The organism is Amycolatopsis sp. NPDC049868, assembly GCF_044461365.1.
Taxonomy (GTDB): Bacteria; Actinomycetota; Actinomycetes; order Mycobacteriales; family Pseudonocardiaceae; genus Amycolatopsis.
In genome coordinates, this window is sequence record NZ_JBITKV010000001.1 from 1450317 (window position 1) to 1507233 (window position 56917).

General features: G+C 68.8%; 53 protein-coding genes (2 of these 53 only partly in view). 25 read left to right on the forward strand and 28 right to left on the reverse strand.

Translation table 11 applies throughout. From position 1 onward, the window contains the following. The 3 genes from ACIBTM_RS06900 to ACIBTM_RS06910 form a co-directional block, all read left to right on the forward strand. A protein-coding gene (locus tag ACIBTM_RS06900) for an ABC transporter permease (RefSeq protein ID WP_395875584.1) crosses the window boundary here: on the forward strand, positions 1 to 546 show its 3' portion. It extends 255 nt beyond the left edge of the window; 546 of the gene's 801 nt are visible here — the last part of the coding sequence; its start codon lies off the left edge, out of view; the stop codon is at positions 544 to 546. 64 nt (positions 547 to 610) lie between these two features. Next, the gene (locus ACIBTM_RS06905) at positions 611 to 1579 is read left to right on the forward strand and encodes a heme A synthase (protein ID WP_395875585.1); all 969 of its coding nucleotides are present in this window, start codon (positions 611 to 613) and stop codon (positions 1577 to 1579) included. A gap of 103 nt (positions 1580 to 1682) precedes the next feature. Continuing rightward, on the forward strand, positions 1683 to 2630 hold the full coding sequence (locus tag ACIBTM_RS06910; RefSeq protein WP_073847011.1) for an acyl-CoA desaturase: 948 nt from the start codon (positions 1683 to 1685) through the stop codon (positions 2628 to 2630). A gap of 73 nt (positions 2631 to 2703) precedes the next feature. Here ACIBTM_RS06910 and ACIBTM_RS06915 read toward each other — a convergent pair whose 3' ends face one another. Then, positions 2704 to 3570 carry a RimK family alpha-L-glutamate ligase gene (locus tag ACIBTM_RS06915; RefSeq protein ID WP_395875586.1) on the reverse strand — a complete coding sequence of 289 codons (867 nt, stop codon included), beginning with the start codon at positions 3568 to 3570 and terminating at the stop codon, positions 2704 to 2706. After that, a complete protein-coding gene (locus tag ACIBTM_RS06920; RefSeq protein WP_395875587.1) occupies positions 3567 to 3875 on the reverse strand; it encodes a hypothetical protein in 309 nt (102 codons plus the stop codon). The genes ACIBTM_RS06915 and ACIBTM_RS06920 overlap by 4 nt, the downstream gene beginning before the upstream one ends. Positions 3876 to 3970: 95 nt before the next feature. Here ACIBTM_RS06920 and ACIBTM_RS06925 point away from each other — a divergent pair, with 95 nt between their 5' ends. Both ACIBTM_RS06925 and ACIBTM_RS06930 read left to right on the forward strand, forming a co-directional pair. Beyond that, positions 3971 to 4942, forward strand: coding sequence for a quinone oxidoreductase family protein (locus tag ACIBTM_RS06925; RefSeq protein ID WP_395875588.1), 972 nt, complete (start codon positions 3971 to 3973; stop codon positions 4940 to 4942). After that, complete coding sequence (locus ACIBTM_RS06930) at positions 4939 to 5475, forward strand: GNAT family N-acetyltransferase (protein WP_395875589.1); 537 nt, start codon at positions 4939 to 4941, stop codon at positions 5473 to 5475. Before ACIBTM_RS06925 ends, ACIBTM_RS06930 begins: the two co-directional genes overlap by 4 nt. Positions 5476 to 5545: 70 nt before the next feature. On the opposite strand, the gene ACIBTM_RS06935 is transcribed toward ACIBTM_RS06930, so the two are convergent. Next, positions 5546 to 6115, reverse strand: coding sequence for an FKBP-type peptidyl-prolyl cis-trans isomerase (locus tag ACIBTM_RS06935; RefSeq protein WP_395875590.1), 570 nt, complete (start codon positions 6113 to 6115; stop codon positions 5546 to 5548). 10 nt (positions 6116 to 6125) lie between these two features. Further along, positions 6126 to 8381, reverse strand: a complete 2256-nt coding sequence (locus tag ACIBTM_RS06940) for a HelD family protein (RefSeq protein WP_395875811.1) — start codon at positions 8379 to 8381, stop codon at positions 6126 to 6128. 275 nt (positions 8382 to 8656) lie between these two features. Between ACIBTM_RS06940 and ACIBTM_RS06945 the strand changes: the two genes are divergently transcribed. Next, a complete protein-coding gene (locus ACIBTM_RS06945; RefSeq protein ID WP_395875591.1) occupies positions 8657 to 9907 on the forward strand; it encodes an MFS transporter in 1251 nt (416 codons plus the stop codon). Here ACIBTM_RS06945 and ACIBTM_RS06950 read toward each other — a convergent pair. Next, on the reverse strand, positions 9897 to 10349 hold the full coding sequence (locus ACIBTM_RS06950) for a GNAT family N-acetyltransferase (RefSeq protein WP_395875592.1): 453 nt from the start codon (positions 10347 to 10349) through the stop codon (positions 9897 to 9899). The genes ACIBTM_RS06945 and ACIBTM_RS06950 overlap by 11 nt on opposite strands. Positions 10350 to 10959: 610 nt before the next feature. On the opposite strand from ACIBTM_RS06950, the gene ACIBTM_RS06955 reads away from it, so the two are divergent. The 5 genes from ACIBTM_RS06955 (at position 10960) to ACIBTM_RS06975 (ending at position 15097) form a co-directional block, all read left to right on the forward strand. Further along, positions 10960 to 11703, forward strand: coding sequence for a 2OG-Fe dioxygenase family protein (locus ACIBTM_RS06955; RefSeq protein WP_395875593.1), 744 nt, complete (start codon positions 10960 to 10962; stop codon positions 11701 to 11703). A gap of 35 nt (positions 11704 to 11738) precedes the next feature. Then, on the forward strand, positions 11739 to 12707 hold the full coding sequence (yedA, locus tag ACIBTM_RS06960; protein ID WP_395875594.1) for a drug/metabolite exporter YedA: 969 nt from the start codon (positions 11739 to 11741) through the stop codon (positions 12705 to 12707). 90 nt (positions 12708 to 12797) lie between these two features. Further along, positions 12798 to 13385 carry a formyltransferase family protein gene (locus ACIBTM_RS06965; RefSeq protein WP_395875595.1) on the forward strand — a complete coding sequence of 196 codons (588 nt, stop codon included), beginning with the start codon at positions 12798 to 12800 and terminating at the stop codon, positions 13383 to 13385. A gap of 21 nt (positions 13386 to 13406) precedes the next feature. Continuing rightward, positions 13407 to 14600: an argininosuccinate synthase gene (locus ACIBTM_RS06970; protein ID WP_395875596.1), complete on the forward strand. Its 1194-nt coding sequence runs from the start codon at positions 13407 to 13409 to the stop codon at positions 14598 to 14600. 110 nt (positions 14601 to 14710) lie between these two features. After that, entirely contained in the window at positions 14711 to 15097 is a 387-nt protein-coding gene (locus ACIBTM_RS06975) for a RidA family protein (protein ID WP_395875597.1), read from the forward strand. Between the two features lie 70 nt (positions 15098 to 15167). Here ACIBTM_RS06975 and ACIBTM_RS06980 read toward each other — a convergent pair whose 3' ends face one another. After that, positions 15168 to 16148 carry a heme o synthase gene (locus ACIBTM_RS06980; protein ID WP_016333153.1) on the reverse strand — a complete coding sequence of 327 codons (981 nt, stop codon included), beginning with the start codon at positions 16146 to 16148 and terminating at the stop codon, positions 15168 to 15170. 300 nt (positions 16149 to 16448) lie between these two features. Here ACIBTM_RS06980 and tkt point away from each other — a divergent pair, with 300 nt between their 5' ends. From tkt to ACIBTM_RS07015, 7 genes are all read left to right on the forward strand, one after another. After that, complete coding sequence (gene tkt, locus ACIBTM_RS06985) at positions 16449 to 18551, forward strand: transketolase (protein ID WP_395875598.1); 2103 nt, start codon at positions 16449 to 16451, stop codon at positions 18549 to 18551. 17 nt (positions 18552 to 18568) lie between these two features. Beyond that, positions 18569 to 19681 carry a transaldolase gene (gene tal, locus ACIBTM_RS06990; protein ID WP_395875599.1) on the forward strand — a complete coding sequence of 371 codons (1113 nt, stop codon included), beginning with the start codon at positions 18569 to 18571 and terminating at the stop codon, positions 19679 to 19681. A gap of 8 nt (positions 19682 to 19689) precedes the next feature. Next, on the forward strand, positions 19690 to 21309 hold the full coding sequence (locus tag ACIBTM_RS06995) for a glucose-6-phosphate isomerase (RefSeq protein WP_395875600.1): 1620 nt from the start codon (positions 19690 to 19692) through the stop codon (positions 21307 to 21309). Beyond that, entirely contained in the window at positions 21306 to 22835 is a 1530-nt protein-coding gene (zwf, locus tag ACIBTM_RS07000) for a glucose-6-phosphate dehydrogenase (RefSeq protein WP_395875601.1), read from the forward strand. The genes ACIBTM_RS06995 and zwf overlap by 4 nt, the downstream gene beginning before the upstream one ends. After that, positions 22832 to 23830 carry a glucose-6-phosphate dehydrogenase assembly protein OpcA gene (opcA, locus tag ACIBTM_RS07005; RefSeq protein ID WP_395875602.1) on the forward strand — a complete coding sequence of 333 codons (999 nt, stop codon included), beginning with the start codon at positions 22832 to 22834 and terminating at the stop codon, positions 23828 to 23830. The genes zwf and opcA overlap by 4 nt, the downstream gene beginning before the upstream one ends. Further along, positions 23827 to 24582 carry a 6-phosphogluconolactonase gene (pgl, locus tag ACIBTM_RS07010; protein WP_395875603.1) on the forward strand — a complete coding sequence of 252 codons (756 nt, stop codon included), beginning with the start codon at positions 23827 to 23829 and terminating at the stop codon, positions 24580 to 24582. The genes opcA and pgl overlap by 4 nt, the downstream gene beginning before the upstream one ends. Positions 24583 to 25216: 634 nt before the next feature. Continuing rightward, the gene (locus tag ACIBTM_RS07015; RefSeq protein WP_073847003.1) at positions 25217 to 26419 is read left to right on the forward strand and encodes a sensor histidine kinase; all 1203 of its coding nucleotides are present in this window, start codon (positions 25217 to 25219) and stop codon (positions 26417 to 26419) included. Between the two features lie 13 nt (positions 26420 to 26432). On the opposite strand, the gene ACIBTM_RS07020 is transcribed toward ACIBTM_RS07015, so the two are convergent. From ACIBTM_RS07020 to ACIBTM_RS07050, 7 genes are all read right to left on the reverse strand, one after another. Further along, positions 26433 to 26774 (reverse strand): RNA polymerase-binding protein RbpA, encoded by a 342-nt coding sequence (locus ACIBTM_RS07020; RefSeq protein ID WP_034311760.1) that lies wholly within the window; start codon positions 26772 to 26774, stop codon positions 26433 to 26435. 65 nt (positions 26775 to 26839) lie between these two features. Further along, entirely contained in the window at positions 26840 to 27070 is a 231-nt protein-coding gene (gene secG / locus ACIBTM_RS07025) for a preprotein translocase subunit SecG (RefSeq protein ID WP_016333144.1), read from the reverse strand. Between the two features lie 139 nt (positions 27071 to 27209). Then, positions 27210 to 27995 carry a triose-phosphate isomerase gene (tpiA, locus tag ACIBTM_RS07030; RefSeq protein ID WP_034311753.1) on the reverse strand — a complete coding sequence of 262 codons (786 nt, stop codon included), beginning with the start codon at positions 27993 to 27995 and terminating at the stop codon, positions 27210 to 27212. Beyond that, the gene (locus ACIBTM_RS07035) at positions 27995 to 29203 is read right to left on the reverse strand and encodes a phosphoglycerate kinase (RefSeq protein ID WP_395875812.1); all 1209 of its coding nucleotides are present in this window, start codon (positions 29201 to 29203) and stop codon (positions 27995 to 27997) included. Before ACIBTM_RS07035 ends, tpiA begins: the two co-directional genes overlap by 1 nt. A gap of 9 nt (positions 29204 to 29212) precedes the next feature. Continuing rightward, entirely contained in the window at positions 29213 to 30217 is a 1005-nt protein-coding gene (gap, locus tag ACIBTM_RS07040) for a type I glyceraldehyde-3-phosphate dehydrogenase (protein WP_038515534.1), read from the reverse strand. Between the two features lie 184 nt (positions 30218 to 30401). After that, positions 30402 to 31583 (reverse strand): winged helix DNA-binding domain-containing protein, encoded by a 1182-nt coding sequence (locus tag ACIBTM_RS07045; RefSeq protein ID WP_395875604.1) that lies wholly within the window; start codon positions 31581 to 31583, stop codon positions 30402 to 30404. Positions 31584 to 31772: 189 nt separating this feature from the next. Continuing rightward, entirely contained in the window at positions 31773 to 32213 is a 441-nt protein-coding gene (locus ACIBTM_RS07050; protein ID WP_395875605.1) for a nitroreductase family deazaflavin-dependent oxidoreductase, read from the reverse strand. 87 nt (positions 32214 to 32300) lie between these two features. Here ACIBTM_RS07050 and ACIBTM_RS07055 point away from each other — a divergent pair, with 87 nt between their 5' ends. Continuing rightward, complete coding sequence (locus ACIBTM_RS07055; protein WP_395875606.1) at positions 32301 to 33239, forward strand: AraC family transcriptional regulator; 939 nt, start codon at positions 32301 to 32303, stop codon at positions 33237 to 33239. Here ACIBTM_RS07055 and ACIBTM_RS07060 read toward each other — a convergent pair. The 6 genes from ACIBTM_RS07060 to ACIBTM_RS07085 form a co-directional block, all read right to left on the reverse strand. Next, positions 33223 to 33444 (reverse strand): hypothetical protein, encoded by a 222-nt coding sequence (locus ACIBTM_RS07060; protein ID WP_395875607.1) that lies wholly within the window; start codon positions 33442 to 33444, stop codon positions 33223 to 33225. The two genes, ACIBTM_RS07055 and ACIBTM_RS07060, sit on opposite strands and share 17 nt — an antisense overlap. Continuing rightward, entirely contained in the window at positions 33434 to 33610 is a 177-nt protein-coding gene (locus tag ACIBTM_RS07065) for a hypothetical protein (protein WP_395875608.1), read from the reverse strand. The genes ACIBTM_RS07060 and ACIBTM_RS07065 overlap by 11 nt, the downstream gene beginning before the upstream one ends. A 44-nt stretch (positions 33611 to 33654) precedes the next feature. Continuing rightward, complete coding sequence (locus ACIBTM_RS07070) at positions 33655 to 38121, reverse strand: hypothetical protein (protein ID WP_395875609.1); 4467 nt, start codon at positions 38119 to 38121, stop codon at positions 33655 to 33657. Between the two features lie 10 nt (positions 38122 to 38131). After that, positions 38132 to 38872: a hypothetical protein gene (locus ACIBTM_RS07075; protein WP_051071906.1), complete on the reverse strand. Its 741-nt coding sequence runs from the start codon at positions 38870 to 38872 to the stop codon at positions 38132 to 38134. A 56-nt stretch (positions 38873 to 38928) separates the two neighbouring features. Then, positions 38929 to 40380, reverse strand: a complete 1452-nt coding sequence (locus tag ACIBTM_RS07080) for a hypothetical protein (protein WP_395875813.1) — start codon at positions 40378 to 40380, stop codon at positions 38929 to 38931. Between the two features lie 102 nt (positions 40381 to 40482). Continuing rightward, complete coding sequence (locus ACIBTM_RS07085; RefSeq protein WP_395875610.1) at positions 40483 to 41055, reverse strand: GNAT family N-acetyltransferase; 573 nt, start codon at positions 41053 to 41055, stop codon at positions 40483 to 40485. A 131-nt stretch (positions 41056 to 41186) separates the two neighbouring features. Between ACIBTM_RS07085 and ACIBTM_RS07090 the strand changes: the two genes are divergently transcribed. From ACIBTM_RS07090 to ACIBTM_RS07100, 3 genes are all read left to right on the forward strand, one after another. Then, positions 41187 to 41624, forward strand: a complete 438-nt coding sequence (locus ACIBTM_RS07090; protein WP_395875611.1) for a PPOX class F420-dependent oxidoreductase — start codon at positions 41187 to 41189, stop codon at positions 41622 to 41624. A gap of 313 nt (positions 41625 to 41937) precedes the next feature. Next, positions 41938 to 44442: a PQQ-dependent sugar dehydrogenase gene (locus ACIBTM_RS07095; protein ID WP_395875814.1), complete on the forward strand. Its 2505-nt coding sequence runs from the start codon at positions 41938 to 41940 to the stop codon at positions 44440 to 44442. Positions 44443 to 44568: 126 nt separating this feature from the next. Then, entirely contained in the window at positions 44569 to 45069 is a 501-nt protein-coding gene (locus tag ACIBTM_RS07100; protein WP_395875612.1) for an NUDIX domain-containing protein, read from the forward strand. Positions 45070 to 45204: 135 nt separating this feature from the next. Here the strand turns inward: ACIBTM_RS07100 and ACIBTM_RS07105 are convergent, their stop codons facing one another. Then, a complete protein-coding gene (locus ACIBTM_RS07105; protein ID WP_235096708.1) occupies positions 45205 to 45816 on the reverse strand; it encodes a TetR/AcrR family transcriptional regulator in 612 nt (203 codons plus the stop codon). A gap of 84 nt (positions 45817 to 45900) precedes the next feature. Between ACIBTM_RS07105 and ACIBTM_RS07110 the strand changes: the two genes are divergently transcribed. Next, the gene (locus ACIBTM_RS07110; RefSeq protein ID WP_395875613.1) at positions 45901 to 46779 is read left to right on the forward strand and encodes a sterol desaturase family protein; all 879 of its coding nucleotides are present in this window, start codon (positions 45901 to 45903) and stop codon (positions 46777 to 46779) included. Here the strand turns inward: ACIBTM_RS07110 and ACIBTM_RS07115 are convergent. The 5 genes from ACIBTM_RS07115 to uvrC form a co-directional block, all read right to left on the reverse strand. Beyond that, entirely contained in the window at positions 46753 to 47757 is a 1005-nt protein-coding gene (locus tag ACIBTM_RS07115; RefSeq protein ID WP_395875614.1) for a glucosyl-3-phosphoglycerate synthase, read from the reverse strand. The two genes, ACIBTM_RS07110 and ACIBTM_RS07115, sit on opposite strands and share 27 nt — an antisense overlap. 155 nt (positions 47758 to 47912) lie before the next feature. Next, on the reverse strand, positions 47913 to 48902 hold the full coding sequence (whiA, locus tag ACIBTM_RS07120; protein WP_005152315.1) for a DNA-binding protein WhiA: 990 nt from the start codon (positions 48900 to 48902) through the stop codon (positions 47913 to 47915). After that, complete coding sequence (gene yvcK / locus ACIBTM_RS07125; protein WP_051972587.1) at positions 48893 to 49897, reverse strand: uridine diphosphate-N-acetylglucosamine-binding protein YvcK; 1005 nt, start codon at positions 49895 to 49897, stop codon at positions 48893 to 48895. Before yvcK ends, whiA begins: the two co-directional genes overlap by 10 nt. Continuing rightward, on the reverse strand, positions 49884 to 50741 hold the full coding sequence (gene rapZ / locus ACIBTM_RS07130) for an RNase adapter RapZ (protein ID WP_034311885.1): 858 nt from the start codon (positions 50739 to 50741) through the stop codon (positions 49884 to 49886). The genes yvcK and rapZ overlap by 14 nt, the downstream gene beginning before the upstream one ends. Before the next feature lie 50 nt (positions 50742 to 50791). Further along, entirely contained in the window at positions 50792 to 52744 is a 1953-nt protein-coding gene (uvrC, locus tag ACIBTM_RS07135; protein WP_395875615.1) for an excinuclease ABC subunit UvrC, read from the reverse strand. 249 nt (positions 52745 to 52993) lie between these two features. On the opposite strand from uvrC, the gene ACIBTM_RS07140 reads away from it, so the two are divergent. After that, positions 52994 to 53731, forward strand: coding sequence for a S1 family peptidase (locus tag ACIBTM_RS07140; RefSeq protein ID WP_395875616.1), 738 nt, complete (start codon positions 52994 to 52996; stop codon positions 53729 to 53731). 97 nt (positions 53732 to 53828) lie between these two features. Next, a complete protein-coding gene (locus ACIBTM_RS07145; RefSeq protein ID WP_395875617.1) occupies positions 53829 to 54608 on the forward strand; it encodes an exodeoxyribonuclease III in 780 nt (259 codons plus the stop codon). Between the two features lie 380 nt (positions 54609 to 54988). On the opposite strand, the gene ACIBTM_RS07150 is transcribed toward ACIBTM_RS07145, so the two are convergent. The 3 genes in view from ACIBTM_RS07150 to ACIBTM_RS07160 are tightly spaced (at most 17 nt apart) and all read right to left on the reverse strand, a layout consistent with a single transcriptional unit that may run on beyond the window. Further along, positions 54989 to 55432, reverse strand: coding sequence for a PH domain-containing protein (locus ACIBTM_RS07150; RefSeq protein ID WP_395875618.1), 444 nt, complete (start codon positions 55430 to 55432; stop codon positions 54989 to 54991). Between the two features lie 17 nt (positions 55433 to 55449). Further along, on the reverse strand, positions 55450 to 55956 hold the full coding sequence (ribH, locus tag ACIBTM_RS07155) for a 6,7-dimethyl-8-ribityllumazine synthase (RefSeq protein ID WP_395875619.1): 507 nt from the start codon (positions 55954 to 55956) through the stop codon (positions 55450 to 55452). Then, positions 55953 to 56917, reverse strand: the 3' portion of a protein-coding gene (locus ACIBTM_RS07160) for a bifunctional 3,4-dihydroxy-2-butanone-4-phosphate synthase/GTP cyclohydrolase II (protein WP_395875815.1). It continues 310 nt past the right edge of the window; only the last 965 of its 1275 coding nucleotides appear in the window; its start codon lies beyond the right edge, outside the window — the gene reads right to left on this strand; its stop codon occupies positions 55953 to 55955. Before ACIBTM_RS07160 ends, ribH begins: the two co-directional genes overlap by 4 nt.

Below are 56917 nucleotides of genomic sequence, written 5' to 3' on the forward strand. Positions count from 1 at the left end.
CTGGCGGTGATGTCGTCCGCGTTCACCGGGCAGGCCATCGCCTTGGGCTTCGACCGCCGCTACGGCGTCCTCAAACGGCTTTCCGCGACCGCGCTGCCCCGCTGGCTGCTCGTCGCGGGCCGGGTGGCCGCCGCGCTGGTGGTGGTCGCGCTGCAGGCGGTGATCCTCGGTGCCGTCGCCGCGCTGCTGGGCTGGTCGCCGTCGCTCGGCGGGATCCTCGGCGCGATCCCGTTCCTGATCGTCGGCACGCTCGCGTTCGGCGCGCTGGGGCTGCTGCTCGGCGGGGCGCTGCGCGCGGAGGCCGTGCTGGCGCTGGCGAATATCGTCTGGTTCGTGCTGCTGCTCGCGGGCGGCATCCTGCTGGCGCCGTCGACGATGCCGTCCGGCGTCGCGTGGATCGTCGAGCTGCTGCCCTCGGGTGCACTCGCCGAAGGTCTGCGCTCGGTGCTGCTGGACGGTTCGTTCGGCTGGGGACCGTTCGCGGTGCTGATCGGCTGGGGCGTCGTGGCGGGCGCGCTGGCGAGCAAGACCACTCGCTTGACCTGAGGCGGCCGACACAGCCGGTGCGGCCGGTGGAAGGCTCTCAGGAAGGGCGTTCTAGCATCGGACGGTGCCGTTCCAGAGCCTTGTAGCGCGTCTGCCGTATCCCCCGTTCGCGGTCCAGCGAGCGGTCGCGATAGCGGCGGTGATCGCACAGGCAGGCATCGGCGTCACCGGATCGGTGGTCCGGGTCACGGGTTCGGGTCTCGGCTGCCCGACCTGGCCGCAGTGCGTCGAAGGCAGCATCGTGCCGGTCGCGCACCCCGAGTTCGACGCGCTCACCCAGTGGATCGAGTTCAGCAACCGGATGCTGACCGGGGTGGTCATCCTGGTCGCCGCGCTGTGCGTGATCACCGCGTGGCGCGTGCAGATCGAGCACCCGAGCCGCCGCCGGCTGGTGAAGCTGGCCTGGACGATGCCCGCGGGCGTGATGCTGCAGGCCGTCGTCGGCGGGATCACGGTGCTGGCCAAACTCGAATGGTGGACCGTCGCGCTCCACTTCCTGGCTTCCACTCCCCTGGTCTGGCTCGCGGTACTGCTGCTGCGGGCGTTCTCCGAGGGTGACGAGCCCGCCCGCTGGCTGATCCCGGACGCGGGCCGCAAGACGCTGATCGTGCTCGCCGCGGCCATGTGGGCCGTCCTCGTCGCGGGCACCGTGGTGACCGGCGCGGGCCCGCACGGCGGCGACCCCGGCACCCACCGGCTCCAGGCCCCCATCGAGACGCTCACCCAGGTCCACGGCGGACTGCTGGTGGTCTACCTGATCGTGTTGTCCGTTTTCGGGCTCCAGTTGATGCGGGGCGAGACGCCGAAGCAGGTGTGGCGGCGGTACACCCTCGTGTGGGTCGTCGCGCTTTCCCAGGGCGTCCTGGGCTCGGTGCAGTACGCGCTCGGCGTGCCGGAGGCCTTGGTCTCCCTCCACGTCCTCGGCTCCGCGCTGGTGATCATCTCGACGGCCGCGCTGTGGTGCGGTTCACGCGATCGTGGTCCCGTGCCCTCGGCGAACGCGCCGGAACGCGAACTCGCCACCTCGAACTGAACCGGACGTAACCCCCAGGCGGCGTGCTCGCCAGACGGTGCCCTTACGCTGCGCTCGGTGGCCCACACGGGGGTCACCACCGAGTCGAGGCACGAGGTGTCGCATGACCGCCAGCACCGAGCCGGACGCACCGGCCAGTCCGTCCAAACCCCTGATCTCGCACCGCCGAGGCTCCGGGGAGATGCTGATACTCAAGACCTTCCTGCTGGTCCCGTTCGTCGCGCTGCTCGCCGCCGTGCCGATCGTGTGGGGCTGGGGCATGACCTGGGTCGATCTCGGGCTGGCGGCGGTGTTCTACACCCTCGGGACGCTCGGGGTGACCGTCGGCTACCACCGCTACTTCACCCACGGTGCCTTCAAGGCCGGGCGCCCGCTGCGGGTCGCGCTCGCCATCGCCGGGAGTTTCGCGGTGCAGGGTTCGGTGATCTTCTGGGTGGCCAGCCACCGTCGCCACCACGCCTTCGCCGACCGCGAAGGCGACCCGCACTCACCCTGGCTGTTCGGGACGTCGCCCGGGGCGCTGCTGCGCGGTTTCTGGCACGCGCATATGGGCTGGATGTTCAGCCGCGAGGTGACCAACTACGACCGCTTCGCGCCGGACCTGGTGGCGGACAAGGATCTTCGGGTGGTGAACCGCTACTTCTGGCTGTGGATCACGCTGAGCCTTGCGCTGCCCGCGGTGCTCGGCGGGCTGATCAGCTGGTCGTGGTGGGGGGTGGTGACCGGGTTCTTCTGGGCCGGGCTGGTCCGGATCGCGTTCCTGCACCACGTCACCTGGTCGGTGAACTCGATCTGCCACCTGGTCGGCGAGCGCCCGTTCGCCAGCCGTGACAAGGCGGCGAACTTCTGGCCGCTGGCGATCCTGTCCATGGGCGAGTCGTGGCACAACTCCCACCACGCCGACCCGACCTGCGCGCGGCACGGTGTCCTGCGTGGACAGGTCGACGTGTCGGCGCGGGTGATCTGGCTGTTCGAGAAGTTCGGCTGGGCGCGGGACGTGCGGTGGCCGAAGCCGGAGCGGTTGGCGGCGAAGCTCGTGAAGCCCGCCTGACCCCCTCCTAGCGCGCTATGAACGGGACGTTCCTTGCAAAATTTGCAAGGAACGTCCCGTTCATAGCATTGCGTCAGGCGAGTTGCTGACGAACAGCCGACGCGAAACGCCAGGCCGCGGCGGCATCGGTCTGCCGGAACCCGAGCGAGGGTTCGACGAGCTCCAGTTCCAGCAGCAGCGGCCTGCCGTCCGGCCCGGCGACGAGGTCCACGCGGGCGTAGAGCAGTTCCGCGCGCAGGATGCCCAGCAGCGCCGCCGTCGCGTCCAAAGCGTCTTCGGCCAGCGCTCGGAATCCCGCGGCCGGCTGCACGGGCGCGAGGCTTTCCGTCACGTACAGCCCGGATTCGTCGAGTTCCCGGCCCAGCATCGCGGCCTTCGAGAACGCGTGCGAGTACACGCCGCCGAAGTACACCAGAGCGATCTCACCGTCACTGTCCACACGGGACTGATACGGCTGGAGCAGGACGGTGTTCCCGTCGGCCTGCAGCCCGGATAGGTGGGCGGCGGCCGCGTCGCCCGCGGTGAACCGGCCCGCGCCTCGCGAACCGGAACCGATCGCGGGCTTCAGCACGAACTCGCCCTTGGGCCAGCGCGGGGCCTTCTCGTCCGGCGCGATCAGGGTCGTCGGCACGACCGCGACCCCGGCGTCTCCGAGTTCGGCCAGATAGGACTTGTCGCTGTTCCAGCGCACGACTTCGGCCGAATTGGACAGCGCCGGCACGGATTCGGTCCAGGACAGGAACTCGTCGTGGCGCTCGGCGTAATCCCAGGTGGCGCGCAGCACGACGATGTCCGCGGCGCCGAAGTCGACGGTCGTGTCGTCCCAGGCGGCCCAGCGGGTCTTGAAACCGAGGTCGGCGAGCGCTTCGGGAACGGCGTGCTCGTCGCCGTCGCCTTCCGGCAGCGTGGAGCAGGCGACGAAGATCGCGGAGCCGCTCACTTCCCCGCCATCCGGCGGCGGTGCTCGGCGCCGATCTTGGTGGCCTTCACGGTCTCGCTGTCCCACTCGGCGGGTTCGAGGTCCTCGACGGCCTCGACCAGCGCCTCGCCCGTCTCCACGGAGGGAACGACGACGTCGCCGAGCGCGCCGTCGGCGCCCACGAGCACGACCCGCGCGCCGACCCGGCCGATGTTCTCCACCACCGCGCGCGACGGCTTCCCGTGCCGCTTCACGAAATCGCGGGCGGCCGCGACCTGGCGCGACGTCGGGGCGGCGGTCTCGGTCTTCTCTTCGGTCTCAGCCACGGCCAGAGCTTAACCGCGAAAAGCCCGGGACGCGGAATAACCGTGGCGTCGGCCATAGTTGTCCCGGTCGGAACGACCTTGAACGAGGAGGATGTATGCCCACGGCAGTGCAGATCCGGCGAACCGGCGGACCCGAAGTCCTTGAACTGTCCGAAGTCGAGGTCGGCGAACCCGGTTCGGGCGAACTGCTCGTGGACGTCGCGGCGGCGGGCGTCAACTACATCGACACCTACCACCGCGAGGGCATCTACCCGGTCGACACACCGTTCATCCTGGGTATGGAGGGTGCGGGCACGGTGGCCGCGGTCGGCGCGGACGTGACCGGTTTCGCCGTCGGCGACCGGGTCGCCTGGCAGGGCTCGCTGGGCAGCTACGCCCAGCGCCGGCTGGTCCCCGCCACCATCGCGGTGAAGATCCCGGACGGTGTGTCCGAGGAGACCGCCGCCGCCACGATGCTCCAGGGGATCACCGCGCACGCGCTGATCGCCTCGACCTACGAGGTCAAAGCCGGGGACGACGTGCTGATCCACGCCGCGGCGGGCGGGATGGGCCTGCTGCTGGTCCAGCTGGCCAAGGCACGCGGTGCCCGGGTGATCGGCACCGTCTCCACCGACGAGAAGGCCGAACTCGCCAAGCAGGCGGGCGCGGATGACGTCATCCGCTACGACCAGGTCGACTTCGCCAAGGCCGCCCGCGACCTCACCGGCGGCAAGGGGGTCGAGGTCGTCTACGACGGCGTCGGAAAGTCCACTGTGGACGGCAGCCTGGCGAGCCTGAAGATCCGCGGCCTGCTCGCCCTCTACGGCGCGGCCAGCGGCCCGGTGCCGCCGATCGACCCGCAGCTGCTCAACCGCAGCGGCTCGGTGTACCTCACCCGCCCGACCTCCGCGCACTACGTCCTCACGCGTGAGGACCTGGAGTGGCGCGTGAACGAGCTGTTCGCCGCCGTCGGAGACGGCTCGCTGAACATCCGGATCGGCGGCCGTTACCCGCTGGCCGACGCCCGCCAGGCGCACGAAGACCTCCAGGGCCGTCGCACCACCGGCAAGCTCCTGCTGATCCCGTGACGGCGCTCTGGCCGGAGGAGGTCCGGCTCACCGGTGAAGGGCTCGTCCTGCGGGACTGGGTCGAAGACGACATCGCGTTCATGCCGGGACTGTTCGACAATCCCGCCGTCGCGCGGTTCACGCCGCTGCCCTCCCCGTTCGACGAGGTGGCGGCGAAGGCGCACTACGCGAAGTACGTCACCCGCCGCTCCGAGGGCACGGGGCTGCGGCTGGCCATCACGGCCGACGGCGGCGAGCCGCTCGGCGAGGTGGTGCTGTTCCTGAACGACGGTCCCTCAAGCCCCGCCGAACTCGGCTACGCCGTCGGTCCCGCCCACCGCGGGCGGGATCTGGCGGCGCGGTCGCTGCGGGTCGTCACCGAGCACGCGCTGGAGCTCGGGCTCGGACCGCTCCGGCTGAAGATCGACGCCGAGAACGCCGCGAGCCAGGCCGTCGCCCGCCGCGTCGGCTACGCCCTGACCGATCTGCCGCCAGAGACCAAGGTCGAGAAGGGACTGGAGGTCACTCTCCTGACCTGGGAGTACGTCGGCTGATCAGGACGCCGTGAAGGCCTCCTTACCTGCTCTCATGGCAGGGAAGGAGGCCTTCACGGACTTCAGCCCATCAGCCCTTGTCGGTCGGGACGCTCACCGCGTCGGTCACGAAGACCAGCGTCTCGTTCGGCTCGATACCGTTCCCGCCCTGGCCGTAGCCGAGGTCCGGCGGGATGATCAGCAGCCGCCGCGCACCCTGCTTGATCCCTTCGAGGCCCTGGTCCCAGCCCTGGATGACCTTGCCGGCGCCGAGGGTCAGCTCGAACGGCTCGCCCCGGTCGAACGAGCTGTCCAGCTTCTGCTTGTTGGACCAGGTGACCAGCGAATAGTTCATCTTCAGGTTCGCGCCGGCCTTGGCGCCCTCACCGGTGCCGGGCTCGAGGTCCTTGGTGATGAGCTTCTTCGGCGGGTCGCAGTCGTCCGGGATGGTGATGGTCGGCGCCTCGCCGAACTTCCCGGTGGTCTTCACGTCCTCGGCCGTGCATTCCTTGCCCTTCGGGGCGGCGGGAGCCGACGACGCCGCCGACGCGGGGGCCGCGCCGGAGGTCTGAGCCGAACCTGCGGTGTTCTGTTTCTCGCCACAGGCCGCCAGGGCGAGGACGCCCGCGCCGATGACCACGATCTTGCCGAATGTGCGCATGCGGCCGACCTTAGCCAAGACCCTCCAGCGCGGGAACAAGCTCACCTGTCTGCACTACGCCCATCCGCCGGGTCGCCCTGGTCAGGGCCACATAAAGATCGTTGAGCCCGCGCGGCGACTCGGCGACGACCTCGTCGGGGGCGACCAGCAGGACCGAATCGAACTCCAGGCCCTTCGCCCGCTCGACCGGCATCACCGACACCCGGTCCCCCGACTCGCCGAGCGTCTCCGAAAGCGTCGGGACCAAGGACGAGGGGCACAGCACCGCGACCGTCCCACCGTCCACCGCGGACAGTTCGGCGTCGACGAGACCGGGCAGTTCCGCGGTGAGATCCGCCGGGTCCACCGCACGCAGCCAAGGCTCGAAACCCGTCTCCCGCACCGAAACCGGCGCCTCCAGCTCCGGGTTGACGTCGGCGAGCACCCGGGACGCGACGGCCATGATCTCCGCCGGGGTCCGGTAGTTCACCGTCAGTTCTTCGAGCCGCCAGCGGTCGGCGACGTACGGCGAAAGCACCTCTCCCCACGACTTCGCCCCACCGGCCGCACCCGTCTGTGCGACATCGCCGACCAGGGTCATCGACCGGTTCGGCGACCGGCGCATCAGCAGCCGCCAGTCCATCGCGGTCAGTTCCTGCGCCTCGTCGACGATCACGTGCCCGAAGGTCCAGGTCCGGTCCTGGGCGGCCCGCTGTGCCGCGGTCATCTCGCTGCGGCGCTGCTGCCGTTCGGCGAACAGTTCGGCGTCGAGGACGTCGCCCACCCGCAGCAGTTCCTCGTCGACGATCTCCTCGTCCTGTTCGAGGATGTCGAGCACGCCTTCCGCGTAGGCGCGGTCCTCCCGCTCGCGGCGCGCGGCCTCGGCACGGGCGTCGGTGTCGTCCTCGCCGAGCAGCTCGGCGAGTTCGTCGAGCAACGGGACGTCGGACGGGCTCCACTTCGTGTCCGTGGGGCTGTGGAGATGTTCACGATCGGTGTCCGACAAGGCTTTCCCTGCCGCGCTGCGGAGCCGTTCGCGGTCGGCGAACAGCTCGTCGAGCACGATCTCCGGGGTGAGTTTCGGCCACAGGCCGTTGATCGCGGCGGCCACGTTCTTGTCCGCGGCGACCTCGGCCCGGATGTCCTGGACGTCCCGCGCGTCGAGGAGGTCCTCCCCCAGTTTGCGGGCGGCCTGCCGGGTCAGCGCGTCGAGCAGGTCCGAGACGAAGATCCGCCGGGCGAGATTGTGCGGACGGCGCGACCGGCGGGCCCTCGTCCGCGCCTCGGTACAGGTCTTGCGGTCGAGCATGAGGATCTCGCGCTCGAACTCGATCTCCAGCACCGGCTCCGGCACCCGCTGACGGTCCCGGACCGCGTTGGCGAGCACGTCGGCCATCACCGGACGCCCCTTGATCTCGGCGGCCTCGCGGGTGACCGGCCCGGTGGCGTCCAGGCCCGGGTACAGCTGCCCGATCGTGGCCAGCAGCACCCCGGTCTCGCCCAGCGACGGCAGGACCTGCCCGATGTAGCGGAGGAACGTGCTGTTCGGCCCGACCACCAGCACGCCGCGCGTGGTGAGCTGCTGGCGATGCGTGTAGAGCAGGTACGCCGCGCGGTGCAGCGCGACGGCGGTCTTGCCGGTGCCCGGTCCGCCCTGGACCACCAGGACCCCGTTCGGCGACGCGCGGATGATGCGGTCCTGCTCGGCCTGGATGGTGGCGACGATGTCGCTCATCTCGCCGGTGCGGCGGCGCTCCAGCGCGGCCAGCAGCGCCGCCTCGCCCGCGAGCCCGAGGTCCTGCCCTTGGTCGGCGGCGGAGAGGTCGAGGATCTCGTCGTCGACGCCGACGACCTTCCGGCTCAGCGACCGGATGTGGCGACGCCGCCGGACACCTTCGGGCGAGGCGGCGGTGGCGAGGTAGAAAGGCCGCGCGACCGGCGCGCGCCAGTCGACCAGCAGCGGGCGGTAGTCGTCGTCCTCGTCGAACAGCCCGAGCCGTCCGATGTAGGTGGTCTCCTCCGCGTGGTCCGGCAGGAAGTCGAGGCGGCCGAAGCACAGGCCCTGCTCGACGGAACTCAGCTGGGACAGCCTGTCGGTGTACAGCGTCGTGGCGACGTCGCGTTCGGTGCGTGCCTGCGGGGTGCCGCCGGTCTGGCGCAGCGTCTCGTCGAGCCTGCGCTGCGCGTCGACGCGTTCGGTGTCGAGCTTGCGGTAGAGGGTGGTGACGTACTGCTGCTCGAGCGCGACGTCCTGCTCGAGCGCGTCGAGTTCCCGGTCCGGGGACACGGACAAATGCGACCTGCTTTCGAGAGGTGGGACAGGGGCCGAACGAAGTACAACGACGCCGGCCATTCTCGCATTCCCGTCCGGCCGCTTCGCCGCGCTGACCACCGACGTGCCGGCGTCGCCCCCCGCCGTGGGACTTTGTCGCCAAGGTGACCGGCTGCTATCGTGCCCTCGCGCGCGGCTCGGGGTCGGTCAGTGCGCCATGTCACCTGGGGGGTCAGGTATGCGGACGAACGGCGTCGATTGACGTGCGGACGACGCGCACATTCCTTTCCATGAGCATGCCCGTGCGCTTGCTGTTGATCAACAACTTCGGCGTGAATCTCGGGTTCTATCTGATCATCCCGCATCTCGCGGCCCACCTTGGCGACCTCGGGCTCGCCGTCGCCGCGGTCGGGCTCGTCATCGCCGTCCGATCCTTGAGCCAGCAGGGAATGACGTTGGTCAGCGGATCCGCGGCGGACCGGCTCGGACCACGTGGGCTCATTCTCCTCGGCTGTGCGCTCCGCACGGTGGGGTTCGGCATGTTCGCCTTCGTGGAGAGCCTCCCGGCGATACTGGTGGCGTCGGTGCTGACCGGACTCGCCGGCGCGCTGTTCGGCCCCGCGGCCCGCACCTACCTCACCCGGGCCGTCGAGGAGGAGCGACGGCTGACCGCTTACGCGCTCTACAGCGCGGCTCACAACGCGGGTGCCCTCCTCGGCCCCTTGCTCGGCAGCGCGCTGCTTCTGGTCGATTTCTCCGCCGTAGCGGTCGTGGCGGCCGCGGTGTTCGCCCTCCTGACCGTCGGGCAGGCGTTGCTGCTCCCGCCGCAACCACCCGAACCGGCGCGACAGTCCGTGCTGCGCGACTGGCGGGAAGTGCTGTCCACGCCGGGTTTCGTGGTCTACACCATCGCCGCATCAGGTCTCTACGTCGCCTTCAACCAGCTCTATCTCCTGATCCCGCTCGAAGTCGAGCGGGTGACCGGGTCCGCCGCCGCGATCAGCCTGGTCTTCATCGTCAACACGGTGATCGGCCTGACCTGCAGCGTGCCGCTCACGCAATTCTTCGTAACCCGGTTCGGGGCGGTGAGGACGCTGTCCATCGGCCTCGTGCTGTGCGCCTTGTCCTTCGTCATGCCGGCGCTGAGCGCGACATGGCAGACCTCCGCCGCGCCTGTCGAGAGCATGACCCCGGCGGCGATTCCCCACCTTTTGCTGACCATGATCCCGATGCTTTCGTCGACCGTCGTCCTGTCCGTGGGTTGCGCGGTCGCCTTCCCCGTGTCGAGCGATCTGGCGGTCTCCTACGTCCGGAGCGGCCTCAGCGGAACCGCCATCGGCGTAGCCGGCACCGCTTCCGGTGTCGGGGGTGCGGCCGGGACCGCGTTGTCCGGTCTGCTGGTGGACGTGTCCGAGCGCGCCGGACTCCCCGCGTTGCCGTGGCTTTCGCTGTCGCTGGCCTGTGCCGGCGCGGCCTGGGTCGTGCTGGTTCTGCGACGTCGCGGCAAGGTCCCGGACGGGTCCGGCGCCGTCAAAGCGTGAGCATCATCCTCGTGTTGCCGAGCGTGTTGACCTTGGCCTGACCCAAATCCAGGAACAGCGACGCGTCGTCCACGGCGAGAAGCCCCATCCGGCCGCAGCCCACCGACACCGGCTGCGGCTCCTCGGCGAGCACCCGGAAGCCATGACGAGCGAAGAACCCTGTCTCGAAGGTCAACACGAACACGTCCCGCAGACCCGCCGCGGCGGCCTCCTCGAGCAGCCGCCGGATCAGCAGCGACCCGATCCCCCGGCCGTGCTGTTCGGGCCGCACGGCCACCGTGCCTATCTCGCCGAGCCCTTCGGAGCGAATGTGCAAAGCACCGCAGGCGAGCGGTTCCCCGCCATCGTCCACAACGAAGAAGTCCGGCATCTCACGGTAGAACGTCGCCAGTTCCTTCCCCAGCATGACAGTCCCGGAGTACCGGTCGACGAGATCCTTCATGGACCGCAGATCACGGGCTTCTGCTCGACGCACGACGAAAACCACGGGCGATCACGCTATGACACGCGAGCACACCTGTCCAGGACGATTCCGGCGGCGCCCCGTTCCCGTTCGGCCGACCGGTATGCGCCACGCCCTTTTCCGCGCCTTACGCCGATGCGAAGTACCAAGCCGACGGCATATATCACCATGAAAGAAAATCTCGACGAAATTCCGATTTTCGTCCAAGAGCAACACCGATCATGACACGCATGCCGACATCCCCTGCCGACCATCGGAACCTTCGCCGAACACGCCGCGGACTGCACATACGTCAGTTTTCCGGGGCGCCGACTCCGAAATTCGACATCGCAGGCCCGGCCCCGAGAACGACCATGAACTGCTTGCCGCGCCACCTCGCGTTCTGCCATAATCATCCGCGAGCTTGACACGCTTCCGAGCGTCGGCGAATCACTGGGGTCGTAATAGTTGGGGCTATTGGCGAGACGCTTGGAGAAGTCTACCTCGTACCGGCGGCGCGGCCGGCCGGCTGGAACCTCGTATTACTGAACACTATTCCGCAAACCATCAAAAATTCGGCCGGTCTTCGCCGGTCGAACTGGGGGTACGTGTGCTGAATGAACTCGAGGCGGTCGACATCAAGGGCGACCTGCGCGAACAAGGCTATTCCCTCGTCCGTGCCGAGGATCTGCCGTTGGATCCCGCGGTGCGGAGGCACGAGGCGACACTGGCCGCGGAATGGGAAAATCTCGGTGCGGACAACTATCTGAAGAACGGCGGCCGCTTCCGCGAGCGACGCTATGGCCGCTTTTGCTATATCCCGGCCGAACACAGTATCCGCCTGCTCGCCCACCGTCCCTATTTCCAGTCGGAGATGGCGAACTCCTATGCAGGCGGTATCCAACGCGTGGTCGATCCGGTGACGGAGACCTCCGTGAAGAACCCTCTCATGAACGCCCTCATCGAATTCAACTACGCCCAGTTTCCCGCGAAGGACGAGCATGCGGACGACGCGTGGGAAGTGGCCTGTCACCAGTTCCGGATCATCGCCAGGCCGGACGAGCTGGGTGAACCGACACCCGAAGGCATTCACCGCGACGAGATCGACTTCGGTGCGATCCACCTGATGTCGAGGACGAATGTCACCGGCGGACTTTCCAAGATCTACGACAACGAACGCGAGCAGATCGCCGAATTCGCCTTGGAATCGAGGATGGACACGATGTTCTGGGCGGATCGGGACGTTCTTCACGCCGTCACGCCGATCAAGCCGGCCGATACGAGCCGATCCGCCGTACGCGACATTCTCATCCTCGGCTATCGCCGTGTTCCGGAGTTGCGTGACGAACTCTGACGGTTCCCGACCAGGGGCGCCGAAGCACTAGTAGAATGAGTGGAACATTGAGCAGCGGTACCAAGCAGCAGTCGTCCCTGACACCAGTGGTGATCGGGGCACTGGTCATCGTCTACATCGTATGGGGCTCGACTTATCTGGCGATCGACCTGACACTGGCCACCATGCCGCCGTTCCTCATGACAGGAGCGCGGTTCCTGATTGCCGGGCTCCTCCTGTTCGCCTTCCTGCTGATCCGCGGATACAAGCTGCCCACCGGCAAGCAGTGGCTCAACTGCTCGATCATCGGCGGCTTGATGCAGTGCGGCTGCGTGGGCAGCATCGCGATCGCCCAGCAGACGATCACGAGCGGTCTCGCTTCCGTCGGTATCGCGACCGTGCCCATCTGGACGGCTTTGCTCGCCGGCGCCTTCACCCGCCGGTGGCCGAACCAGTACGAGGTGATCGGTATCGTCTGCGGATTCGTCGGCGTGATCCTGCTGAACCTCGAAGGCGGCATTTCCGGTGCGTCCAAGGGCGCGATCATCATCGTCGCCGCCTCCCTGTTCTGGTCGATCGGTTCGGTCATGAGCCAGCACGTCGAGCTACCGCAAGGCCCGATGGCGTACGCGGCCGAGATGCTGGCCGGCGGTGCGATCACCGCCGTGATCGGCTTCTTCGTCTTCGGCGAGAAGTTCACGTCCGCGCCCGACGCCGGCGCCCTCTGGGCATGGGCGTACTTGGTGGTGGCAGGTTCGCTTGGCGCCTACAGCGCCTACATGTACTTGCTGCACAAGGTCCGGACGGCGCTGGCGACAAGCTACACGCTGGTGACCCCGGCGGTGGCCGTGATGCTCGGCTGGTGGTTCCTCGGCGAAGAGATCAACCTGCTGACCGTGCTGTCCGTGGCCGCGGTGGTCTGCGGGGTCGCCTTCATCTTCAAGGGCCGTGCCGTCAAGACGAAGACCGAGGAAGCCGCGGAAAAGCCGGCGACCGAGGTCGAGTCCCCCGAGAGAACCTCTTAACCCGACAGCCCGAGAATCCGCCCCGATCCGTGAATTGGGGCGGATTTCTCCGCGAACATCGAAAACCGACCATATCGAGACTGGGGGAAAATGATCAAGGAGAGCGTTCTCTTCATCGGCGACACCTCCCGCTGGAGCAAATTGGCGGCCAATTACCTCAAAGACGTATTCGAGCAGACCGACATACTGCTCTGGGACCACGGTGATGCCAAACCCGAAATCGTGGACACCTGGTCCGGCGACCACGTCTTCTGTTTCAAGGCCGACCTCGTGCTCACTCCGGAACTACTGTCGAGAACAAGAAGAAGTTCGGTCAACTTCCACCCTTCGCCCCCGCGCTATCGCGGGGTCGGCGGCTACTATTTCGCACTCGCCGACGGATGCTCGGAATTCGGCGTGACCTGCCACCACATCGTGACCAAGATCGATGCGGGCCAGATCATCCAGGTCAGGCGATTCCCGATCACACCGGGCGAGACGCCACAGGGACTGACCGAACGAGCGGCCGCGTACCTGTTGCTGCTGTTCTACGAAATGGTCGACCTCATCCGGACCGGCGCCCCCTTACCGCACTCCGACGAGGAATGGGGCGATCGCCTGTACACCCGGAAGATGCTCGACGAGTTCTTGCGCACCGGGCGAGTCGCCTCCCTCGACGCCTCGCTGTCCAGAGCTTAGCCACAAAGGAGTGAGCATCAGATGAAGATCGTGCTGGCCTACTCGGGTGGACTCGACACATCACTCGCACTGGCGTGGCTGCAGCGCACGTACGACGCCGAGGTCGTGGCATTCTGCGCGAACATCGGCCAGGTGGAAGATCTTGGCGACGTCGAAGCGCGAGCGAAGGCCAATGGCGCGACGTCGGTACACGTCGAAGATCTCCGGCGGCCGTTCCTGGAGGAGTTCGCGTTCCGCGCCCTGCGCGCCGACGCGGTGTTCGAGACGCGCTATCACATGGCGGCATCGCTGAGCAGGCCGCTCATCGCCAAACGCTTGGTCGAGATCGCCACCGAGGAGGGCGCCCAGGCGGTGGCGCACGGCGCGACGGGCAAGGGCAACGACCAGATCCGCTTCTACTCGGGCATCGTGTCGCTGAACCCGGAACTGAAAGTCATCGCACCGGTGATGGAGTGGGATCTCATCACCCGGGCGAAGCAGATCGCGTTCGCGGAGGAACACGACCTTTCGGTGCCGTCGTTCAAGACCAGCCCGTACAGCCGCGACACCAACATCTGGGGAACCAGCGTGGAATGCGGTCCGCTCGACGACATCTCGCTGGCCCCGCCGGAAGAGGTCTACACCATCACGCGCTCGGCGGAGTCGGCGCCGGATGAGCCGCGGCTGGTGCGCATCGGGTTCGAAACCGGCACACCGGTCACCATCGACGGCGTGCGGTACGACGCGGTCTCCCTTGTCGAGCGCCTCAACGAGCTGGCGGGCACACACGGCATCGGCCGCATCGACATCATGGAGAACCGTCTGGTCGGTATCAAGGTGCGCGGCGTGTACGAGGCCCCGGCGGCGGCGGTCCTCTACGAAGCACACCGTGAACTGGAAAACCTGGTGCTGGAGCGGGACCTGTTCCAATACAAGGCCCTGCTCTCGAAGAAGTACGCGGAGCTGGTGTACGACGCCAAGTGGTTCTCGGCGCTGCGGGTGTCGCTCGACTCCTTCTTCGACGACGTGCGCGAACGCGTGACGGGCGAGGTGACCGTCAAGCTCTACAAGGGATCGGCGACGGTCGTCTCGCGGCAGTCGGAGAACTCGCTGTACCACCTGGACTTCGCGTCCTACGAGTCCGAGGCCGCGTTCGATCACACAGCGGGAACCGGTTTCTCGTACATCTGGTCCATGCCGGGCCGGGTCTCGGGATTGCGCGGCGCGAACCGCTGAGCGCTTGCCTCCTTCGGGTTACTCGGCGGCGTGGGAGCGATACCCGCGCCGCCGAGTCCTCGATTCTGGGTGCCGTACCCCACACTGGCACCGTTCGAGGAGTTCGCCCGATGCTGACCGTCCCACACAGCCCGACCACCGGCGTCTATCCCGCCACCGCGGATTACGTGCACGCCATGGAGGTGCGCCAAGCCGAGCGGCTGCTCTTCGTCGCGGGCACGATGGGGCTCGATGAGCGGGGCGTTCCCGGCGCCACCCTGGCCGAGCAGCTGAACCTGATCTGGGCCAATCTACGCGCCATTCTCGCCGCCGCGGACATGACGGTGGACAACATCGTGCGCATCACGAGCTATCTGCGCGACCCTTCGTACGCGGACGCCAACGCGGACGCCCGGGTGAAGGCCCTGAACGGTCGTGTCGTGCCGACGACGGCGATCGTGGCTCAAACGCTCACCAGCGACTGGATGGTCGAGCTGGAGATCATCGCCGCCGGTTGAGCCGGCGAACTGACTCGTGAGTGGTTCCCGGATCACTCACGAGCCCCGCCGGGCCCCTCAGCGTGGCTGTCTAGAAGGGCAGCCCGATGGCAGGCAACCCGATGGCCGAGTCGACGGCCAGCGCGACGAACACGATCATCAGGTACGTGTTCGACCGGTGGAACAGCGACATCGGCTTGGTCTCCTCGCCACGCCGCACCGCCGCGTTCAGGCTGTGCGCGTAGAAGAGGAACCAGCCGCCCGCCAGGATGGCGAACGTCGTGTAGATCCAGCTCGTCACCGGGACCAGCAGCAGCGTCCACGCGACCATCACCCACGAGTAGATGACGATCTGCCGCGCCACGTGCTGCGGGGTGGCGACCACCGGCAGCATCGGCACGCCTGCGCGCTCGTAGTCCTCGCGGTACTTCATGCCCAGCGCCCAGGTGTGCGGCGGGGTCCAGAAGAAGATGACGCCGAACATCACGAACGCGGGCCACTCGACGGTGCCGGTGACGGCGGCCCAGCCGATGACGACCGGCATGCAGCCCGCGGCGCCGCCCCAGACCACGTTCTGTGACGTACGCCGCTTCAACACCAGCGTGTAGACGAAGATGTAGAAGAGGATCGTCACGATCGCGAGGATCGCCGAGAGCAGGTTCACCGTGAAATAGAGCACGACGAACGACAGGACGCCGAGCACGAGACCGAAGATCAGCGCGCCGCGCCGGGGAACGGATTCCTTCACCAGCGGCCGGCGCTTCGTGCGGTTCATCACCTTGTCGATGTCCGCGTCGATGACGCAGTTCAAGGCGTTGGCGCTGCCGGCGGCCATCGTCCCGCCCACGAGCGTCGCGAGAACCAGCCACGGGGACGGGATTTCCCGTCCGGCCAGGAACATCGCGGGGATCGTGGTGACGAGGAGGAGCTCGATCACCCTGGGCTTCGCGAGGGCGGCGTACGCGCCGACGACCTGGCGGATTGTTCGCCGGCCACCGTGCGGTCGTTCACCGGTCGGATGTACGGCGCTGGTGCTGTCACTGCGTCCGTGCGCAGCGTTCACCAACGACATTTCACTCCCTGCGTCAGTTTTCGGGGCGGGGTCCACCAGGCTCCCGGGTGATGTGGCGGCCCCGGATCCGGAGTGTTCTGAACCCTTCCCCGATGTTAGACGTGCTGTTTCCAGAGGGTGATCGCGGGTCCTCGACCGGCCGAACCATTAGGCTGGCCGCCGTAGCTCGCGGCGTGCCCATGCGAACGGCCCGGACCAGGAATATCGTCCCTTCCGGATCGATTGAGATTAGTAGCGGTACACGTGGGTTACCCACGAGGGAAGACAAGCCACAACCTGATGACGGGGAGTTCGAGTTCAGTGTCCGAAACCGCCTCTACCAGCGAGAAGAACCCACTCCTCCGGCGCAACGTGCCCGCCGACTGGACCGAGAACGACACGCGGGCCGTCGACACCGTGCGGGTGCTCGCCGCGGACGCGGTCGAGAACTGCGGCAGCGGTCACCCCGGCACCGCGATGAGCCTGGCGCCGCTCGCGTACACGCTCTTCCAGCGGACGCTGCGTCATGACCCGGCGGACCCCGAGTGGCCCGCCCGTGACCGCTTCGTCCTCTCCGCCGGTCACTCGAGCCTCACCCTCTACATCCAGCTGTACCTCGCCGGGTTCGGCCTGGAGCTGGAAGACCTGAAGCAGCTGCGCAAGTGGGACTCGAAGACCCCGGGTCACCCGGAGTACCTCCACACCAAGGGCGTCGAGACCACCACCGGCCCGCTCGGACAGGGCCTGGCCAACGCGGTCGGCATGGCGATGGCGGCCCGCCGCGAGCGCGGCCTGCTGGACCCGGACGCCCCGCAGGGCGAGAGCATCTTCGACCACTACATCTACGTCGTCGCCTCCGACGGTGACATCGAAGAGGGCGTCACCGCCGAGGCCTCCTCGATCGCCGGCCGCCAGGAGCTGGGCAACCTGATCGTCTTCTGGGACGACAACGAGATCTCGATCGAGGACGACACCAAGATCGCGCTGTCCGAGGACGTCGTGAAGCGCTACGAGGCCTACGGGTGGCACACCCAGGTCGTCGAGGGTGGCGAGGACGTCGTCGCGATCGAAGAGGCCATCAAGGCCGCGAAGGCCGAGACCGAACGCCCGTCGTTCATCGCGCTGAAGACCGTCATCGGGTACCCCGCGCCGAAGAAGATGGGCACCGGCAAGGCCCATGGCGCCGCGCTCGGCGCCGAAGAGGTCGCCGCGGTCAAGGAGATCCTCGGCTTCGACCCGGAGCGGACCTTCCAGGTCGACGACGAGGTCATCGCGCACACTCGCCAGGCGGTCGACCGCGGCAAGACCGCCCGCGCCGAATGGCAGGAGAAGTTCGAGGCGTGGGGCGCCGCCAACCCGGAGCGCAAGAAGATCGCGGACCGGATGGCCACCCGCTCGCTGCCCGAGGGCTTCGCGGACAACCTGCCGACGTGGGAGCCGGACGCCAAGGGCATCGCGACCCGCAAGGCCTCCGGTGAGGTGCTCAACGCCCTCGCCGACCCGCTTCCCGAGCTGTGGGGCGGTTCCGCGGACCTCGCGGAGAGCAACAACACCACCATGAAGGGGGCCGACTCGTTCGGCCCGGAGAAGGCTTCCACCGACATGTGGAAGACCAGCCCGTACGGCCGGACGCTGCACTTCGGCATCCGCGAGCACGCGATGGGCTCGATCCTCAACGGCATCGCGCTGCACGGCGGCACCCGCCCCTACGGCGCGACGTTCCTGATCTTCTCCGACTACATGCGCCCGCCCGTGCGGCTGGCCGCGCTGATGAAGGCGCCGGTCACCTACGTGTGGACGCACGACTCGATCGGCCTGGGCGAGGACGGCCCCACCCACCAGCCGATCGAGCAGCTCTCCTCGCTGCGCGCGATCCCCGGCCTCAACGTCGTCCGCCCGGCGGACGCCAACGAGACCGCGTACGCGTGGAAGGCCGTCCTGGAGGACGTCCACCACCCGTCGGGTCTCGCGCTCACCCGGCAGAACGTGCCGGTGCTGGAGGGCACCAGCGCCGAGGGCGTCAAGCGGGGCGGTTACGTCCTCGCCGAGGCGTCCAACGGCAGCCCCGAGGTCGTGCTGATCGCGACCGGCTCCGAGGTCCAGCTGGCCGTCGAGGCCCGCAAGACCCTCGAAGCCGACGGCATCCCGGCGAGCGTCGTCTCGATGCCGTGTGTCGAGTGGTTCGACGCGCAGGAGCAGTCCTACAAGGACTCGGTCATCCCGCCGTCGGTCAAGGCACGTGTCTCCGTGGAAGCCGGTATCGCCCAGTCGTGGCACCGCTTCACCGGTGACGCCGGGGTGAACGTTTCGATCGAGCACTTCGGTGCGTCGGCCGACGCCGCCACACTGTTCCGTGAGTTCGGTTTCACCGCGGAGGCAGTCGTCGAGGCCGCCCGTCGCTCGATCGCCAACACCAAGAACTGAAGGGGATGACACAGCAGATGAGCAACGACAAGCTCGCGCAGCTGTCCGAGGCCGGGGTGTCGATCTGGCTCGACGACCTGTCCCGTGAGCGCCTGAACACCGGCAACCTCGCCGGCCTGATCCGCGACAAGCACGTCGTGGGCGTGACCACGAACCCGACGATCTTCGCCAACGCGATGTCGAAGGGTGAGGCGTACGACGAGCAGACCAAGGAGCTCGCGGCCCGCGGCGCCGACGTCGAGGCCACCATCCGCGAGCTGACCACCACCGACGTGCGCAACGCCGCGGATCTGTTCCGCGACGTCTACACCGCCACGAACGGGGTCGACGGCCGGGTGTCCATCGAGGTGGACCCGCGGCTGGCCAAGGACTCCGACAAGACGGTGGCCGAGGCGCAGGATCTGTGGAAGACCGTGGACCGGCCGAATGTGCTGATCAAGATCCCGGCCACCGAAGAGGGTCTCCCGGCGATCACCAAGACCCTGGCCGAGGGCATCAGCGTCAATGTCACGCTGATCTTCTCGGTCGAGCGGTACCGGGCGGTCATCGAGGCCTACTTCGCCGGTCTGGAGCAGGCCAAGGCCAACGGCCACGACCTCAAGGGCATCCACTCGGTCGCGTCGTTCTTCGTGTCCCGGGTGGACACCGAGATCGACAAGCGGCTCGACGCCATCGGCACCGACTCCGCCACCGCGCTGCGCGGTGAGGCCGCGATCGCCAACGCGCGGCTCGCGTACGCGGCGTTCGAGGAGCTGTTCGCTTCGGACCGCTGGAAGGCACTCGCCGAGGCGGGCGCGAACCCGCAGCGTCCGCTGTGGGCCTCCACCGGCGTGAAGGACCCGCAGTACTCCGACACCCGCTACGTGGACCAGCTCGTCGTCAAGGACACGGTCAACACGATGCCGGAGAAGACCCTCGACGCCGCGGGCGACCACGCCGAGATCACCGGTGACACGGTGACCGGCAAGGGCCCCGACGCGCAGGTCGTCTTCGACAAGCTGCGCGTGGTCGGCATCGACATCGACGACGTGTTCAAGGTCCTCGAAGACGAGGGCGTCGAGAAGTTCGAGAAGTCGTGGATCGAGCTTCTCGAGACCGTCACCGGGCAGCTGGAAAAGGCAAAGGACTGATCTGGACCATGGCAGGGGAAACGACCGGCGTCGAAATCGTCGACGCCGCCCTGGCCGGCGAAGCCGCTCCGTTCGCGGAGCGGCTCGTCGCCGACCAGGTCGCATCGAAACTGGCGTCCCAGGACGCCACACTGTGGGGTCCCGAAGCCGAGTCCGAAGCGTCGATCCGTCTCTCGTGGACGACGCTGCACAAGTCCTCGCGGCCGTTGATCGGCGAGATCGAGGCACTGCGGACCGACCTGCGTTCCGAGGGCGTCGACCGCGTCGTCCTCGCGGGCATGGGCGGTTCGTCGCTGGCCCCCGAGGTCATCACCGCGACCGACGGCGTCCCGCTGACGGTCCTCGACACCACCGACCCGGGTCAGGTCGCCGACGCGCTCGCCGGTGACCTGGAGCGGACGGTCATCGTCGTGTCGTCGAAGTCCGGCGGCACCGTCGAGACCGACAGCCACCGGCGGATCTTCGCGAAGGCCTTCGCCGACGCGGGCATCGACGCGGCGCGGCGGATCGTGGTCGTCACCGACCCCGGTTCCCCGTTCGCGGAACTGTCCGAAAAGGAGGGTTACCGCAAGGTCTTCCTCGCCGACCCGAACGTCGGCGGCCGCTACTCGGCGCTGACCGCGTTCGGGCTCGTCCCGGCCGGGCTCGCCGGCGCGGACGTCGCCCGCCTGCTCGACCAGGCCGCATCGGTGGCCGACGAGCTGGCCGCCGACTCCGTGGACAACCCCGCGGTCAAGCTCGCGGCGGCGTGGGGCGCGGCGCACGAAAAGGGCGCCGAGAAGGTCGTCATCGCCGACACGGGCTCCGGCATCAAGGGCTTCGCCGACTGGGCGGAGCAGCTGATCGCCGAGTCCACCGGCAAGCAGGGCACCGGTCTCCTGCCGGTCGCCGTCGAAGGCCCGGACTCCCCCGGGTTCGCCGATGCCAAGGGCGATGCCACCCCGGTGGCCGTCGGCGAGGCGGAAGGCGCGGCGAAGATCTCCGTGACCGGCTCGCTCGGCGCGCAGTTCCTGCTGTGGGAGTTCGCCACCGCGCTCGCCGGACGGCTGCTCGGGATCAACCCGTTCGACCAGCCCGACGTCGAGGCCGCCAAGAAGGCCGCCCGCTCCCTGCTGGACAACCCGGACGCGCTCAAGGGCGGCGAAGAGCCGTCCACTGTGGATGGCGCGGTCGAGGTGTTCGGCTCGGAAGGCGTGGTGACGGAAGGAAAGCTCGCGGACATCCTGCGGGCTTTCTTCGATTCCGCCCCGGAAACCGGCTACATCGCGGTGCAGGCGTACCTCGACCGGCTCGACGACGCGTCGACGGCGGTCCTGCGCGGCGAGATCGCCAAGCGGACCGGCCGCCAGACCACCTTCGGGTGGGGGCCGCGGTTCCTGCACTCGACCGGGCAGTACCACAAGGGCGGGCACCAGAACGGTGTCTTCCTGCAGATCACCGGCGCCGTCGAGGACGATCTCGACGTCCCGGACCGGCCGTACACCCTCGGCGTCCTGCAGCACGCACAGGCGCTGGGTGACGGCCAGGTGCTCGCCGAGCACGGTCGTCCGGTGCTGCGCCTGCACCTCACCGACCGGGCCGCCGGCCTGGCCGGACTGGTCCGCGCGGTACAGGAGGCCGGCGAGTGACACGAGCCTGGAACAACCCGCTGCGCGACCCGCGCGACAAGCGGCTGCCGCGGATCGCCGGGCCGTCCAGCCTGGTGATCTTCGGGGTGACCGGTGACCTCGCCCGCAAGAAGCTCATGCCGGCGATCTACGACCTGGCCCACCGCGGGCTGCTGCCCGCCGGGTTCTCGCTGGTCGGGTTCGCCCGCCGGGACTGGGAGCACCAGGACTTCGGCGAGCTCGTGCACGACTCGGTCAAGGAGCACGCGCGGACGCCGTTCAAGGAGTCGGTGTGGAACCGGCTCGCCGAGGGCATCCGGTTCGTCCAGGGCACCTTCGACGACGACGAGGCCTTCGACAAGCTCGCGCAGACGGTCAAGGACCTCGACGCCGAGCGCGGCACCGGGGGCAACACCGCGTTCTATCTGTCGATCCCGCCGAGCGCCTTCCCGGTGGTGACCAAGCAGCTCGCCCGCTCCGGCCTCGCCGACGCGAGCGAGGACACCTGGCGCCGCGTCGTCATCGAGAAGCCGTTCGGCCGCGACCTCAAGAGCGCCAAGGAGCTCAACGAGATCGTGAACGACGTCTTCCCCGAGGAGTCGGTGTTCCGCATCGACCACTACCTCGGCAAGGAGACGGTGCAGAACCTGCTGGCGCTGCGCTTCGCGAACCAGCTGTTCGAGCCGATCTGGAACGCCAACTACGTCGACCACGTGCAGATCACCATGGCCGAGGACATCGGCCTCGGCGGCCGCGCGGGGTACTACGACGGTATCGGCGCCGCACGCGACGTCATCCAGAACCACCTGTTGCAGCTCCTCGCGCTGACCGCGATGGAGGAGCCGGTTTCGTTCGCTCCGCGCGCTCTCCGCGCGGAAAAGGTCAAGGTGCTTTCGGCGACGAAGCCCTTGGGCCCGCTCGAAGAGACCACCGCGCGCGGGCAGTACGCGGGCGGCTGGCAGGGTGGTATGAAGGTGCCGGGCCTGCTGCAGGAAGGCGGTTTCGCGAAGGACTCGACCACCGAGACCTACGCGGCGGTGACGCTGGAGGTGCAGAACCGCCGCTGGGCGGGCGTGCCCTTCTACCTGCGCACCGGCAAGCGGCTGGGCCGCCGGGTCACCGAGATCGCCGTGGTGTTCAAACGGGCGCCGCATCTGCCGTTCGACTCCACCTCGACCGAGGAACTGGGCCAGAACGCGCTGGTGATCCGGGTGCAGCCCGACGAGGGCATCACGCTGCGGTTCGGGTCGAAGGTGCCGGGGACCACGATGGAGGTCCGCGACGTCACGATGGACTTCGGTTACGGGCACGCCTTCACCGAGTCGTCCCCGGAGGCCTACGAGCGGCTCATCCTGGACGTGCTGCTCGGCGAGCCGTCGTTGTTCCCGGTGAACGAAGAGGTCGAACTGTCCTGGGAGATCCTGGACCCGATCCTCGACCACTGGGCCAAGAAGGGCGCGCCCGAGGCGTACCCGCCCGGTTCGTGGGGACCGCCGTCCGCCGACGAAATGCTGGAACGTACCGGCCGGAACTGGAGGCGTCCGTGATCATCGACCTGCCGTCGACCACGACGTCGCAGCTGAACAAGAAACTCGTCGAGATCCGCGAACAGGGCGGGCAGGTGGCGCTCGGCCGCGTGCTGACGCTGGTCATAGTGGCCGACGACGACGATCGGCTCGAAGAGGCGATCGAGGCCGCCAACGAAGCCAGCCGGGAACACCCCTCGCGGGTGATCGTGGTGGCCAAGGGCGCGCGGACCGCCGCGCCGCGGATCGATGGCCAGATCCGGGTCGGCGGCGACGCCGGCGCGAGCGAGGTCATCGTCCTGCGGCTCTACGGTCCCCTGGCCACGCAGGGGCAGAGCGCGGTCGTGCCGCTGCTGCTGCCGGACGCGCCGATCGTCACCTGGTGGCCCGGCACCGGCCCGAAGGCTCCGGCCAAGGACCCGCTCGGTGAGCTGGCACAGCGCCGGATCACCGACTCGGCGGCGGAAAAGGCGCCCATAAGGGCACTCACCACGCGGGCGAAGTCCTATGTGGAGGGTGACACCGACCTGGCGTGGACCCGGCTGACCCGGTGGCGCGCGCAGCTGGTGTCCGCTTTGGACCTTCCGCCGTACGAGAAGGTCACCGGCGCGACCGTGACCGGCGAGGCCGACTCGCCGTCGACCGAACTGCTCGCCGGCTGGCTGGCCGAGTACCTCAAGGTGCCGGTGAAGCGGGTCAAGAGCAGCGGCGCGGCGGGCATCATCTCGGTGACGCTGGACCGGCGTTCCGGTCCGGTGGAACTGCACCGGCCGGACGGGCGGGTCGGCATGCTGACCCAGCCGGGCCAGCCGACGCGCCGGATCGCCCTGCAGCGGCGGGACAACAAGGACTGCCTGATCGAGGAGCTGCGGCGGCTCGACCCGGACGAGATCTACGAGGCCTCGCTGAACGGGCTCGGCAAGATCTTGACGGGTACCGCGGCCAAGGCCGCTCCGGCGAAGAAGGCGGCCCCGGCCAAGAAGGCGCCCGCCAAGACCGCGAAGAGCACCTCATGAGCAAGACCGAGGTCGTCGTCTACGAGAACCCGGACCTCCTGGCCGCCGCCGCGGCGGCCAGGCTGGTCACCCGGCTCGTGGACGTCCAGGCCGCCAAGGGCTCCGCTTCGGTGGTGCTCACCGGCGGCGGCACCGGGATCGCGATCCTGCGGGAGCTTCGTGACTCCAGTGCCCGCGACGCCATCGACTGGTCGCGGCTGGACGTCTACTGGGGCGACGAGCGCTTCGTCCCGGCGGATTCGGACGAGCGCAACGAGAAGCAGGCCCGCGAGGCGCTGCTCGACCACGTCCCGCTCGACCCGAAGCGGGTGCACGCGATGGCACCCTCGGACGGCGAGTTCGGCGATGACGTCGACGCGGCGGCCGCCGCGTACGCGGAGATCCTGACCCCTGAGGTCCCGGCGTTCGACATCATGCTGCTGGGCCTCGGCGGGGAGGGGCACACCGCCTCGATCTTCCCGGAGAGCCCGGCGGTGTACGAGAAGGAACGCTCGGTCGTCGCGGTGCGGGACTGCCCGAAGCCGCCGCCGACCCGGATCTCGCTGACCCTGCCCGCGATCCGTCGCGCGCAGGACATCTGGCTGGTCACCGGTGGCGACGCCAAGGCGGACGCCGTCGCGCAGGCGCTGGCGGGTGCGGGCGAGGTCGAGATCCCGGTGGCGGGGGCACGCGGCTCGCGCCGCACGCTCTGGTTGCTGGACCGGGGCTCCGCCTCGAAACTCACGAAGGTCTACCAGCCACCCGCCGGCTGACGTTTCGCGCGTGAAGGCCCCCTTCCCTCGGCTGAGCCGAGGGGAAGGGGGCCTTCACGCGCATCCGGGCGGCTTCTGGCGAGGTGCTCCAAGGCGCAACTTGCGTGATCAGAGACGTAACTAGCGTGATTGGAGGCGCGACACGCGAGTTACGTCTCCAATCACGCGAGTTACGTCTTCGATCACGCGAGTTACGAGTCTGCTCACGACCCACCGGGCGGCTGCGGTGGTGACACCCTCATGGCGGAAGTCCGTGAAGGCCTCCTTCCCTACCCTGAAGGTAGTGAAGGAGGCCTTCACGGACTTCGCGCGGCAGGGTCACCGCGCGACCGCGAAACGTGACATAGATCAACTTCCGGCGGCTTCGGCATCAGAGAGGACTTGTTCGCGCGTCGAAATGATCAGCGGACCACCGAGCCCGGGTGGTCCGGTGTGGATTCGACCGACCGAACGTTCATGCACTTGTCCGCAGAACGGACAGTGACCGGCCAGTCGCTAGCCCGACTGGGGGAAACTTACCGCCCTTGTACATCCACCCGTTAGCATCCGCACATTTGTTCGTTCCTGCGCGTCCCGATCGGGCGAAGAACACGTCTCACCATCCAAGTCCACAAGACGAGTGAGGTCGCCAGCGATGAGCACAGAGGGTCTCTCGATGCCAGGTATCTCGGTGGGCGGCTCCGGAGCGGACGCCGCCGACCGGATGCGCCGTGCCGCCGGGGTCATGTCGTTCGCCAAGATCAAACGTCCGGCGCTGGTCGCGCTGGGCATCGACACACTCGCGATCTTCCTGGCCGCGCTCGACGTCTGGCTGGTGATCCCCGAGAAGGCCCAGCCGTACTCGATCTACCTGTCCGGCGCCGCGTGCCTCGGCCTCGCCTTCCGGCGCAAGCTGCCGTTCCTCGCGGTGATCGTCACCGTCCCCGGCTTCCTGGCGGGCTGGTCGCAGCTGGCCGCGATGATCGCGCTCGGCTTCCTCGCCACCCGCAAACAGATGCACTGGCAGACCTGGACCGGGTTCGCGCTCGTCTTCACCTGCCGCTTCGTGCAGTGGCCGCTGGCCGACTTCGTCGAGCTCAGCTGGCGCGAACACGTCCTGGACGGCATCTACGGCGTCATCGTCGCCGGGATGCCGGTGGCCATCGGCCTGCTCATCGGAGCGCGGACCGAGATCTCGCAGAAGCTGTCCGAACTCGCCGCCAGCCGCGACCGCGAGCGCCGCTTCCACGCCGACGCCGTCCGCGCCGAGGAGCGCGCCCGCCTCGCGCGGGAGATGCACGACGTCGTCTCGCACCAGATCACGCTGATCGCCATGCAGGCCGGCGCGCTGCAGGCGCAGACGACCGACGCCCGGTCGCTCGAAACCGCGCAGGTCATCCGGAAGCTGAGCACCAAGACACTCGAAGAACTGCGCTCACTCGTGAGCGTGCTCCGCTCGGGCTCCGAAGACGACGGGCCGCGGCCGGGGATCAACGAACTCGACCGGCTGATCCGCGGCTCGGACGTCCCGGTGCACCTCACCGTCGAGCGGATCCCGGATCTCCTGCCCAGCCAGGTTTCGGCGGCGGCCTATCGGACCGTGCAGGAATGCCTGACCAACGTGCACAAGCACGCACCGGGCGCCACCGCGACCATCCGGATCCAGGGCGAGCACGGTTCGCTCAAGGTCGAAATACGCAATGAGCGCGCTCGGACCCCCGGTGCGGCCCTGCCCTCGGGAGGGCACGGGCTGACCGGGCTGGCCGAACGCGCTCGACTGCTGGGTGGGAGCTTCGAAACCGCCGACACCGAGGACGGCGGGTTCCGGGTGCGTGCCCGGTACCCGCTCGACCGATAGGCCTCGGGGAGTCTCAGATCTCCCGGCGCTGGCGCAACCGCTCCAGCGCCTCGGCGAGAATGGCCTCGCCGTCGGCGTCGGAACGCCGTTCCTTCACGTACGCGAGGTGAGTCTTGTAAGGCTCGGTCCGCGGCGCGGCAGGAGGGTTCTTCTCGTCCTGCCCACCGGGAAGCCCGCACCGCGGGCAGTCCCACTCGTCGGGAATCTCGGCGTCCATCGAGAACGAGGGCTGTGCCTCGTGCCCGTTGGCGCACCAGTAGGAAATACGGCGCCGCGGCGCCGACTCACCCCGCTCCGATTCGCCCGAAGGCCCGGCACCCACACGGGTGCCCCGAATCGCGTTACCGCCAACCATGAATCCTCACACCTATAGGGATCGGCGGCGCGCCCCCCATAGGCACGCCGAAACACCTGGATCGGTCAGACCTTGAGCAGGAGCCCGAGGCCGATGATGCTGATCAGCCACACCGCGCCCAGCAGCAGCGTGATCCGGTCGAGGTTCTTCTCGGCCACGCTCGAGCCGGACAGGCTCGACTGCATACCGCCACCGAACAGCGAAGAAAGACCGCCACCACGGCCGCGGTGCAGCAACACGGCGACCACCAGCAGCACGCTGGAGGCGATCAACAGGATTTGCAGGAACAGCTTCATGTCATCCTCTGCGCTCTTGGAGAATGCAGGAAAACGGTGTGCACAGGCGGCTCTTGGCCACCAGGACACACCGTACTCCTGGACTCGTCCACTGCTGTGTGACGGACCGGATACCCAGGTTACCCGGTAGGTGCCCCGATCAGGGCAGGGGCCCGCCCGCGGCGAGTGCGCAGAGTTTGGTGAACTCGTCACCATCCAGGCTGGCACCACCGACGAGCGCACCATCGATGTTCTCGCAGGCGACGAGGTCACTGATGTTGTTGGCCTTGGCCGAGCCGCCGTAGAGCACGCGGACCGAGGACGCGACCTCGGCACCGTACTTCTCGGCGAGGGTGGCGCGGATGGCTCCGCACACCTCCTCGGCGTCCTGCGGGGTCGCGACCTTGCCGGTCCCGATCGCCCAGACGGGCTCGTAGGCGACGACGACGTCCTTGACCTGCTCGGCCTTGAGCCCCTTGAGGCCCTCGACCAGCTGGGTCGTGGTGTGGGCGATGTGCTCCCCGGCCTCGCGGACCTCGAGCTTCTCCCCCACGCACAGGATCGGCGTGATGCCGTGCTTGAGCGCGGCCTTGACCTTCTTGTTCACCAGCTCGTCGGACTCGCCGTGGTACTCACGCCGCTCCGAGTGCCCGACGGTGACGAAGCTGCAACCCAGCTTCGCCAGCATCGGGCCCGACACGTCACCGGTGTAGGCACCGGAGTCGTGCGGCGACAGGTCCTGGGCGCCGTAGGTGAGCGACAGCTTGTCGCCGTCGGTCAGCGTCTGGACGCTGCGGATGTCGGTGAACGGCGGCAGGACCGCGACGTCGACCTTCGCGTAGTACTTCTCCGGCAGGGCGAAGGCGATCTTCTGAACCAGCGCGATGGCTTCGAGGTGGTTCTGGTTCATCTTCCAGTTGCCGGCGATGAGCGGTTTGCGCGCCACTAGTCGTTCTCTCCCAGCACAGCGACTCCGGGCAGTTCCTTGCCCTCCAGGTACTCCAGCGACGCGCCGCCGCCGGTCGAGATGTGCGAGAAGCCGTCCTCCGGCAGGCCGAGCTGCCGCACGGCCGCGGCGGAGTCGCCGCCGCCGACCACGGTGAAGGCGTCGCTCTTGACCAGCGCTTCGGCCACGGCACGGGTGCCGCCGGCGAAGGACTCGAACTCGAACACACCCATCGGGCCGTTCCAGAACACGGTCGCCGCGTCGGCCAGCTTGCCCGCGAACAGCTCACGCGACTTCGGGCCGATGTCGAGGCCCATGCGCTCGGCGGGGATGGCCTTCGCGTCGACGACGTCGAACTCCGCGTCGGCGGCGAAACCCGTCGCGGCGAGGACGTCCACCGGCAGGATCAGCTCGACGCCGCGCTTCTCCGCCTCGGCGAGGAAGCCGCGGACCTGGTCCAGCTGGTCCTCCTGCAGCAGCGAGTTCCCGACCTCGTGGCCCTGGGCCTTGAGGAAGGTGTACGCCATGCCGCCGCCGATGAGCAGCCTGTCGACCTTGGTCAGCAGGTTGGCGATGACGCCCAGCTTGTCCGACACCTTCGCGCCGCCGAGGACGACGACGTACGGCCGTGCGAGGTCCTCGGTCAGCTTCTTGAGGACGTCGACCTCCGCCAGCACGAGCCCGCCCGCGTACGCCGGAAGCGCCCGCGCGATCTCGTAGACCGAGGCCTGCTTGCGGTGCACGACACCGAAACCGTCGGACACGAACGCGCCGCCCGGGACGAGCGCGGCCAGCTCGGCGGCCAGTTCCTGACGCTCGGCCTCGACCTTGCTGGTCTCGCGCGCGTCGAACCGCACGTTCTCCAGCAGGGCCACCTGGCCGTCGGTCAGGCCGGCGACGGTGGCCTTGGCGGACTCGCCGACCAGGTCACTCGCCAGCGGGACATCGACGCCGAGCAGCTCGGTGAGCTTCGCGGCGACGGGCGCGAGCGAGAACTTCGGGTCCGGCTCGCCCTTCGGACGGCCGAGGTGCGCCGTGACGACCACCTTCGCGCCCGCCTCGGCGAGCCGCTTGAGGGTCGGCAGGGCCGCGCGGACGCGGCCGTCGTCGGTGATGGTCTCCCCGTCGAGCGGGACGTTCAGGTCGGAACGCACGAGTACGTACCGGCCTGAGACGTCCTCGCCCAGCAGGTCTTCGAGGTTCTTCAGCGCCATGGCTCAGGAGAGCTTGGTGCCGACGAGCTTGACGAGGTCGGCGAGGCGGTTGGAGTAGCCCCACTCGTTGTCGTACCAGCCGACGACCTTGACCTGGTTGCCGATGACCTTGGTCAGCGGCGCGTCGTAGATGCAGGACGCCGGGTCGGTGACGATGTCGGCCGAGACGATCGGGTCGTCGCTGTAGCGCAGGATGCCGGCCAGGGGGCCCTCGGCGGCGGCCTTGTACGCGGCGTTGATCTCCTCGAGGGTCGCGCTCTTGGTCAGCGTGACGGTGAGGTCGGTGGCCGAACCGGTCGGGACCGGGACGCGGACCGCGTAGCCGTCGAGCTTGCCGTTGAGCTCCGGCAGGACCAGGCCGATGGCCTTGGCGGCACCGGTCGAGGTCGGGACCATGGAGAGCGCGGCGGCGCGGGCGCGGCGCAGGTCCTTGTGCGGGGCGTCCTGCAGGTTCTGGTCCTGCGTGTACGCGTGGATCGTGGTCATCAGGCCCTGCTCGATGCCGAAGGCGTCGTTGAGGACCTTGGCCAGCGGGCCGAGGCAGTTGGTGGTGCAGGACGCGTTCGAGATGATGGTCTGCGAACCGTCGTACTTGTCGTCGTTGACGCCCAGCACCACGGTCAGGTCCTCGCCCTTGGCGGGCGCGGAGATGATGACCTTCTTGGCGCCACCGGCGATGTGCGCCTTGGCGGCGTCGCCGTTGGTGAAGAAACCGGTCGACTCGACGACGACGTCCACGCCGAGGTCGCCCCAGGGCAGGTTGGCCGGGTCGCGCTCGGCGAGGGCCTTGATCGTCTTGCCGTCGACGACGATGCCCTCGTCGCTGACGCTGACCTCGCCCGGGAAGCGGCCGAGGATGGAGTCGTACTTCAGCAGGTGGGCCATGGTGGCGACGTCGCCGAGGTCGTTGAACGCGACCACCTCGATGTCGTGACCGGCGGCCTGCACGGCCCGGAAGAAGTTGCGGCCGATGCGGCCGAAGCCGTTGACACCTACGCGAACCGTCACTGCTGCCACTCCCTTGAGACTCGTCCGGGATCGCCCCGGTAAGACGTCCTTTACTCGGGCGCAACCCTAGCGTGCGTGCTCGGGCGACCCTCTTTGCCCTGACGAGACTTCCACCACTCGGTGGGTCAGGTCAAGAATCGATTAAGTGCGTCGCTACCAGGACGTCTTGGGAAAACTCTCAGCTTCACTGTGCTAGCCGTCGCTCCAGCGGCGTGCGCATCCGTGGCGTGACTCGCACCTCCCCGAACCACTCGGCCAGGTGGTTCGCCTCCGCCTCGACGGCCCGTTCGACGTCCGCACCCACGTCCTCCAGGAGGTGATGGACGACCTCGCCGTCCGGACGCTGCGCCCAGCCGCCGACGATGCGGCCGTCGGCCCAGACGGTGGGCCCGATGTTGCCGGTGCCGTCGAACAGCGGCGCCTTGTGCGGGCCGAGGTACCAGTCGCGCTCGATCCACCCCATCGCCGTCGGGTCCAGTGACGGGAGCAGGGCGACCCAGGGCCCGGGTTCCGCGACCGGCTCCAGATCGTCGGCGAGCACCACGCCGGGGACACCGTCGAGATCGACCTCGACCGGCTGAATCTCCGCGAGCGCCTTCTTCGTCTGGCCGATCGTCCAGCCCGTCCACCAGCGGAGGTCCGCGATCGGGGCGGGCCCGTAGGCGTAGAGCCACCTTCGGGCGAGCTCGACCCTGGCGGCGTCGGCGTCCCAGTTGGCGAGGCCCTGCGGCAGCCAACCCGCCATCGGCGCCCAGTAGTACTGACTGCTGATCCAGCTCCCGCGCGGGCGGCCGCGCACGATGCGGCCGTCGACCGCGAGCTGGAACAGGACCCGGCTGGTGACGTTGGCGATCGCCTCGTACGGCTTTCCCTTCGCCATCAGGAGTTGCTGCTTCAGGCGCGGCTCGTCCTGGGAGAGCTCCTGCGCCGTGGCGGAACCGCGGGCCTTCAGCGCGCGCTCCGTCGCGTCCTCGACCTCGGCGAGCCAGCGTTCCGGCTCCGGCACGTTCTCCGGATGCCCCTGTGTGCCGAGGTGCTGCTCGAGCAGGCGGCGCTGTTTCTTGGCGATGTCGGCGGAACACGCGGCCTGCACGAGCGCCGCGTTCTCGTGCCCGAGGACGAAGACCGTGCGGCGCATGCCGAGCATCCGGATCAGCGTGCGCTCCTCGTAGAGCGCGCTCTCCAGCTCGGCGACGCCGTCGCCCTTCACGCGCGCCCACGCCGAAAGGTGCACCGACGCCGGATCCGTGGCGTGCAGCGCGACCACCGCGTCCGCGGCGGCGAGCACCGACTCGGCGGGCGTGGTGAGGCGATGTCGCGTCGCGAGACGGGCGCGGCGCTGCGCGATGCCGATCTTGAGGGTCACGGATCGGTTCTATCACCGGGCCCCGACAAAAGCGCCGGACCGGCACTGTCGTGGGTGGCGTTTCGGGTCAGAGCCGATCGTGTCTTAGGTACCCACCGTCAGGCTGCATGTGTGATCAGACGGACGACACGCGTGATTGAGTGGACGACACGCGTGTCGTCCGTCGAATCACACGTGCCGTCCACTCAGTCACGCAACCGACGAGGGCTGGACGCGCTCCAGCTCGAACACGGGGATGATCCGGCTGGTCTTGCTCTGGTACTCCGCGAATTGCGGCATGACGGCCGACTGCCTGGCGTAGACCTCGTCGCGCTCGGCGCCGGCGAGCACCCGCGCATGGACCGGGAACGTCTCGGTGCCGAGCTCGACCTTGGTGTCCGGGTTGGCCACCAGGTTGTGGAACCACGCCGGATTGTCGTCGGCGCCGCCCTTGCTGGCGAAGATGTAGATCCGGTCGTCCTCGAGAAGCGGGACGAGCGGCGCGATCCGCTCGGTACCGGACTTCGCGCCGGTGTGGTGCACGAGAACGAGCGGATAGCCCTCGAACATGCCGCCCGCCTTGCCGCCGGTCTCCCGGAACTCGGCGATCACGCTTCGGTTGATCTTGTCGAAGTCGAACGTGTCTGTCATGACGTCGATCGTATGACGCACGAAGTGACCGTATCGATGCTCGAAATCGCCATGAACATATCTGTCTGTCGCATTACCATCGCCGCTATGGACCTCCTGGCCGAAGCACTCGCCGTGGGCGGCGTCCGGGGCACCGCCGGAGCACGTATCGAGGCGTCCGGGCCGTGGGGCATCCTCTGGCACGGCATCACCCGCGCCGCCTTCTACGCCGTCACCTGCGGGACGGCCTGGCTGGAACTGGCCGGGCACCCGCCGCGGCAGCTCATGCCCGGTGACGTCGTCCTGCTGCCGAACGGGCCGGAGCACACCCTGCGCAGCGCCCCGGACGTCGCGATCATTCCCAATCTGTGCACCGCGGCGGAGAAGGCGCGGGACTGCGGCGGCGTGCTGCGCCTCGGTTCCGGAGAGGTCGAGACCCATGTCCTCGGCGCGTCCTACGACTACGACCCGGCGGTGTCCACCCAGGTGCTCGCCACGCTGCCGGAACTGGTGCACATCCGCGCGAACCGCGGCCGCGACGGGCTGGACGACACCGTCCGCCTGCTGTCGCGGGAACTGGCGAGCCCGCAGATCGCCACCGAGTTCGTGCTCAACCGGCTCGTCGACATCCTCCTGGTCCAGCTGCTCCGCGCTTGGCGGACCGAGAAACCGGCCGAGACCAGGGGAACCTGGCTCGGCGTCCTCGGCGATCCGCTGATCAGCGTGGCACTGGCCAAGATCCACGAGGACCCGGCGAAACCCTGGACCACCGACCTGCTCGCGGCGGAACTGGCGACCTCACGCAGCACGTTGACCCGCCGGTTCCGCGAAACCACCGGCCGGACGCCCGGCGACTACCTGACCCTGTGGCGGATGGACCTGGCCGCGGTCCGGCTGCGCGACACCGACGACACGGTGGACACCATCGCCCGCTCGGTCGGCTACACGTCGGTGTACGCGTTCAGCCGGGCGTTCCGGCGCGCCCGCGACCAGGCACCGGGGCAGTACCGGACCTCGACGCGGCAAAGCCTCACACCGGCCGGGTGACCGGAACGACCTCCAGAAGTTCTTTCAGGCCTTCGAAATCCTGCGTATTGGTCGTGTAGAGCGGCATCCGGTGCGCGATGGCCACGCTCAGGTCGGCGAGCGTGATCGTGCTGATCGACATCAGGTCCGGCAGTTCGGCGTGATCGATCGTCCGCCGGAGGATGAGGATGTTCGTGTCGAGCAGGCCGTGGACCTCAGCGGCCATAGGGATCGTCCGCCTCCCCTTCGAAAGCGTCGTCGAGGTCCGCACGGAACCTGTCCGGGTCGATGAGCGGAGCATTGGCCGAGCCGGTGGCGAACTGCTCCCGCGAAACGGCATGCCGTCGACGAATCGGGACCAGCTGGGCGATGGGCGAGCCGCTGTGGGTCACGGTGAAGGTCTCCCGCAGCGTGGCACGGCGTGCTACATCCTGCGTCAGGCCGTCTCTTCCTCCTGCTCAGGCTCCTCCGCCGGTCGCGTGAACAGCCGCGTCGCCGAAAGCCGTGCGACACCATCCGGCTCGCCGAGTTCGTCGGTCGCGTTCCGGATCGTCGCGTCGACGGACAGGTACTTGCGCCCCGCCCGCAGGTCCGCGTCGTTGCGCAGCCGCACGATCAGCGGGAACTCGCTCAGCGCGCCGGCGTCGAACAGGCCGGTGGTGTAGATCAGCTGGACACCCAGCGCCTCCGCGACCGCACGCTGCAGTTCCAGCAGGTAGCCCGCCGACGCACGGCCGATCGGGTTGTCGAGGAACAGCACGCCGGAATGCCGGTTGCGGGCCTTGCCACGATTGTTCGCCCGTAGCGCCGCTAAGGTGCAGTACAGGATGATCGCCGCGGTCAGCTGCTGCCCGCCGGAGAACACGTCCCGGATCTCGGAAACGCGCTGCCGTTCGGTCCGCAGCACCGAGTCCGGCTTCAGCATGTCGACCCGGAACCCCTTGGGAGCGGCGGCCTGCACGCCGCGCAGCACGAGCGAAAGCCCGTCCCGTTTGACGTCCCGGCCATCGGAGGTCTTCCCCACCGCCGCCTCGTCGACGACCTCGCCCAGCTTCTCGGCGAGAACGTTCTCTTCGAGTTCGGTGAAGCGGATCCGCAGGAACTCCTGGCCCGACCAGTCGCCGAGACCGTCCGGCAGCCGGGAGACCCGTTGCGCCGCACGGAGTGTGCGCAGCGCGCCGTCGACCATGCCCTGCAGGCGGGTGATGATGCCGCCGCGATGCCGGTCGATCTGCGCGAGATCGTCGGTGAGCGTGCGCAGCCGGGGCCGCAACGCCTCCGCCCATTCCCCGGCGTGGGCGGGCAGCTGGTCGCGGCGGACGGAGATCACCTGCTGCCGTACCGGTGTGCTGAGCTTCTCGAACCGCTTGTCCGTGGCGTACTGCGCGAGCTGGTCGGCCGCGGCCCGCACCCGGCGGTCACCCGCGTCGGCCGAGTCCTGCGCGTCGGTGAGCGCCGTGTTGAGCCGGGAGTGCTTGGTACGCGCGGATTCGACGTCGCCTTCGAACGGCGCTTCTTCGTCCTCTTTGGACAACAGGTGCGCCATCGATTCGGCCAGCAGACCGAAGCCGGAAGCGGACGTCTTCGCGGACTCCAGCGTCGCCTCGGCGGCGGCGCGGCGCTCCTGCAGTTCCTCCCATTTCCGCGCGGCGGCGGACACTTCGAGACCGGCCTCGTCGATCAGCTCCAGGCCGTGCTCGATGTCCTTCGGCCGCGCGTCGAGGGCGAGTGCCGAGGGCTGTTCCGGGAGCTGGCTCAGTTCCGCCTTGCGGGTCGCGACGAGGCCGACGATCTCGGTGCGCTCCTCCTCCAGCACCGCGACGGCCCGGTTCGCCCGCGCCTGCGCCGCGGCCCGTGCCGAAGCGTCCGAGCCGTCCGGTGTCTCCAGCAGTACCGAAGCCCGCTCGCGGACGGCGTCGTCCAGTGCTTCGAGGGCCGCCCGCGCGGACGCCTCGACGCTCTCGGCCTGGTCGAGTTCGGCTCGGAGATCGCTGCCGACCTCCACCTTCGCGTACGCCTCGGAAGCCGACGCGAACGTACGCCGCAACGCGTCCACCGGTTCGGCGGGCACGGGATCGTCGTCGGTGACGTCGCTCGATCCCGGCACCTCGGCCAGTTCCGCCTTGGCGGTCGTCGCCGTTCGCCGGTGCCCGTCGGCGGTGCGCTGCTCCTCGCCCGCCTGCTCGCGCAGCCGGGACGCCTTCACCGCGGCTTCGGACGCCGTGGCCTCGGACCGCTCGGCGATCTCGGTCGCGCGTTCGACGTCGTCCGTCCACTCGGGGATCTTCGCGGCGCGCGTGGCGAGTGCTTCCAGCCCGCGAACGCGCTCTCCCGCCTCGGCCGAGGCCGTACGCAGCTCGGGGATCCGTTCCCGGAGCCCGGACGCCTTCTCACCGAGCCGCTGGAACTCCTTCTCGGCCTGCTCCAACGCGGTCCGCGCGGTCTCGTGCGCGGTGCGCGCGTTCTGGAGCTGCTCGGCGAGCGTCGCGATACTGCCGGGCGGGTAGTCCTCGCGCCAGGTCTTGAGCTTCCACGACAGCGCACTGTCGTCGGCCAGCGACGTCGCCAGTGCCTCCAGCCGTCGCTGGCGTTCCGCGTGCCGGAGCGCGATGGCCTCACGCTCGGCGTCGGCGGCCTCTTCGTCGTACATCGCCGGGTTGGGCGGCACGAGGAATTCGATCCCGGCCTCATCCGGCAGACGGCCGGTCGTGGTGGCCTCGGTGGTGGCGACCGGGATGATCGTGCTGGGCAGCAGACGCCGCTCCGCCAAGACCTTCTCGGCGAGCCGGACCTGTTCCGGTTCGTTGAGAAGGATCCCCGAGACCAGCTGCGGTGCGCGGGCCAGCACGGCCGCCCGCCGCTTCTTGTCCAAAGTGGACAGGTAGCGCCAGCCGGACCACGCGTTCATCCCGGCGGCTTCCAGCGCGTCGAGCGCGGCCTGGACCTCTTCGGGAGCGGGCAGGAGACCGCCCGAACCGAGCGCGTTCAGCGCGCGCTCGTCGACGGATTCCTCCATCCGCAACGCGGTCTGTTCCTTCTCCGCGGCCGAACCCGCCTCGCGCAGACGTTCCAGCAGCACCGGGAGATCCGTCTCCAGTGTGACGTCGTCCGCGCCGAGGAGTTCACTCAGCCGGGGTTCGACGGCGAGCGCGTCGGTGCGGTGGTTGGCGCGGTCGAGTTCCTCGGCCGCGCGTTCCAGACGGTCCTTTGTGGACCCCGCGAGCCGGTGCGCGTCGTTGACCGTGGCCTGCGCGGCACGCAGGTCCTCGGCGACGCGTTCGAGCTCCTGTTCGCGGCGGACGAGTTCCGCGGCGGTCGTCTCGGCCTCGGCCCTGGCGGCGCGCGCCGCCTCGGCGACGTCCGCCCCGGCCTTGAGCGCGCCGGACCGGACGGTTTCCGCGATCTCCTCCCGGATTTCGGCGATCCGCGCGCCCAGCCCGCGAGCCTCCGCCCGGCGCGAGGCCGCGAGGTTCGCCGACTCGTCGCGTTCCGCCTGTGCCTTCTCCGCCTCGGCTCGCAGGGCGCCGACATGGGCTTCGGCCTTCGCCGCCTGCTCGGTGGCGTTCTTGGCCAGCCCCAGCAGCCCCCTGGCGAGCGCGCCCGCGGCGGCGTTGCGCGCCTGCAGCGCGGGCTGCGCCTTCTGCTCGCGATTCCCCACCAGTTCCCGGAAATCGCGCGCCTTGCGGGCGGCGTTGAGGTGGTTGAGCACGGTGGTGCATTCACGCCACGCCTCGGCGGCGGTCTTGGCCTCGGCCAGTTCGCCGTCGATCCGCTTCTTGTTCTCCTGTGCCTCGTCGAGCCGCAGCTTCCCGACCAGGCGGCGGAGTTCGGTGACCCCGGCGGTGAGACGGCGGTGGTCGCCCTCGGCCAGTTTCTCCGCGGACTTCACCTCGTCGACGTGCTGTTCGAGCCCGCTCAGCCGCTCGTTCTCCAGCTTGTCGCGGGCGGCGACCTGACCGGCCAGCGTCCGCATCTCGGCGCGGGCGGCGTCGGCGAGCTTCCGCGACGCGGCGGCGACGCCTTCCTCCTCCGCCAGCGGGGCGAGCAGATCGAGCGCGCCCGCGACGAAGTCCCGCTCCGACAACAGGTCCCCGCGCTGGGCGAGGTTGTGCGCATAGGTGGCGACGACCTCCGCGAGGTCCTTCGGCTCCTCCTCCGAAAGCACCGCGCGCAACAGGAACTCGACGAACGCCTCGTCGGTGCTGAAGGCGAAGGCGTCGGCCGCCTCGCCCTCACCGGCGTTCATCGCGCGCTGGTAGCGGAAAAGCTCGGTGTCGAGGCCGAGACCGTCGAGCCGGGACGTCCATTCATGGTGCCGCCGGGTCCAGAACAGCTCCAGTTCCGGCTCGCCGCCGTGCACCTTGTCGAGCTGGTCGTGGAAGCCGGACATCGTCAGCAGCCTGCCGTCCGACGTCAGCGGCAGCGAGTCCAGGTCGAGCGAGGGCGTCGGCCGGAAGCAGTACCAGGAATCGACGAGGTTCTCCGAGTCGGCCGACACCACGTGCCCGCGCCATTCCGACACCTTGCCGGTGATCACCCGGTGGCCGGTCTCGACCTGCAGCCACTCCAGCACGACGTGCGAAACGTCCTTGGCGGCGACGAACTTCTCCAGCACCTTGGTGTTCGTCGTGCCGACGACCTGGCGGCGGCCGGGCAGCATGACCGAGAAGATCAGCTTGATCAGGACGGATTTACCGCCGCCGTTCTCCAGGAACAGCACGCTCGCCGGCGACGGGCGCCGCGGCGGCCCCTCCCCCGCCAGGTGGATCCCGGCGCTGAACAACGCGTCCTGTTTGGGCGCGGTGATGGCGGCGCCGACGCCGCTGAAGTCCAGCACGACGTCCTGGTACCGCGCGCCTGCCGGGCCCACCGAGTGCAGGCGAACCCGCGAAAGCTCGTACATCTCTTCCCCTCTAGAGCGTGTCCGACGCGGCCGCGCGCAACGTCCCGCCGCCGTTGGCGACCGACACCACGTTCAGCTCAAGCAGATCGTCGAAGGCGGCGTCGGCGGCGAGTTCACGCACCTGCACCTGATAGCGCGGTGTCGTCCGGTAGGTCCCGCCCTGTTCTCCGCTGACCTGGACGAGAAAGCCTTGATCGGCGAGGAAACGCAGGGCCCGCGCGACCATGCCGCGCGTGGTGTCCGACGACAGCCTGCCGTCCTTGGTCGCGGCGGCCGCCGGACGCCGGGCGTAGGCCCGCCAGGCCTGTTCGAGTTCGGGCGCGTCGGCCAGCGGGTCGTTGTTCGCTTCCGCCTCCGCCGCGCGCTCGTCGAGGATCCGGCAGGCCTCGCGCACCATCGCGTCCACCTGCTCGACACTGACGCGGCCGATGTAGGTGTCGTTGGCGAGATCGTCCGGGCGCGGGTAGCCGAGCGCGGCGGTGGCCAGGTGGACGAGCCCGTGCAGGACCTTCTCGGTCTCACGGCGTTCGCGGATCTTGCTCTGCCGCGCGTAGCTGTCCATCTTGATCTCGAAGACGGACTCGTCGGTCGCCGCCAGCACGGCACCGGCCTGGAGGTTGACCTCCAGCACCATCAGCCCGAGCCCGGCCGCGACCGCGTGCGTGAGCTGTTTGAACGCCCTGTCCTCGCCGTAGCGCCGGACCAGGTCGCCGTACACGACGTCCCGCGACGGCAGCTGTTTCGGGCGCATGCCGAACGACACGAGCCGGGCCGCGGATTCGACGTCCCCTGTAGAAATCCCCGTCGTCACGCGACCTCCTCCTCTTCTTCTTGGCGATCCACCCTGGCCGACGAGAGCAGCAGATCCGCTCCGCCGAACTCCGGGTCATCGAGCAGCGTGCCGTCGTCGACGGCCAGCAGTACCTGGCGCTCCCCCAGCCGGAGCGCCGCGCCGACCTCGGGACTGTAGGCGTGCACCGCCCGCAGGGCGACCAGGGCGGGCAGCCCGGGATCGATCCGGCGGGCCTCTTCGAGCAGCCCGGACAGCCGTCGCGGCACCTCCGGGAGGTCGAGCAGGTCGTCGGCGAGGCGCCACTGCTCGTCGCCGAACTTGTCGGTGACGTCGGCGGGCATCAGCTCGGGCTCGGGGATCTCGCCGACGAGCTGGTCACGCTCGGGTGCGGGCCGCAACAGCAGCGACACCAGCGAGGACAGCGACGGCACGGTCGGCGGGGAGATCCCGGCGCCGGCGTGGAAGAACGACTCGGCCGGAGCGACGGCCTCGGCGATCGGCAGACCCAGCGTCGGCATCAGGAGCTGGCCGAACAGGTCGATCGTGGCGCGCTGCGGCGGTCCGGAGAACTGCTGGCGGTCCTGTTCGGCACGGAACACCGCGCCGGCGTCGGCCAGCCGGGACTGGAGCCGGGTGTGGCGGCGGATGCAATCGCCGACGATGTCGACCAGTTCGGCGGCACGGCGTTTGCGGTCGGGGTCTTCGGTCTCGTCCCGCGACGCGGTGATGTTCTTGAGGATCGCGTTCTCGGCGCGGAACCGGGACTCGATATGGGACAGCGCCTGATCCAGCAGATCCGGGACCTCGCGCTCCCAGTCGACCGCGCGCACGTCACGGCGGGTGGCGTCGAGTTTGGCGCGCAACGTCTCGCCGTACTGGACCGTGCGGTAGCGGGCCTGTTCGGCGGCGAGCTTCGCGTCGGCGAGGCGACCGCGGTTGATCAGGTTCTCCAGTTTGACCTCGGCCGCGATCTGCGCGGACTCGACGTCGGTGTCCAGCGCGCCGACGAGCACGTTGATCGCCTCGTCGGTGGCGCGCAGGTAGACCTCGCCGTCGGGCGCGGCCAGCTCGACGAGCAGCTTGAAGTCGAACTGGCGGCGCTGGTAGCCACCGCCGGGGCCGATGGAACCGTAGACGCGGCGGAACCCGCGATCGGTGGTGCCGACGTTGATCAAGTTGTCGAGAACCCACCGGGCGACCTTGGCGTGCTCGTCCGGCGTCCGGCCGGGCGCCTGGAGCGCGACGAACGGCAGCAGCCGCGCGATCACCTGATCGTGGTCGGCGCCGGTGTCGAAGTCCATCGACACGGTGACCTGGTCGATCGTGTGCAGGGCGATCTCGGCCATCTGGTAGATCGTGGCGTCCGCCCAGTCCAGCTTCGACTTGCGCGCGTCGAGGTCGTGCAAGGGCGCTGTACAGGCCAGCGCCTTGAGGCGGCGCGTCAGCCCCTCGTCGGCCAGCCCCATCCCGGTCAGCTCGTCGTCTCGCACAGCAGGCCAGGCTAGTCGCCGCCTCCGGCACCCCGCACGGGTGACCGGGTGAAGCTCAGGTGTGGACGTGAAACCGGATCAGGATCGAGGGAGCTCGGCAAAGGGGTGGCGTGCGGCGAACTCGTCGATGGTCAGCCCCATGACCACGAGGTCGTGGTAGCGGCCCGCGAAGTACTCGTGATCGCGAAGCCGCCCTTCGGTTCGGAAGCCGATCTTCCGGTTCAACGCGATCGAAGCTTCGTTGAAGGCGTAGATGCTGATCTCGCACTTGTGGAAGCGGCGCTCGCCGAACATGTAGTTCAGCAGCAGAAGGATGGCGTCGGTGGCGTAGCCGCGCCGTTGGTGGCCGTGGCCGATGCTGATTCCGTAGCTGAAGCGTCCCGCTCGTTGATCGATGCCGGACGTGGACAGGGTGCCGACGAGGGCCTGGTCGGCGTGCGCCTCGATGGCGAGCAGGAACTCGTCGCCCGCCGCTGTCTTGGTGGCCTGGGCCGCCGCCCATTCTCGATAGCCCGCGGCCGAGCGGGGCGGGTGGACCATATCCGCGCTGCGCATGTCCGCCGAATGCTCGTCGAAGTGCTGGAAGGCCTGCCAGTCTTCGGGTTCGATGCCGCGCAGGCGAACCTCACGGCCGGTCCAGATCGAGGTCATGGTGGCGATCAAAGCACCGAGGTCGCGCCGCGGCGAACGACTTTCCGCTGTTCAGGCTGGTTCGACCCCCTTGGGTGGGTCTTCGCCGACCGGGCCTGCTCGCCGCCCCGCGTCCCGGTAACGTCTGGTCCATGCGTGAAATGAACCGGGACGAATGGTGGGCCTTCGCCAGTGAGGGCACACGGACGGGAATGCTCGGCCTGGTCCGCGCCAACGGGGCGGCGATCGTGACGCCGGTGTGGTTCCTGCTGAACGAGGGCCCCGACGGGGACGAACTGATCTTCACCACCGGCACGGACACGCTCAAGGGCAAGGCGCTGCGGCGCGACCCACGACTTTCCCTGGCCGTCGACGACCAGAAGCCGCCGTACTCGTATGTGCAGTTCACCGCCGAAGCCGTGCTGCACCAAGATCTCGACGAGATGCTCGAATGGGCGACCAGGCTCGGTGGCCGGTACATGGGCGAGGACAAGGCCGAGGCCTACGGCAAACGCAACGCCGTGCCGGAGGAGTCCTTGGTGCGCGCACGGATCACGAAGGTGATCGCCCGCGCCGACATCGCCGGCTGACCCCTTCCGCCTCCCGTCGCCATTAGTCCTCTGGACGCGGTCCTTGCGCACGCAAGTACCGCATTCAGAGGACTAATTGCATTCAGGGGCGTGACACTCCGTGTTGATGTTGGTCAAGTATTGACACGAAGCACCCACTGGTGTGTGATCTGAACCATAGATAGGAAAGTTTCCTAACTAAAACTCCACCTCCCCGCCGGGCGCCGCCCGGTCCGCCGTTGTACCTCCCGACCCCCGAACATCACGCATGGAGGCTCCAGTGGCACCCCGACCCCCGTGGCGCGCGCTGCTCACGTGTGCGGCCGCGACGGCGATGACCATCGCCGTCCTGCCGGCTCCACTCGCCGGCGCGGCACCGACCGATCACGAATCCGAAACCGCGACGATCTCCCAAGGCGCCGTCGAAAACAACCACGCGGGCTATTCCGGCACCGGGTTCGTGAACTTCGACAACGTCGTCGGAAGCTATGTCGAGTACACGGTGAACGCCGCACAGGCCGGAACCCAGACGCTGACCTTCCGCTACGCCAACGGAACCACGATCGACAGGCCGGTCTCCCTCAGCGTCAACGGCACCGCGGCCGGGACGGTGTCGTTCCCCGGCACCGGCGCGTGGACCACCTGGAAGACCGTCACCAAGGACGTCGCGCTGGCCGCCGGGGCCAACAAGATCCGCACCACCGCGACGACCGCGAACGGCGGCCCCAACGCGGACAAGCTCACCGCGAGCGGAGTGACCGACGCCGAGGCGCCGACCCCGCCGAAGAACCTGGCCGCCAAGGACATCACGGCCCGCAGCGCCACGTTCACCTGGGAGGCCGCGACCGACAACGTCGGCGTGGTCCGGTACGACGTGATGCGCGGCGGCAACATCCTCAAGACCGTCGACGGGAACACGCTCACCACGACCGTCGACAACCTGCAGCCGAACACGGCCTACGACATCTCCGTCGGCGCCTTCGACGCGGCCGGGAACCCTTCGCAGCAAAGCAATGTCGTCCAGTTCACGACGCCGCCCAGCGGGGACACCACACCGCCGACGGTACCGGGGAACCTGCGCTCGACGTCGGTGACCGCGAACAGCGTCTCCTTGGCGTGGAACGCTTCCACGGACAACAGCGGCACCATCGCCGGTTACGACGTGTACCAGGGCACCACGAAGGTCGCGACGACCCCGTCGCTCGAAGCCACCGTCACCGGGCTGACGGCGAACACGTCGTACACGTTCACGGTGAAGGCGCGTGACCTCGACGGCAACGCCTCGGCCGCGAGCAACGCGCTGACCACGAAGACGAGTGGCGCCGCGGGCGGCGGAATCCCCGAGTACGACAAGGACATCACGAAGGTGGACCTCGCCTGGTCCGTCGATTTCCTGCCGGACGGCACTGGGCTGGCGACCGAACGGGACCGGTTCGAGATCCTGCGGATCACGCCGTCGGGCGAGAAGACCACGCTCGGCAAGGTTCCCGGCGCGGTCGGCACCAGCGGCGAGGGCGGCCTGCTCGGCATCGCGATCTCGCCGAACTACGCCACCGATCACGCGATCTACCTGTACCACACGGCATCCGGGGACAACCGGATCGTGAAGATGACCTACGAGAACGGAAAGCTGTCCTCGACGTCGACGCCGGTGCTCACCGGGATCGCCAAGAACCGTTACCACAACGGCGGACGGCTGCGCTTCGGTCCCGACGGCAAGCTCTACGCCACCGTCGGCGACGGGCAGAACAAGGCGACCGCGCAGAACAAGAGTTCGCTCAACGGGAAGATCCTGCGGCTCAACCCCGACGGCTCGGCGCCGAACGACAACCCGTTCTTCTCCACCGGCGGCAACGCCCGGTACGTCTGGAGCTACGGGCACCGCAACCCGCAGGGCCTGGCGTGGGACTCCCGCGGTCAGTTGTGGTCGTCGGAATTCGGGGACGGCACGCAGGACGAGCTCAACCTGATCCAGAAGGGCGGCAACTTCGGCTGGTCCCAGTGTGAAGGGACCACCGGCAGCTGCGCCGGCACGATCGCGCCGAAGAAGACCTGGCCGACCAGTTCCGGCGGGCCGAGCGGGATCGAGATCGTCAACGACTGGATCTACGTCGCGGCCGTCACCAGCCAGCAGCTCTTCGCCACCCAGATCAACTCGGCGGGCAACGGCGTCGGCTCGGTGCAGTCGCTGTTCTCCGGCCGCTGGGGCAGGCTCCGCTCGGTCACCAAGACACCGGACGGCGGCCTGTGGGTCACTTCGACCAACGCGGACAAGAACGGCGGCACGCCGAGCGGGATCGACAACGTGGTGGTGCGGTTGAAGTTCCCCGGCGGCGAACAGCCGGGAGCGTTCAAGCTGACCAGTTCCGCGTTCGCCGACAACGCGACCATCCCGGACAAGTTCACCTGCGCCGGTGACGGCACCGCGGGACAGGACACCTCGCCGCCGCTGGCGTGGAGCGCCGGGACCACCGGTGCCAAGGGATACGCGATCGTCTTCGCCGACGTGGCCAACAACGGCAACAAACTGCACTGGGCGATCTGGGACATCCCGGCTTCCGCGGCGTCACTGCCGGAAGGACTGGGCTCGGGCTACACCGTCCCGAACCAGAACGGCGCCAAGCAGAAGGCCATGGGCAGCGGGGCGAACTCGCAGAAGTACTTCGGCCCCTGCCCCGGCGGCTCCAGCCATCCCTACACCTTCACGCTCTACGCGCTGAAGTCGGCGACGGTGCCCGGCTTGTCCTCGTCCTCGACGATGGCGCAGATCGAAACGGCCATCAAGAACGCATCGACGGCCAACGTCAAACTGCGCGGCAAATCCAGCGCCGCGTCCTGAGCACGGCCGGGGTGTCCGGAGCGGCGCCGGGCACCCCGACCGTATCCAGTGTGACTGGAGGAACGCCACCCCGTCCGGGATTTCCCGGCGGGGTGGCGTTTTCGTGGAGCCAGTAGGCTTCGGCGGGTGAAGGACTGGACGTTCTGCCCGCGCTGCGGAGACCGGACGAGACTCGACGGCGACGGCGAGGACACCCACGTCCGCTGCCCCGCCTGCGGCTTCACCAAATACGACAACCCGCTGCCGACCACGGTCGGCCTCATCCTCGACGGTGACCGGATCCTGTTGCTGCGCCGGGCACATGAGCCCCGCAAGGGTGACTGGGACACCGTCGGCGGATTCCTCTCCGGCGCCGAGACCGCCGAGGAGAACCTCGTCCGCGAGGGGCTGGAGGAGATCGGCTGCGAACTCCGGAACCTCCGCTTCGCCGGGACGTATCCGTCGGTCTACGGCGAAACGGGCCTGAAGACGATCGGTCTCGCTTTCGTCTGCGAACTCCCCGAGGACGCGGAAATCGTGCTGTCGGAAGAGAATTCCGAGTACGCCTGGTTCCCGCTGGCCGATCGCCCGCCGCTCGCCTTCGCCGACTGCGAAGCCGCCGTGTCGGCCTTGGACAAGGCAAGGTGACGAGTTGCGGCCGGTCCAGGCGACGGTGAAGGCACGTGTCGCGAAAGCCACTTTCGCGACGTCTGATGTCCCGAAAGTGGCTTTCGCGACACGATCACGGCGCGATAAGCGTCCCTTGTGGACCGGCCTCCTCGCTCACCAGCCGAACAGGTTCCGCATGATCCGCGAGCACCGCTCGGTCATCGCCGCGGCGTCCTGATCCGGCTGGTCGATCCACCAGCTGATCAAGGAGTCGACCACACCCGTCCACACTTGGGCGATCGCCTCGATGTCACGATCGTCGTCCAGCCCGCGCGAACGCATCAGCTGGGCGGCGCCGACGAGCGCGAACCCGTCGAGCCGGTACCGGTAGTCGACCGCGACCCCGGCGATCTCACCGGTCGAGGGCACCGTCGGGTCGCGGAGCAGCTTCCAGGCGTATCGGTCGTTGTCGAACGTCTCGAAGATGGCCGAGAGCACCGCGAGCGGCATCCGCTCCGGCGGCTCACCCTCCTCCGCCATCGTCTCGGCGACCCCTTCGGTCAGCCTGTCCCCCGCCCGGTGCAGGCAGGCGAGGTACAGCCCATCCTTCGAACCGAAGTACTGGTACAGCAAGGGTTTCGTGACGCCGACCCGGCGGGCGATCTCCACCATCGACGCCCCGGCGTACCCGTTCTTGCCGAACTCCTCCGTCCCGGCGCGCACGATCTGGGTCTCCCGCTCTTCGCGGGGCACCCCCTTCGTGCCGACGGCCCTTGCTTCTGTCACGGCGGTTATCTTACCCTGAGGTAAATGACCCTAGGGTAAGTTACCTGATGGTCAGATAACGGGGGCGAGACAGGGAGAGGTGCGGTGGCGGATTTTCTTGCCCATCTGAGTGACCCGGTGCTGATGGCGACGCCGGTGTTCCTGCTGTTCGTCGCGATCGAGATCCTCGCGCTGCACGTGCTGGGGCACGACGACAACGTCATCGGCTACAGCGTCAAGGACACCCGCACCAGCATGGCCATGGGCGCGGTGGCGGTGGTGATCAACGGTGTCTTCCGTATCGCCATGCTGTTCGTGTTCGCCGCGCTCTACGAACTCGCGCCGGTGAAGTTCAGCCCGCACGACTGGTGGACCTGGGTCCTGATGCTGCTGGGCCAGGAGATCGTCTTCTACGCCTATCACCGGGCGAGCCATCGCGTCCGGCTCATGTGGGCGGGCCACCAGGTGCACCATTCGAGCGAGCACTACAACTTCTCGACGGCGTTGCGGCAGAAGTGGACCCCGTACTTCCAGCTGCCGTTCTGGTCGATCCTCGCGCTGGCGGGCATCCCGCCGTGGATGATCCTCACCGGTCTTTCGATCGATCTCGTCTACCAGTTCTTCGTGCACACCGAGAAGATCCGGAAGCTGCCGCGCTGGTTCGAGTACGTGTTCAACACGCCTTCACACCATCGTGTGCACCATGGCAGCGACCAGGAGTACCTGGACGCGAACTACGGCGGCATCCTGATCATCTGGGACCGGATGTTCGGCAGTTTCGTGCCGGAGGGCAAACGCCCGACCTACGGGCTGACCAAGAACGTCGAGTCCTACAACCTGCTCAAGGTCGGCTTCCACGAGTACGGCTCGATCCTGCGCGACGTCCGCGCCGCCTGCTCGTGGCGGGACAGGCTCGGGTACGTGTTCGGCCCGCCGGGCTGGCAGCCCAAGGAGGCGTTAAGCGCTCCTGCGCAAGGAGGGTGAGTTCTCCGGGCGGATCTCGGGCGGAAGGCTTTCCAGCGGCGGCCGCTGGGTGAGTGCCACGTCGGTGAGCACGAGTTCCCGTTCGACCGCCTCCCCCGCGCCGCGCCGGAACTGGGCGAGCGACGTCGACGGCGGGGCCGCGGAGATCACCCGGCCGCCGCGCTCCAGCCGGTCCATCAGGGTCAGCATGATCTGCGCGGCCATCCGGCCGAGTGCCTGGGTGCTCTGGTGCCGGTGGGTCCGATGGCCGAGGTCGACCTGCGCGAGCGCGTCGAGCCCGTGCAGTTCGAGCAGGTCGATCAGATGGCCGACCTCGACGCCGTAATGCGTGACGAACGGGATGCCTTCGAGCACTTCGCGCCGTCCCGCGTACTCACCGGCGAGCGGCTGGACGAAACCGGCCAGTTCCGGCCAGTACATGTTGAGCAGCGGGCGGGCGACGAGTTCGGTGACCCGGCCACCGCCGTCGGGTTCGACGCCCGCCGTCCCGGCGAGCGGACGGTGGTAGAACCCTTTGACGTAGGCGATCCCCGGGTCGGTAAGCAGTGGCCCGAGCAGTCCGGTCACGTAGTCCGAGGTGAAGTCGCGGAGATCGCCGTCGACGAAGACGACGAGGTCCCCGCTGGTTTCGGCGACGCCCTTCCAGAGCGCCTCTCCCTTGCCCGTCAGGCTTTCCAGTTCCGGGAACACCGCGTCCTGCGCGACGACGTCCGCCCCCGCCGCCCTGGCGACCTCGGCGGTCGCGTCCGTGGAATGGCTGTCCACCACGAGGATCTCGTCCACCAGGGGAAAGCGTTCGACGAGGTCGCGCCGGATGGTGCCGACGATCGCACCCACCGTCTCAGCCTCGTCGCGGGCCGGGATCACCACCGAAACCCGCGTCCCGCGTTTGGCGGCGACCAGCTCCGCCGCCCACCAGTCACCCGCCCGGCTGCTGCGCCGCGCGAGCCACGTGCCGACCTCCGCCGATACCCGCATGGCTTGTCCTTCCCTCGAAGATCACCTCACCGGTGAGCTTCGAGGGAGGCTGTTTCCATCCGTCGTCGCCACGGAAACCGCCGCGTTACGCCTGCCCGCCGGAGGTTAACGGCCGCTCGGCGAGCAGCGCGTTCAGTCCTCTGAATGCGGGATCGTCAGGCTTCGTCTTCTTCCAGCATGTCCGGCGTGACGGCGGATTCGGTGTCCGGAATACCTTGTTCTTTCGCCTTCTTGTCGGCCATCGCCAGCAGGCGGCGGATCCGGCCGGCGACGGCGTCCTTGGTCATCTGCGGATCGGACAGCTGGCCCAATTCCTCCAGCGAGGCCTGCCGGTTCGACAACCGCAGCTTGCCCGCGGCGAGCAGGTGCTCCGGGGCGGATTCGCCGAGGATGTCCAGCGCGCGCTCCACCCTGGCCGCCGCCGCGACGGCCGCGCGGGCCGAGCGCCGCAGGTTGGCGTCGTCGAAGTTCGCGAGCCGGTTCGCGGTGGCGCGCACCTCGCGCCGCATCCGCCGCTCTTCCCAGGCGAGCACGCTCGTGTGCGCGCCGAGCCGGGTCAGCAGCGCACCGATCGCGTCGCCGTCGCGCACCACGACGCGATCCGCGCCGCGGACCTCGCGCGACTTGGCCTGGATGCCCATCCGCCGCGCGGCGCCGACGAGCGCCAGCGCGGCCTCGGGACCGGGGCAGGTGACCTCGAGCGACGACGAACGGCCGGGTTCGGTCAGGGAACCGTGCGCCAGGAACGCGCCGCGCCAGGCGGCTTCCGCGTCGGCGACGCCACCGGACACGACGGCGGCGGGCAGCCCGCGCACCGGACGGCCGCGCTGGTCGATCAGTCCGGTCTGCCGGGCGAGCCCCTCGCCGTCCTTGACCACCCGGACGACGTACCGCGTGCCCTTGCGCAATCCGCTGGAGGAAATGACGTGCACGTCGGACTGGTGTCCGTACAGTTCGTGGATCTCCTTACGCAGCCGCCTCGCCACCGAACCGGTGTCGAGTTCGGCCTCCACCACGACGCGGCCGGCCACGATGTGCAGCCCTCCCGCGAATCGCAGCATCGACGCGACCTCCGCGCGGCGCGGGCCGATCTTGGTGATCTCCAGCCGGCTCAGCTCGTCCTTCACGGCGGCGGTCATCGCCATCGCTGCCCCTCCATACCTTCAGCTCCTCCCCCGGTGAGACCGAGAGCGTCTCGCATACAGCCCGCGAGCGCATCAGGATCATGCCGCCCCGTCACGACCGGGTCAGCCACCGCCCCCAGCAACGCCCGCGCGCCCAGTCTCCCGGCCGCGTCCCGCAACCGGGCTGGTGAGGGCACCGAGTCCCGGTCCGCGATGACCGCGTCCACCCGTAATTCCGGGGCGTGCTCGAAGAGTACGTCCAAATGCTTCTCCGGCGAGAACCCCGCCGTCTCCCCCGGTTGGGGGATCAGGTTGAGGATCACGACCTTCGTGGCGTCCGTTCGGAGCAACGCGTCGTGCAGATCCGGTACCAGCAGATGGGGCAGCACACTCGTGAACCACGAGCCCGGACCGAGGAACACCACGTCCGCGTCGAGCACGGCCTCGATCGCCTCGGCACAGCCGCGCGGCGGCCGGTCGGCCTGCCCGGTCGGGTGCAGGCTGATCCGGTGCACCTGCCCCGGGGTGGTCGCCACCGCCACCTGGCCGCGGATCCGCCGGAGCGCCTCGGGATTCTCGGCGTCCAGCCCCGAAACCTCGCCTTGGATCTCCAGCGGTTCGGGTGACATCGGCAGGACGCGGCCGGAGATGCCCATGAGCCTGCTCGCCTCGTCGAGCGCGGCGACCGGATCCCCGAGCACCTCGAACAACCCGGCCAGCAACAGGTTCCCGACCGCGTGCCCGGCGAGCGCGCCGTCACCGCCGAAGCGGTGCTGGAACACCTCCGCCCACAAGGTCCCGCCGTCTTCGGCGGCGAACGCGGCGAAGGCCTGCCGCAGGTCGCCGGGCGGCAGCAGCCCGAGCTCCCGGCGCAGCCTGCCGGACGAGCCCCCGTCGTCCGCGACGGTGACCACGGCGGTGACCTGCGAGGTCACCCGGCGCAAGGCGGTGAGGGTGGCGTGCAGGCCGTGCCCGCCGCCCAGTGCCACCGCGCGCGGTGCGCTACTCGCGGCCAAGGTCGCGGTGCACCACCTTCACGGCCATACCATCCTCATTGGACAGACGCTGGGCGAGCTCCTCCGAGATGGCGACGCTGCGGTGCTTTCCGCCGGTGCAGCCGACGGCCAGCGTCAGATACCGCTTGCCCTCGCGCTTGTAGCCCGCGCCGATCAGGCGCAGCAGCTGGTGGTAGCGGTCGAGGAACTCGTCCGCGCCCTCCTGGCTGAGCACGTAGTTGCGGACCTCGCCCTCGAGACCGGTGTGGTCGCGCAGTTCCGGGATCCAGAACGGGTTCGGCAGGAACCGGACGTCCATCACCAGATCGGCGTCCATCGGCAGGCCGTACTTGTAGCCGAAGGACAGCACGGTGACCCTGGTCTGCGTGCTCGCCTCGGAGCCGAAGGCGTCCTCGATCTTGGCGCGCAGGTCGTGCACCGAAAGCGACGACGTGTCGAGCACGAGGTCGGCCTCTTCCCGCAGCGGCTCCAGCAGCGTGCGCTCGGCGGTGATGCCGTCGGCGAGCCTGCCGTCGCCCTGCATCGGGTGGCCTCGGCGGACGGCCTCGAACCGGCGCACCAGCACCGCGTCGGTGGCCTCCAGGAACAGGACGCGCGGCTTGTACCCGCGGGCGTCGAGATCCTTGATGACCGACGCCAGGTCGTCGGTGAACGCGCGCGAGCGCACGTCCATCACCACGGCGACCTTGGTGATCGCGCCCCGCGCCTGCGCGCCGAGCTCGACCATGGTCGCGATCAGCTCGGGCGGCAGGTTGTCCACCACGAACCAGCCCAGGTCCTCCAGGCATTTCGCGGCGGTGCTGCGGCCCGCTCCGGACAGACCGGAAACGACCGCGACCTCCATCCCCGAACCGCGGCCTTCTTCTTGCGCACTCACAATGGTCCCTTCACCGATCACGTACCGGACTCCCCCGCCGCCGCCGCTGTCTCCCCTGCGAGTGCGGCGACGACCGCTTCGGCGGTGCGCCTGCCGAAGCCGGGCACCGCCTCGATCTCCTCTATCCGCGCTTCGCGGAGTTTCTTCACCGAGCCGAAATGCTTGATCAGCGCGGTACGACGAGCCTGCCCCAGCCCCGGCACACCGTCCAATGCGGACACCTGCATCCGTTTGGACCGCTTCTCGCGGTGGTACCGGATGGCGAAGCGGTGTGCCTCGTCGCGCAGTCGCTGCAACAGATACAGCGCGTCGGAGGTGCGCGGCAGGATCACCGGATCGGGATCGCCCGGCAGCCACACCTCCTCCAGCCGCTTCGCCAGGCCGACCACGGCGACATCGGTGACGCCCAGTTCGGAAAGGACGTCCGCGGCGGCGGTGGCCTGCGGGCCCGCGCCGTCGACGACGAGCAGGTTCGGCGCGTAGGCGAACTTGCGCGGCTTGCCGGTCTCCGGGTCGATGCCCGGCCGGTCCGGATCGACCCCTTCGGCGTTTTCCTTGAGATAGCGGGAGAACCGGCGCCGGACGACCTCCGCGATCGACGCGACGTCGCCTTCCTCCGCGGCCTCGCGCAAGGCGAAGCGCCGGTACTCGGACTTGCGCGGGATGCCGTCCTCGAACACCACGAGCGAAGCGACCACATCGCTGCCCTGGATATGGCTGATGTCGACGCATTCGATGCGCAGCGGCGCGGTTTCCAGCGCCAGGTAGTCCTGCAGTTCCGCCAGCGCCGCCGAGCGCGCGGTGAGGTCGCCCGCGCGGCGCAGTTTGTGCTGGGTGAACGCCTCGCCGGCGTTGCGCGTCACGGTCTCGGCGAGGGCGCGTTTGTCGCCGCGCTGCGGCACCCGCAGACTCACCTTCGACCCGCGCAGCCCGGACAGCCATTCGCCGAGCGCGTCCGCGTCGGCGGGAAGCTCGGGGACGAGCACTTCGCGCGGCACCGGCGGGCCGCCGTCGGGATCGTCCGCGCGTTCGGCCTGCTCGCCGTAGAACTGCGTGATGAAGTGGTCGACGAGATCCTTGACGTCCATCTCTTCGGCCTTGTCGATCACCCAGCCGCGCTGCCCGCGGACCCGGCCGCCGCGCACGTGGAAGACCTGGACGGCGGCTTCGAGTTCGTCGTGGGCGAAGGCGACGACGTCGGCGTCGGTGCCGTCGCCGAGCACGACCGCCTGCTTCTCCATCGCGCGCCGCAACGCGCCGAGGTCGTCGCGCAGCCGCGCGGCGCGCTCGAACTCCAGCTCTTCGGACGCGGCCGCCATTTCCTGTTCCAGACGGCGGATCAGCGCGTCGGTGCGGCCGGCGAGGAAGTCGCAGAAGTCCTCGACGATCTTCCGGTGTTCGTCGGCGGAGACCTTGCCGACGCACGGCGCGGAGCACTTCCCGATGTAGCCGAGCAGGCACGGCCTGCCGATCTGGCCGTGCCGTTTGAAGACGCCTGCCGAGCAGGTGCGCGCCGGGAAGACCCGGAGCAGCAGGTCGAGCGTTTCGCGGATGGCCCAAGCGTGCGCGTAAGGACCGAAGTACCGCACACCCTTCTTGCGCGCGCCGCGATAGACGTGCAGGCGCGGGTACTCCTCGTTCATCGTGACGGCGAGGACCGGGTAGCTCTTGTCGTCCCGGTACCGGACGTTGAACCGGGGATCGAACTCCTTGATCCAGTTGTACTCGAGCTGGAGCGCCTCTACTTCGGTGCCCACGACGGTCCACTCGACGCTCGCCGCCGTCGTCACCATCTGGCGCGTGCGCGGGTGCAGGCCCGTGATGTCGGCGAAGTACGAGTTCAGCCTGCTGCGGAGGCTTTTCGCCTTGCCGACATAGATGACCCTCTTCGTGGCGTCACGAAATTTGTACACGCCAGGGGCGTCCGGGATGCTCCCCGGCGAGGGACGGTAGGTGGTCGGGTCAGCCACATCGCCAAGCCTATGGGGCACCACCGACAGTCTTACGAGGCCCCGTCCTTAGCCGCCGTGCGGTCAACCCTTCGAGTGGCCATTCCCACGATCCGGTCCGTATTTCACTACGTATACCGACCTAAGTCGGGTCTTCGGCCGTAACCGACGTTCGTTGGTTCCTAGCGGGTGAACCGGTTGATTACTTTCCGTCCCAGTTCCACTTCATTCGGTTCTTCGTCAGATGACGCTCGAAAGGACTCCTGCACCGTGAGCCGTCTTCGTACGCTGGGCGCCGCCACCCTCGCCGCCGCAGCCCTCACCATGACCGCGGGCGCCGTCGCCTCCGCGGGCACCCCCACCGGTGTCCAGCCCAACATCGTGGGCGGCGGCACCGCCCCCACCGTGAGCTGGGGTGCCCAGATCTACGTCAACACTCCGGGCCGTCAGTGGGACGGGTTCAACTGCTCCGGCAGCGTCATCGCCCAGCGCTGGGTCCTGACCGCCAAGCACTGCCTCGACTCCGACGGCACCGGCATGCGGGTCCGCGTCGGCAGCAACCAGCTCCAGGGCGGCCGTGAGATCGCCGTCGACCGCAAGGTGTCCTCGCCCGCCGGCTCCGACATCTCCCTGCTGCACCTGGCCTCCGACGCCGGTGTCACGCCGATCAGCCTGACCAGCTCGAACCCGCCGGTCGGCAGCACCAACCAGCTCTACGGCTGGGGCCGTGAGACCCCGACCGGCCCGCCCGCCTCGGCGCTGAAGGTCGCCAACGTCCGCGTCACCGGCACCTCGCGCGACGCCTACGGCGGCCCGGCCATCCAGAGCGTCGGCATCGACGGCTCGGCGTGGAAGGGCGACTCGGGCGGCCCCCAGGTCTACAACGGCGTCCAGGTCGGTGTCGCTTCGACCGTGCAGAACCAGAGCGGCTCGAACATCCGCGGCACCAACAACTACGGCAGCGTCGCTTCGGCCCGCTCCTGGATCCGCTCGACCACCGGGGTCTGACCTCCACCCCGGCCGGGGCCGCTGCCGCGACGTGACCCGTCGCGGCAGGGGCCCCTTTCACGTCGGTGTGTCGGTGGGGTGTGGGACGCTCGCGGGCATGCGGATCGCGACCTGGAACGTGAACTCGATCGGGCCCCGGCTGCCGAGGGTGCTGGAGTGGCTCGGTTCGGCTCAGCCGGATGTGCTGTGCCTGCAGGAACTCAAAAGCGGCACCGACGCCTTTCCCTTCGACGCCGTACGGGAAGCAGGCTACGAGACGGCCGCGTACGGCATCGGACGCTGGAACGGCGTCGCGATCTTGTCCCGCGTCGGGCTGGAAGACGTGACCCGCGGGCTGACCGGGGAGCCCACCTTCGAGGACAAGACCGACGCGCGGGCCATCGGCGCCACCTGCGGCGGGCTGCGGCTGTGGTCGGTGTACGTGCCGAACGGGCGCGACCTGGAGAACCCGCACTACGGCTACAAACTCGCCTGGCTCTCGGCACTGGAGGCGACCGTGCGGGAGGAGCAGGCGCGTGGACTGCCGTTCGCGGTGCTCGGCGACTTCAACATCGCGCCGACCGACGCGGACGTCTGGGACATCGGCGTGTTCGCCGAATCGACGCACGTGACCGAGCCGGAGCGGAAGGCGCTCGCCGCGCTGCGGGACCTCGGGCTGTCCGACGTGTTCCCGCGGCCGCTGAAGTACGACCACCCGTTCACGTACTGGGACTACCGGGCCGGGAACTTCCCGAACAACAAGGGAATGCGGATCGACCTCGTGTACGCCGACGCCGTCGTCTCGGGTGCGGTGACGGATTCCTTTGTGGACCGTGAGGCGCGGAAGGGGAAGGGGCCTTCGGACCACGCGCCGATCGTGGTGGATCTTTCGCTCTGAGTGCTCGCCGGTCGGTGCCGGATGTCATGAAAGGGTCGTTCAGGACGTTTTTCGTCTTGAACGACCCTTTCATGACACTTGAGTGAGGGCCACCCGCGCTCCCCCGCCCCCGAACGCCATGAACGGTCCGTTCCTTGCAAATTTTGCAAGGAACGGACCGTTCATGGCACTTGAAGGAGACGCGAGAGAGCGGCGTCAGCCTCCCCAGGCTCCAGTCGCCACACACGCCCCACCGGTCACGATGGCCGCGCGTGAAGGGCCCTTCCCAAGTACATGAAGGCCCCCTTCCTTGCGCTAGACGCAAGCAAGGGGGCCTTCATGTACTTGCACCGCATTCAGAGGGCGAAACGCGGTCGGTCGAAGAAAGCGAGAGAGCCGCGTCAGCCCTCCCAGGCCGCCTTGTGCAGCCGCCGCAGCGCCCGCACCGCCGCCACCGCTCGTTCCCGGTCCACGGCCTGCACGGCCATGACCGAGTAGTACTCGTCCTCCGGCAGCTCCAGCCGGGCCCACGAGGCCCCGTCCGGGAAGCTCACCGAGAGCACCTCGCTCCACGCGAACCTCTTGGTCATCAGCACGTTCCGGACCTCGATACCGTCCGCGTCGGCCTTCACGCGCGCGGTCGCGAACAGCATCGTGCCCGCGGCGAGCAGGACCCCGATACCGATCATCGCCGCCTGGTCGGACGGCTGGAAGATCACGCCGGTGTCCGACCCGCGCAGCAGCACCGCGACGACCACGAACGTCGTCAGCAGGATCACCGCCAGCACGGAGCACATCACCAGGGCGCGGCGAGGCCGCACCACCACGACCTCGGACTCCGTCATCACATCCGCCTCGACGCTCACACGAATCCCCGCTCGGTCCACGGCTGACGCAGGTTCCGCAGCGCGTGCGCGGCGTCCAGCGCGGCGACCGTCGCTTCGTAGCCCTTGTCCTCGACCGAGCCGGGCAGGCCCGACCGGTCGAGGGCCTGCTGCTCGGTGTCGCAGGTGAGGACGCCGTTGCCGACCGGGGTGCTCTCGTCGAGCGCGACCCTGGTCAGTCCCGCGGTGACCGCGTCGCAGACGTACTCGAAATGCGGCGTCCCGCCCCGGATGACCACGCCCAGCGCGACGACCGCGTCGTGCGTGCGGGCCAGCGCCTGCGCGGCGACCGGCAGTTCGACGGCGCCCGCGACACGCACGACCGTCGGCTCCTCCTCCAGGTCGGCCGCCTTGGCCGCCTCGAGGGCACGGTCCAGCAGGGCGCCGGTGATCTTCGTGTGCCAGCGCGTGGCCACGATCCCGAGCCGGATGTTCTTACAGTCGGACAGGTCGAGTTCGACGTCCGGACGGCCTTCGCCGCTCACCGCGTGCCACCTCCGTTGCCCTGGTCGACCTCGGCGCCGACCTGGTCGAAATGCTCCAGCTGGGACAGGTCGTGCCCCATCCGGTCCCGTTTGGTCTTGAGGTAGCGCAGGTTCTCCGGGTTCGGCGAGATCGGCAGCGACACCCGCCCGCTGACCCGCAGGCCGTAGCCCTCCAGCCCGACGCGCTTGGCCGGGTTGTTCGTCAGCAGCCGCATCGAGCGGACGCCGAGGTCGCACAGGATCTGCGCGCCGGTGCCGTAGTCCCGCGCGTCGGCGGGGACGCCGAGCTGCAGGTTCGCGTCGACGGTGTCCGCGCCGGCGTCCTGCAGCTGGTAGGCCTGCAGTTTGTGCAGCAGCCCGATGCCCCGGCCCTCGTGGCCGCGGATGTAGAGCACGACACCGCGGCCTTCCTTGGCCACCGCTTCCAGCGCGGCCTCCAGCTGCGGGCCGCAGTCGCAGCGCAGCGAGCCGAAGACGTCACCGGTCAGGCACTCGGAGTGCACGCGGACCAGGATGTCCTCGCCGTCGCCGATCTCGCCGTAGACGAACGCGATGTGCTCGATGCCGTCGAGCAGGCTGTCGTAGCCGACCGCCCGGAACGTCCCCGCGTTCAGCGGGATACGTGCCTCGGCGACCCGCTCGACCTGCTTCTCGGTGCGCCGCCGGTACGCGATCAGGTCGGCGATGGTGATCATCTTGAGGTCGTGGTCCGCGGCGAAGACCTCGAGCTCGTCGCGGCGGGCCATGTCGCCCTCGTCCTTCTGCGACACGATCTCGCAGAGCACCCCGGACGGCGAAAGGCCGGCCAGCCGGGCCAGGTCGACGGAGGCTTCGGTGTGCCCCGGGCGCCGCAGGACGCCGCCCTGCTTGGCGCGCAGCGGGACCACGTGGCCGGGCCGCCGGAAGTCCGACGCCTTGGACGCCGGGTCGGCGAGCAGCCGGACGGTATGCGACCGGTCGG

What these genes read in the sequence shown, in the direction of transcription:
- ACIBTM_RS06910 (WP_073847011.1), top strand. Translation starts at nt 1,683, where the DNA reads ATGACCGCCAGCACCGAGCCGGACGCACCGGCCAGTCCGTCCAAACCC.
- ACIBTM_RS06925 (WP_395875588.1), top strand. Translation starts at nt 3,971, where the DNA reads ATGCCCACGGCAGTGCAGATCCGGCGAACCGGCGGACCCGAAGTCCTT.
- ACIBTM_RS06935 (WP_395875590.1), bottom strand. Translation starts at nt 6,115, where the DNA reads ATGCGCACATTCGGCAAGATCGTGGTCATCGGCGCGGGCGTCCTCGCC.
- ACIBTM_RS06945 (WP_395875591.1), top strand. Translation starts at nt 8,657, where the DNA reads ATGAGCATGCCCGTGCGCTTGCTGTTGATCAACAACTTCGGCGTGAAT.
- ACIBTM_RS06950 (WP_395875592.1), bottom strand. Translation starts at nt 10,349, where the DNA reads ATGAAGGATCTCGTCGACCGGTACTCCGGGACTGTCATGCTGGGGAAG.
- yedA (WP_395875594.1), top strand. Translation starts at nt 11,739, where the DNA reads ATGAGTGGAACATTGAGCAGCGGTACCAAGCAGCAGTCGTCCCTGACA.
- ACIBTM_RS06965 (WP_395875595.1), top strand. Translation starts at nt 12,798, where the DNA reads ATGATCAAGGAGAGCGTTCTCTTCATCGGCGACACCTCCCGCTGGAGC.
- ACIBTM_RS06970 (WP_395875596.1), top strand. Translation starts at nt 13,407, where the DNA reads ATGAAGATCGTGCTGGCCTACTCGGGTGGACTCGACACATCACTCGCA.
- ACIBTM_RS06975 (WP_395875597.1), top strand. Translation starts at nt 14,711, where the DNA reads ATGCTGACCGTCCCACACAGCCCGACCACCGGCGTCTATCCCGCCACC.
- ACIBTM_RS06980 (WP_016333153.1), bottom strand. Translation starts at nt 16,148, where the DNA reads ATGTCGTTGGTGAACGCTGCGCACGGACGCAGTGACAGCACCAGCGCC.
- tal (WP_395875599.1), top strand. Translation starts at nt 18,569, where the DNA reads ATGAGCAACGACAAGCTCGCGCAGCTGTCCGAGGCCGGGGTGTCGATC.
- ACIBTM_RS06995 (WP_395875600.1), top strand. Translation starts at nt 19,690, where the DNA reads ATGGCAGGGGAAACGACCGGCGTCGAAATCGTCGACGCCGCCCTGGCC.
- pgl (WP_395875603.1), top strand. Translation starts at nt 23,827, where the DNA reads ATGAGCAAGACCGAGGTCGTCGTCTACGAGAACCCGGACCTCCTGGCC.
- ACIBTM_RS07015 (WP_073847003.1), top strand. Translation starts at nt 25,217, where the DNA reads ATGAGCACAGAGGGTCTCTCGATGCCAGGTATCTCGGTGGGCGGCTCC.
- ACIBTM_RS07020 (WP_034311760.1), bottom strand. Translation starts at nt 26,774, where the DNA reads ATGGTTGGCGGTAACGCGATTCGGGGCACCCGTGTGGGTGCCGGGCCT.
- secG (WP_016333144.1), bottom strand. Translation starts at nt 27,070, where the DNA reads ATGAAGCTGTTCCTGCAAATCCTGTTGATCGCCTCCAGCGTGCTGCTG.
- ACIBTM_RS07050 (WP_395875605.1), bottom strand. Translation starts at nt 32,213, where the DNA reads ATGACAGACACGTTCGACTTCGACAAGATCAACCGAAGCGTGATCGCC.
- ACIBTM_RS07055 (WP_395875606.1), top strand. Translation starts at nt 32,301, where the DNA reads ATGGACCTCCTGGCCGAAGCACTCGCCGTGGGCGGCGTCCGGGGCACC.
- ACIBTM_RS07060 (WP_395875607.1), bottom strand. Translation starts at nt 33,444, where the DNA reads ATGGCCGCTGAGGTCCACGGCCTGCTCGACACGAACATCCTCATCCTC.
- ACIBTM_RS07070 (WP_395875609.1), bottom strand. Translation starts at nt 38,121, where the DNA reads ATGTACGAGCTTTCGCGGGTTCGCCTGCACTCGGTGGGCCCGGCAGGC.
- ACIBTM_RS07075 (WP_051071906.1), bottom strand. Translation starts at nt 38,872, where the DNA reads ATGCGCCCGAAACAGCTGCCGTCGCGGGACGTCGTGTACGGCGACCTG.
- ACIBTM_RS07080 (WP_395875813.1), bottom strand. Translation starts at nt 40,380, where the DNA reads ATGGGGCTGGCCGACGAGGGGCTGACGCGCCGCCTCAAGGCGCTGGCC.
- ACIBTM_RS07085 (WP_395875610.1), bottom strand. Translation starts at nt 41,055, where the DNA reads ATGACCTCGATCTGGACCGGCCGTGAGGTTCGCCTGCGCGGCATCGAA.
- ACIBTM_RS07090 (WP_395875611.1), top strand. Translation starts at nt 41,187, where the DNA reads ATGCGTGAAATGAACCGGGACGAATGGTGGGCCTTCGCCAGTGAGGGC.
- ACIBTM_RS07095 (WP_395875814.1), top strand. Translation starts at nt 41,938, where the DNA reads ATGACCATCGCCGTCCTGCCGGCTCCACTCGCCGGCGCGGCACCGACC.
- ACIBTM_RS07115 (WP_395875614.1), bottom strand. Translation starts at nt 47,757, where the DNA reads ATGCGGGTATCGGCGGAGGTCGGCACGTGGCTCGCGCGGCGCAGCAGC.
- whiA (WP_005152315.1), bottom strand. Translation starts at nt 48,902, where the DNA reads ATGGCGATGACCGCCGCCGTGAAGGACGAGCTGAGCCGGCTGGAGATC.
- rapZ (WP_034311885.1), bottom strand. Translation starts at nt 50,741, where the DNA reads ATGGAGGTCGCGGTCGTTTCCGGTCTGTCCGGAGCGGGCCGCAGCACC.
- ACIBTM_RS07145 (WP_395875617.1), top strand. Translation starts at nt 53,829, where the DNA reads ATGCGGATCGCGACCTGGAACGTGAACTCGATCGGGCCCCGGCTGCCG.
- ACIBTM_RS07150 (WP_395875618.1), bottom strand. Translation starts at nt 55,432, where the DNA reads ATGACGGAGTCCGAGGTCGTGGTGGTGCGGCCTCGCCGCGCCCTGGTG.